Raw genomic sequence first — 55,944 nt, forward strand, 5'->3', positions numbered from 1 at the left:
GCTGGGGGGTGCTGCGATGGGCGACGGCCGGACGAGCCTCTTGCTGGCGGGGGTCGGCGCCGCGATTGTCGCCGAGATAGGCCTCGTGGCGGGCCGGCTCTGTGGCTCCATGCTCATCCGCACGCAGCCAAGCCTCGACCCGCTCGACACTGGCTTTCCTCGCAACCGTCTCGATCATCGCTGTGGCGCGCGTGCCGCCGCCGAGCCTTTCGGAAAGATGCGGATAGAGCGCCTCGAGCAGCGAATTCATCTCGCCGGCGGGGAGCTCAAGTGCAGAAAGGGTCACGGCGAGTTGCTGGCCTGAGATGTCGAGAAGGATCCGCTCTGCGAGCGCTCGGCTCGATCGCAATGCGTCGGCGAGAGCCGAAGCGAAGAGAACCGCTTCGCCACTGCGGGCAAACCGCATGAGCAACGCCTGGTGGAACTCGTCGATTGGCCGGACGCGGGACGTGCCTGCTCGCGGCTCGGCCCGCACCAATGCCTTGATTTCCTCGCGTAGCTTGTCTTCGCGAGCGATGCGATCGGAAGAAGTGCTGTCTCCGGTCGGCGGCGGGCCTACGGCGTCGGTCCTCGGCTGATTCGCACCCAGCTGCCCGTTCGGATATACGGTCTGGTGGTGCTCGACCAGCGCATCGACGACCGACGGTGAAAGATTTTCGCGGTGCGCGATTGCGCTGGCATGGGCCGCTCCCTGCCGGCGGATGATGGAAATCAGCACCCGATCGGAAATTGCTTTCGATCGGGTCAGAAAGGTAGCGGCAATGGCAATCGGCATGCTGCCGATCAGCAGGGCGACCGGCTCGGGCACGTGCGCACATTGCGAAAGGGCGGCGGTCACCTGACGACGGGCCTCGTCGCTCGATCCGAGGAAAAGCGGTTCGAACAACTCGGCAAACTGCTTCATGTCCGACTTGCGCGGGATGCGAAGGCTCTCGAAGCCGGTGACGGTCGCCATCAGCACGACGTCCTTCAGTCGGCCCGTTTGCCGCCTCTCCAACTCACGAAACCGGTTCGTCACAATTTGTCCTTGCACGCAAAACACGATCGCCATCGCCGATGGCCCGGAACGGCACACGTCATCAAAAATAGATCTAAAACGTTAGCGTAGCATTAACTATGGACGTTGGGGCTTTATTCAGGCTTGCGGCACTGTCGTGGCGACGCGGAATTTTCCTTGATCCACAGAGGTCGGACCTCCGGGCTGCTTTCAGCCTTAAAAACTCCACATGCACTTCTATTTGATCCGCAAATCGGTGAAGCGCTGGTGCCAGCCGAAGGGCCCAAGGTGGCCCTCTATGGAGATAGATCTGTGAAAGATGCGTTTTTTCGGGCGGCCGCTGTTTGTGCGCTCTTGCTCGTCCCGGCGGTAGCCAAGGCTGCGCAAGGTTTTGCAACGGCCAATGTCAACATGCGGTCGGGGCCAAGCACACGCTATCCGGCCGTGACCGTCATCCCCGCCGGCGAGTCGGTGGAGATTCACGGCTGCCTGGCGGACCTGCCGTGGTGCGATGTTTCGTTCTACAGCGGGCGCGGTTGGGTTGCCGGCCGATATGTGCAGGCCATCTACCGTAGCAACAGGGTTTATCTGGAGCCGGAGTATTATCGCCCGCTCGGCATTCCCACGGTCGTCTTCCAGTTCGATGGCTATTGGGACCGCAACTACAGGGGCCGCGACTTCTATCGTGACCGTGACCGCTGGCGCCGTGGTCCCGACTGGGCCGGAGAACGGGACCGGCGTGACTGGGAGCGACAGCGTGCGTGGGATCGTCGCGAATGGGAACGCAGGCAAGTGAGCGAGGATCGCCGGGAATGGGAGCGTGACCGCGACGACGAGCGTCGTGAACGGCGCCGTGACAACGAAATGCGCGTGGTTCCGGAGTGTGGTTTTGACGATCGTCTGTGCGAGAACGACTGAAGCGCCATGCCGTCTGTCGGCGGCGAAGATCGGGGTACGACACGCAGGTTGTGAGAACGGCTAGAGACGTTTCGAGACGGCGGGCGGCAATGGCCGTCCGCTCGTTTTGGTTCGGCCCATTTGCGTCGCATCGCGGGAACCAATCCCGCTTCGACGCGTTGACATCGCGCGAAGAAGAGGAGTGACGAAATGGCGGAGAAGAAGCTGGCAGCCGTTGGGGCGGAAATCGATGCTGAAGCACGCAGTGCGAGCGCGCAGGCGGAACTGGAAGCACAGATTGCAGACCTGAGAACGGAGATTACTCGGCTCACCGAGACGGTTTCGGCCATTAGCACTGGCGCAAAGGCGGTTGTGCAGGGCGAAGCGGAGTTGATGACGGAGCGCGTCCGTGAACGCGTCCGTGAGGAGCCGATATCGAGCCTGCTGACGATCGCGGGTGTTGCATTCCTGTTTGGGCTGCTTGCGAGACGCTGATCGCTCTCAAACACTGGAATAGAGGACCAAAAGAGGGGGAAGCACGATGAGCTTAAGATAGTGTTAACTTGGCTATGGCTCAATCAGGACGGACCGGCTATCATCGGTCCGCATCTGATGTGAACCCCCAAACAACGTCCGGGCCACCGGAAGAAGGAGCAGATGAGAACGGCGCGTCTGTCCAAAGAATGTAACCTTTGGAATATGCGTCAGCCCGATTTGCGGGCAGGGTGAAATCGGTACGGTAGTTCATCCGTCTCATGGAAATATGGAGACGAGCATGGCAGACGTAATCAGAATGCAGGACCGCAGGGTCCAAAAGCCGCGAAGGCGGCCCGTGAAATCAGGCAGCGCCACTGTGTTGTTGTTTACAGGTATCCGTTACGAGCGTCTCGACGGTCGTGGACCACAGCCCACGGCGCCGGCTGGACCGCGGGTGAAGAAGCAGTAGTTTGATTGTAGTGTACGGCATTGCCGCCCACGCGGGCGCGGCCGCGTGACTTAAGTTGTCACTTCAATGCCCGGGATACCGGGCGCCTCCACCAATCGTCGACGATAATGCCATCCGGAACGCCCGGGCGATGGACCTTCCGGTTTTGCCCGGCAATCAAACGTACCTCCGACATTTGCGCGCCCGTTGAATGTTCCTTTAAATCGTAGGCGATTCAGGGCTCAGAACATGTAGCATTCAAGATGCAGCGGCGTCCTCAGCGCGGCTGATGACGCGCCGTGCTGTCGAGGAAGCGGCGGCGCGGCGGTATTGCGTTAACGCCGGAAGGGCTCGCAGCTCGACTCGGTCAGGAAATTGCGAACCTGTTCCTCGAAGCTGTCGAGCGGGGCAAGAGCTCGCAGAACCGCATAACCTTCGTCGTCCTTCATCTCGATCATGATGGACTGAGCCAGCGTTTCGGGGGGCGACTTGCGCAATTCGACAAGTTGGATCGGCGTGGCGACGACCAGGTCGAGGCTGCCGTTGACGGCCGTATGATCGTTCATGCTGAACACTTCGTTCGAGTTGCTGTCGAAGACGGCAAGCGACCAGAACGGCACCGTGCCGCGGGCGATGAAGCGCGCGGGCGCCTCCGCGATCGAAAAGCTGCAGACGGCGGTTCGCAGATAAGGGTCGCTGTTGTCGAGCCCGGTTACCCCCGGCTCGGCCGTCAGTGGGAAGAAGCTGTCCATCTCGAGAAGGCCGAGAACGCGCGTGTAGGCGTCTCGACCGGTGAATTGCGGTAGGGCGAGCACGATAATGATGTGCAGTAGAGCCGCGCCAAACAGGCCGACGAGAATGGCGAACAGCGTGCTACGCATTTCCGCACCCCGTCTTGACGATTTTCGGCATCGCAAGATCGATCAACCCTGAGGAGCCGGCGGTCGGTGTGTCGAGCAGGGTCAGTACAAGTTTAAAGCTGCCGTTGTGGCGGATGGCGAGCCAGTTTTCCGGGTGCGCGACGGGCGAGGCGTGAACGACGAAACTGCTGTTTTCGGCGCGCAGCACCGTCCAGGAGTTCACCGCCGAAGGCAGGTCCGGTCCGGGCCGCAAGGTCACGCCCTCCGAGGTCGTCGCATAGAGGGTCCAGAAACGGGCCGGCGGCGTCATGCCCGAAATATCGTAGGAGCAGGTAGCAGATAGCCGCGCGCCGTTGTCGTCGGTCGCAGCCGTGAAAATCAGCCCTTCGGCGCCTCCAAAGAGCAATTCGCCGGCGCGGGCGCGATGCGCCTTGGCGTAGGGGTCCGCGGCCGCCGTCTGTGCCTCGGGGAAAGCGACCCAGGGGCCGATCGCGATCGAGCCGAAGCCGACGGTCGCCTTCAGTGCCCAGACAGCCGAAGTGATTCCGCCGCCAAAGGCGACGATCAGAGCGAGTGCGACGAAGAGGGGAATGCGAAACAAGGAGCGGCTCAATCGTATCTCGTTTGCCTGGCAATTTGCGGAAGCCACGCGGCATGACCGGTTCGTTCGTCAAGGAAAGGATTTGTGACTACAAAGTCAATTGCTTGTGGCATTCGTCGTAACGCGGTCGCGGGAGTTGCTCGTCGGCGCCTCAAGCACTGCGACCCTGCCGGAGTTCTTTTCCGGTGCTTTGAGCGGGGACGCTTTCTCGAACGTCGCGCCGATCGCTTTCAACAGCTTGGTCACCTCGGCGGAAAGGGAACGGGGGCGAACAAGCGGCGGAAGGGCATTTTCATCCTCGTCGCGCTTCGCATCCGCCACCGCCTCCGGTTTCTTGGTGGCGTCGGGAAGCGGGTTGTCGATGCCGGGGATCGCGCGGTGCTCGATGCCCTGTTCTGCATAGTCCATCAACCGTTTGAAGGTCATGGCCGGCAACGAACCGCCGGTCATCTCATCGGTCGATGTATAGTCGTCATTGCCGAACCAGACAGCGGTCGTGTAGTCGCCGGTGAAGCCGATAAACCAGGCATCGCGATAGGCCTGCGTGGTGCCGGTCTTCCCGCCGGTAACGATGCCGTTGTCGAGGGCTGCGCGTCGCGCAGTGCCTATCACCGGAATCTGGGTGAGAATGCGGTTCATCGACGAGACTGCCTGCTCGCTCAGAACCCGTTGCGGCCGAGGCGCATCGCGGCCGAAATCGTAAAGGATGTCGCCATCGTAGTTGAGGATCTGGCTGATGCCATGTCGCCGCGACTGCAGGCCGCCCGCAGGAAAGACAGCATACGCCGTCGCCTGGTCGAGCACGGTCACCTCGGAGGTGCCGAGCGGCATGGTCTTGTCGGTGCGGATGGGTGTTTCGACGCCCATCTTCTTTGCCGTGGCGGCAATAATCTCGGTGCCGAGCTTGTCCTTGGCGAGGCGGACAGGGACGGTGTTGATCGATCTCGCCAGCGCGTTCATCAAGGTGACCCGGCCGGCATACTTGCGAGCGTAGTTCTGCGGCGACCAGCCACGCCACGTGATCGGCGCGTCGACGACCACCGTTTCCGGTGTCATGCCCTTTTCCATCGCCGCGGCGTAGGTATATACCTTGAAGGAGGAGCCCGGCTGCCGCAGCGCCCGTGTTGCGCGATTGAACTGGCTTTCGCCGTAGTCGCGGCCGCCGACCATGGCACGTACGGCACCGCCGTTTTCGACCATCACCACAGCGCCCTGCTTCACCTTGTAACTTTCGCCATATTGCCGGAGGCTCGACTCGACCGAGTCCTCCGCTGCCTGTTGCAGACCCATATCGATCGTCGTGCGCACGATCAGGGAGTGTTGCGCGAAGGGGGCAGCGATACGCTGGACTTCGTCAAAAGCCCAGTCGAGGAAGAAGTCGGGCGCCTTGACCTGGGCGCGATCGATCACGGTCGCGGGATTAAGGCGAGCGGCAATCACTTGGCCCTCAGTCATCAGGCCGCCCTGAACCATGTTGGTGAGAACCTCATTGGCGCGGCCGCGTGCGGCCGGCAGGTTCACGTGCGGCGCATAGCGGGCCGGAGCCTTGAAAAGGCCCGCGAGCATGGCGGATTCGGCGAGATTGATGTCGGTGATCGCCTTGCCGAAATAGAACTGCGCGGCTGCGGCCGCTCCGAAGGTGCCGCCGCCCATATAGGCGCGGTCGAGGTAGAGACGAAGGATTTCCTTCTTTGACAGGTTGCATTCCAGCCAGACGGCGAGGAAGGCTTCCTTTATCTTGCGTTCGATCGTGCGTTCGTTCGACAGGAACAGGTTCTTGGCAAGCTGCTGGGTGAGGGTCGAGCCGCCCTGGACCACGCCTCCCGCCCGGGCGTTCTCGGTCATGGCGCGCGCCAGACCGAGAAAATCGATGCCCCAGTGATCGAAGAAACGCCGATCCTCGGTGGCGAGAACCGCCTTGATGAGATGGTCCGGCAGTTCGTCGATCGGGGCCGAGTCTTCGTGGATAATGCCGCGGTGGCCGATATCATTGCCGTAACGGTCGAGGAAGGTCACCGCAAAGTCGCTCTGGGCGCGCCAATTGCCTTTTGTTTCCTCAAACGCCGGAAGGGCCAGAGCCAGCATCAGCACTGAGCCGGCCGTCCCCCACGTTGCCGCTTCACCAAGCACTTCGAAAAGCGCTCTCTTCCAGCCGCGTACGCGAAAGCGCCGGAAGAAGATGGTCGTCTCTTCCCACCATTCAGCCAGCCGGAATCCGGCATTCCACACCGTCGAGTCGATCCAGGAATCGATTCTGAGAAAGATGTGTCGCCTCTTCGGCCGGTTATCCTCTTTCCTCGGTTCCTGCACGGCGTTCTCGTCCCGAAGGTTCGCTTGCCCCACAATGATATTTGCACGGCGCGAGTTTCCAATCTACTTGCATATCGTGCTGCCGGCCTTAAAAAACCGGCAATGTTCTGCAAATCTTCCATGTCGGCATGGAACGGACGAAAGTGTGACATGATGGGCGAAATGCCTTTCTGGAAAACCAAAAGCCTTGAAGAAATGAGCAATGCCGAGTGGGAAAGCCTCTGCGACGGCTGCGGCCTCTGTTGCCTGAACAAGCTCGAGGACTGGGATACGGGCGAGATCGCCTGGACGTCGATCCGCTGTACTCTGCTCGACGGTGACAGCTGTCGCTGCAAGGATTACGACAATAGGCAGGCGACTGTGCCCGACTGCATCCAGCTGACTCCAAAGGTGGTACATGAGATCTCATGGCTGCCGCCGACCTGCGCCTATCGGCTGATCGGCGAGGGAAGGGATCTCTATTGGTGGCATCCGCTCGTCTCCGGCGACCCGGAAACCGTCCACGCGGCCGGCATATCCGTGCGTGGGCGCACGGTCGCGGAGGACGGTATCGATGTTGAGGATTATGAGGACTACCTGGTTACCTGGCCCCTGGAAGTAGGGCTGGAAGTGGCGCGCTAATGCATGTCGCCCCAGAGGTTTTTGGACGACGACATGCGTGAAAACAAAGACCTAACGCGCACGTCCGGAACCGCGTCGTTTCAAAGAGTGAGATCAATTCACGGTTTCAATGAGGGGCCAAGGATCAGCCGCCGCCGTTCTTCTTCACAAGGCTTTTAGGCGCGACGTTGCGCCATGCGGTTTCCATGGTCTGCCGGACAAGCGATTCGTCGGCGTCGGCGAAATAGAATGAAGTCCAGCCGCGCTCTCCCCAGCCGCCGGGCACCGCGGCGCAAACTCCGGGCTCCATTTCCAGCAACATGCGCTGTTGATCGGGGGTGAATTTGAACACCGCGCGACCCGCCTCCGGCAGCGACATGAAAATCCGCTTGCCCACACGAAAATCCCGTGTTCCGAAATGGGCATTCTCTTGCGTTCCGGGCAGGCTGAGCGCCAGCTTTTCGAGCTCTTCGGTCAGCATGGCAAAAGAGTAGCATGGAATTCTGGATTGGTAAAAAGGCCGCAACGGCTCTGTCATCGACCGTTAGGAGGAGCCCCGGCGCCTTCTTTGTGGAGTGGCATCGCTGGGCGAAGGGCGTTCGTTCAGCGATGCAGGGATTGTCATTCTGCAGGCGGAACGGGCTTTTCTGCAGTCTCGCCAGCCGTGCGCATCGCGCGCCACTCGTTCTCGAAACGATCGAGAAGCGATTGCGGAATCCTGGATTGCGGTAGTGCGGGCTGTTTGTTTGCGAGCGTCTGCATCCGTTTCTCCTGGCTTCATGCTAGTTCAAGGATACATGACCATTTCACATCGTAAATACTTTGTAAATCAGTGGTTTAAATCATTTAAACGATTGAAAAACCTTTAAATCGATTAGTGTTTCGACTGTCCCAAAAATTTATTTTTGAGCGCCCTGGACGAGGGAACGCAACCGGAAAACGGTGCGTTTTCACGTCCTTGAACATAAGTACGGACTTACTTCCGGAGATCGCGGATTCGGCCTCTGAAGCATCGGACTCAATTCTTGAGAAAACGGCCGCAAGCCACTCAGATGAATCGCGAATTCGGGAAGAGCGCCCGAGCCTCCAGAAACGGCGCGGTTACGGTTCGTGTCCTCGTAAGCATTCTTCCGACAACGCCGCTGTCCGTGGCGGTGGCCGAAGGGGCGGCACCACTGCATACTTCCTTAAATCGTAGCCGATTTTGAAATGCTACAGCCTCCGTTGCGCGTCTGATTAGACGCGTGGCGCTGTAGGTCGTGCGATCTTTCGCAACCGAAGGAATCGTTGCAATCTACGGTCGTTTTCTCAAGTGCCGGTACAGTCGCCGGGGAGGCGTCTGCATCCGACATTCATTTGCCATTCAGCCTGTATCAGTTAATGATTTTCGCCATGATGCTTCCCAAGTCGAAAGTGCGTTCATGTCTTCACCAGTGATCATAGCCGCGCTTGCCGCAGGCCTCGCGGGCTTGTCGCCGCCTGCCATCAACGTGCCTTCGGCTGTTGTCCGCGCGGCTGGCGATTGCAGCGCTGCCGCCGCGCAAGTGGTTGCCGAGACGGGTGGAGAACTGCTCTCCGCCCAGCCGACATCCGACGGCCAATGCGTGATCACGGTGCTTATCCCGGGCAACGGTGGGCGGCCGAAGAAGGTAACGGTGAAGGTGCCGATGTAGGCCGCTTGCGGGTGACCTACGAGCAAGGGAAATGAACGCAGATGCGCATTCTTATAGTCGAGGACGACGCCAACCTGAACAGGCAGCTCGCCGACGCGTTGAAAGAGGCCGGCTACGTCGTCGACCAGGCCTTCGACGGTGAGGAGGGCCACTATCTTGGTGATGCGGAACCCTATGACGCGGTGATCCTCGACATCGGCCTGCCGGAGATGGACGGCATTACCGTTCTCGAGAAGTGGCGCGGCGACGGCAAGACCATGCCGGTCCTGATTTTGACCGCACGCGACCGCTGGAGTGACAAGGTGGCCGGTATCGACGCCGGCGCCGATGACTATGTGGCGAAGCCCTTCCACGTGGAGGAGGTGCTTGCCAGGATCCGCGCATTGATCCGCCGAGCCGCGGGACATGCGAGTTCGGAGATCGTCTGCGGTCCGGTGCGGCTCGATACGAAGGGCTCCAAGGCGACCGTTCGCGGCGTGCCGCTGAAGCTCACGTCGCATGAGTTCCGGCTGCTCTCCTACCTGATGCACCATATGGGGCAGGTGGTGTCGCGCACGGAACTGGTCGAGCACATGTATGATCAGGATTTCGACCGGGACTCCAACACGATCGAAGTGTTCGTCGGCCGGTTGCGCAAGAAGATCGGCAACGACCTGATCGAAACGGTCCGCGGCCTCGGATATCGCATGCAAGCGCCCGGCAATGGCAATTAGATCACTCACGGCCCGGGTACTGGCGGTTTCGACCGTTTGGGCCGTCGTCGCCCTCGTTGTGATCGGAGTGGTTATCTCCGCGCTGTACAGACAGGGGTCTGAGCGCGGCTTTCAGGATCTGCTGCGCGCACAGCTCTACAACGTCATCAACTCGATTTCCGTCAACGAGAAGGCGGTTCTGACCGGTAGCCCGCAACTCGGGGACCTCCGGTTCTCCCAGCCCCAAACCGGATGGTACTGGATCGTCGAACCAATCGGTGAATTTGATACGCCGCCACTCTTGTCGACGTCTCTCGGCTCCGCGAAACTACCGATCGCCAGTGTCGACGAGGTTCCCTTCGATATTCGCTACGAGCGCTTCTACACGACCATGGACCCGTTCGGAAACGAGGTCGAGGTCGCCGAGACCGAGGTCGTGCTCGACATTCAGGGGCATGCCGCCCGCTTCCGGGTCGCAGGCAATCGCGATGTGCTGGAGGCGGATATTGATCGCTTCACCCGCAATCTCACCATCGCGCTATCCATCTTCGGCCTCGGCGGCCTTGGCGTCAACGCGCTGACGATCCTGTTCGGTCTCAGACCGCTCGACCAGGTGCGCCGCTCGCTTGAAAAGATCCGCGCGGGCGAGAGCGAACGCCTGGACGGTGCTTTCCCGCGTGAGATCCAGCCGCTTGCCAACGAGGTGAATGCGCTGATCGACAGCAATCGCCGTATCATCGAGCGGGCGCGCATGCAGGTCGGCAACCTTGCCCATTCGCTGAAGACACCGATCGCGGTTCTGCTCAACGAAGCGCGCGTGTTGGAAGTACCGCATGGGGAATTGGTGAAGACGCAGGCCGACGCAATGCAGACCCAGGTGCAAATCTATCTCAGCCGCGCGCGTATCGCCGCGCAGCGGGGCTCGATCCTCGCCAGGACCGAGGCCCAGCCCGCGCTCGAGCGGCTTGTCCGGGTGATGCGGCGCCTCAATCCGGATAGGCAGTTCAGCCTGTCGATCAATCCCCCGGGTTTGATATTGGCGATGGAGCAGCAGGACGTCGAGGAAACGGTCGGCAACTTGCTCGAAAACGCCGCGCGACACGCACGCGAGCATGTGTGGCTGAGTGTGCGGCCCGCCCCGGAAGATGTGCACGGTAAGGATCAGGGCCGGCACTGGATCGTACTCGACGTCGATGACGACGGTCCGGGGCTAAATCCGGATCAGATCGCCTTGGCAATGAAGCGCGGCAAGCGGCTCGATGAGAGCAAGCCCGGTACCGGGCTGGGACTTTCGATCGTGAGCGAGATTGTCGGAGAGTACCAGGGCACGATCGAACTTTCGCGGCGCGACGAAGGCGGATTGCGGGCCCAACTCGTTCTGCCGGCTGCGGTTTAGCGGCCACACCGCGGCTGAAAATGCCGATGCCCTGGGAGGGTATGGTTGCCTGACGCGCCGGGGAGTGCAAAAAGAAAATCGACGGGGTGCCACCTCTTCGCCGCCGGATGTGCGGGACGGCGGAGAAGGTGGTTTGCGGTGAAGTTGAGTTGTCGGGGGATCATGAGGAACCACGCAGTAATGGCACGAACCTTTGTCGCCAGCGGCAGGATCGCCGTCATCGCGTCTGCCGTCGCGCTGGCTGGTTGCGGCACGGCATCGAACGGCCAGCGTGGGGCGGTCTCGGGTCTTTCGGCGACCGCAACGCGAGGAGCGTCGTCGACAGCCTATATCGCGGCGCTGCAGGGTGGCATCATCGCGCGCCTTGATGGCATCGATCTCGGAAAGTCCGATCGGCAGAGAGCTCTCGAGGCCGAATACCGGGCGCTGGAAGCAGCGCCAGGCGGGCAGCCGGTCGTGTGGGAGGGGCGTGGTGTCAGCGGGTCCGTCGTCGCCGCGGCGCCCTTTCAGGTTGGTTCGCAGAATTGCCGGCAATACAGCCATACGGTGACCGTCAAAGGGCAGCAAACGACCGCGCGTGGAGCGGCGTGTCGCAATTCCGATGGAACCTGGACGCCGCTGACATAAGCTTGCAGCGTTACTTCGGTGACGCGCCTTCGGCGGCCAAACTAGCGAGATATGCGGGCGACCTTGCGGCGAAACGCCTCAAATCTCCGTCATTGCCAGTTTTCGAGTTGGAATGGCACGGGGCTCATAGTATTTCCCCTCCATGTTGTTTTGGATCCTTGTCGCTATCTTGACGGCGGCAGCCGCTGTCGTACTCGTTCTCCCGCTGATGCGGGCAGCGGCGCCGCTTTCGTCGCCCCACAGCCATGACATCGAAGTTTATCGCGACCAGCTCGAGGAAGTGACGCGGGATCGGAAGTCCGGCCTGATCAGTGGCGAGGACGCGGAACTCGCCAGGGCCGAGATTGCGCGCCGGCTGCTTGCGGCGAGCGCCGCGGACGCGCCCGTCCAGCAGAGTGATGCGAAATCCCTGCGCTCGAACCGCATTGCGCAGTTCTTCGTTCTTGCCTGTCTTCCGGCCGTGGGGCTTTGCCTCTATCTCCTCACCGGCAGTCCCGGCGTGCCGGCGCAACCGCTTGCAGCCAGACTTGCCAATCCGGGTGACGATATCAACATTTTGATTGCGCGGGCCGAGAACCATCTCGCGGCCAACCCGGGCGATGGCCAGGGTTGGGACCTGCTAGCGCCGATCTACATGCGCAGCGGCCGGGTCGAGGATGCGGTTGCCGCCTACGACCAGGCGATCCGCCTGCTCGGGCCGACTCCCGCCAGACTCGGCGGTTATGCGGAAGCGTTGATCGTGCAGTCCGGCGGCCTGGTGACGGCCGATGCGCAGGAAGCCTTGAAGAAGTCGCTTGCCCTTGACCCCAACGATCCGCGCTCGGAGTTCTATCTGGCTCTCGGCCTCAAGCAGGAGGGTAAACAGCAGGATGCGCTCGCCGCGTTCCGCAAGCTTGCCGGCAACTCTCCTGCGGAAGCGCCTTGGCTGCCGTTGGTGAACCAGCACATCGCGGAGCTCTCCGCCGGTCAGGCGCCTGCCGGCAATACGATGCCCGCCAACCCGACCTCCGAGGACATGGCGGCCGCCGCGCAGATGGACGCCGGCGATCGCCAGGCCATGATCCGCGGCATGGTCGACAGCCTGTCGAGCAAACTGAAGGAAGATCCCGCGAACTTCGAAGGATGGATGCGCCTGGTCCGCTCCTACGTTGTGCTTGATCAAAGAGACAAGGCGCGCGACGCTCTACAGCAAGGGCTGAAGGCTTTCCCGCCCACCGGGGATCAGGGGAAGCAATTGTTGGCTCTCGGCCGCGAACTCGGCATCGACGCGGACGGAGAAGAAGAATGACACGCAAGCAGAAACGGTTGGCGATCATCGGCGGTGGCGTCAGCTTCTTGGTCGCCGCCGTCTTCCTGGTGATGTTCGCCTTCAGCCAGGCGGTCGCCTACTTCTATGTTCCCGGCGATCTCGCAAAGGCTGGCCTTGCGCCAGGAACGCGCATTCGCCTCGGCGGCCTCGTCGAAACCGGTTCGCTCAAGCGTGGCGAGGGCAAGACCATAACCTTCAACGTTACCGATACGCTCGGAACGGTACCGGTTACCTATACCGGCATCCTGCCCGACCTCTTCCGCGAGGGGCAGGGCGTTGTGGCCGAGGGCGCTTTTGTTGCAGGCAGCCCCGTGTTCGTCGCCGATACGGTGCTCGCCAAGCACGATGAAACCTATATGCCGAAAGACGTCGCGGATCGCCTGAAGGCCCAGGGTGTCGCGCTGGGCGGCAAGGAAAACATCCAATGATCATCGAGATCGGGCATTATGCGCTGGTGCTGGCGCTCGCGACAGCCTTCGTACAGGCGATCCTGCCGATCGCCGGAGCGCGGCGCGGTGACAAAGCGCTGATGGAACTCGCATCGAGCGCGGCGCTCGTCTGCGCCTTGCTCGTCGCCTTCTCCTTTGCGGTGCTGACCTTCGCCTATGTGACCTCCGACTTCTCCGTACGGAACGTCTGGGAGAATTCGCATTCGCTCAAGCCTTTGATCTACAAGATTTCCGGCGTGTGGGGGAACCACGAGGGATCGATGCTGTTGTGGCTGTTGATCCTCGTTTTCTTTTCCGCCCTTGTCGCGCTTTTCGGCCGCAACCTGCCGGAAACGCTGAAGGCAACCGTGCTCGCCGTACAGGCCTGGATCGCGGCCGCCTTCGCGCTCTTCATCCTGCTGACGTCCAATCCCTTTGCCCGCCTCATTCCGGCGCCGGGCGAGGGCAAGGACCTGAATCCCGTGCTGCAGGACGTCGGCCTCGCCATCCATCCGCCCTTGCTCTACCTCGGTTATGTCGGCTTTTCCGTCTGTTTTTCCTTTGCGATCGCAGCACTGATCGAGGGCCGCATCGACGCAGCATGGGCGCGTTGGGTGCGTCCATGGACGCTTGCCGCCTGGACCTTCCTGACGGCCGGCATCGCCATGGGCTCCTACTGGGCCTATTACGAGCTCGGCTGGGGGGGCTGGTGGTTCTGGGACCCGGTCGAAAATGCCTCCTTCATGCCGTGGCTCGCGGGCACGGCGCTGCTGCACTCGGCGCTGGTGATGGAAAAGCGCGAGGCGCTGAAGATCTGGACCGTGCTGCTGGCGATCATGACCTTCTCCCTGTCGTTGCTCGGTACCTTCCTCGTCCGTTCTGGCGTGCTCACGTCCGTGCATGCTTTTGCGACCGATCCCACGCGCGGGATCTTCATTCTCGCTATTCTCGTCGTCTTCATTGGCGGCGCGTTTTCGCTCTTTGCGTTCCGGGCATCCCGCCTGAAGTCCGGAGGGCTTTTTGCGCCGATCTCGCGCGAAGGCGCGCTGGTCCTCAATAACCTCATTCTCACGACGGCGGCAGCGACGGTGCTCACCGGCACGCTCTATCCCCTGGTCCTTGAAGCCCTGACGGGGGAAAAGATCTCGGTCGGTGCACCGTTCTTCAACATGACCTTCGGCCTGTTGATGCTGCCGCTGCTCTGCGCAGTTCCGTTCGGACCGCTGCTTGCCTGGAAGCGCGGCGATCTCACAGGTGCTGCCCAGCGCTTGTTCGTTGCGGCCGCGACCGGGCTCTTTGTCGCTGCGGTCTATTACTACGCAATGAATGGTGGCCCCGTACTCGCTCTGCTCGGCATTGCGCTTGGCGTCTATCTGATCGCGGGCGCGTTGACCGATCTCATTCTGCGTTCCGGTATCGGCAAAGTGGCTGGCAGCGTTGCGTGGAAGCGGCTGTCCGGCCTGCCGCGCTCTGCCTTCGGCACAGCACTCGCCCATGCGGGACTCGGCGTCACGTTGATCGGCATCGTCGCCGTCACCGGCTTTGAGACCGAGACGGTTGTCGAGATGAAGCCGGGCATGATGGTGGAGGCCGGCGGCTATACCCTGCGCTTCGACGGCATGCGACCAGGGCGCGGACCGAACTATACCGAGGAAACCGGGCATTTCACGGTCAGCCGGGGCGGCGTAGCGGTCACTGAAATCTGGTCGTCGAAGCGGCTCTATACGGCGCGCCGGATGCCGACCACGGAGGCCGGAATTCGGACCTTTGGCCTCAGCCAGCTCTATGTTTCTCTCGGCGATCAGATGACGGACGGCGGTATCGTCGTGCGTGTCTGGTGGAAGCCGCTGATCCTTTGCATCTGGGGCGGAGCGCTGATCATGATGGCGGGCGGCGTTGTCTCCCTCAGTGACCGCCGCTTGCGGGTTGGGGCGCCGTCGCGCGCCAAGAGAGCCACGCGGCTCGCCTTGGGGGCAGCCGAATGATCCGTTTGCTCTTTGCGCTTTTCCTGAGCCTTTCTTCCGTATTGCCCGCGCTGGCGGTCAATCCGGATGAAGTGCTTGCGGATCCGGCACTCGAAGCGCGCGCGCGGGCGATCTCGGCGAAGCTTCGCTGCATGGTCTGCCAGAACCAGTCGATCGACGACTCCAATGCCGAACTCGCCAAGGATTTGCGGGTGCTGGTGCGCGAACGGTTGACGAATGGCGACACGGACGAAGCGGTGATTGCCTATGTCGTCTCCCGCTACGGTGAATTCGTGCTGTTGAAGCCGCGTTTCGAGGCAAAGACCGTAATCCTTTGGGGCATGCCGGTCATCCTGCTTCTCTGCGGCGGGGTTGCCCTCGTTGTGGCTGCGCGCCGACGCAGCGCTGGTACGCCCGGCGCGCCGCTTTCCGACAAGGAAAAGGAAGAGCTCGATAAGCTCTTGAGGTCCTAGGGCATCGTTCCCCAAACGCCCTGGGCTCTGAGGATCGCGTCTTGAGCGATGGGTCAAGGCGCATAGACGGTTTCGGATATTCGAAACGAAGTATCGCGCCGTTCCACACGGCACTGAATGGTCCCTCCCTCCTGCTTCGTGCGAACATTACCAAATATTCATCTGCCGGACAGAACTCAGTAAGGTCCCGTCCGTTAAACCTTTCGTCATCGGCTGTTCCTCCAGTCGCAGCCAAGCGGGCAGTTCCCCAGACGCCAAATACCGTTTGGGAAGGTGCTCGTAATCAAGGTTTTGAAGCCGCTTGCCGATGGGCACCGGCTTCATGGAAGAGAGAAGGCAAAACGCATGTCCAAGATCAAAACCCTGCGTCCGTCCCTGAAGACGGTTCTGAAAACCTCCACCGTCGCCGGCCTCGCGGCAGTCATGCTGACCAGCGGCCTGCCGGCCCAGATTTCGCAGTCCTTCGCCGAAGCCGTGAAGGCAGAGGCCCCCTCGGTTCCGAGCTTCGCGAATGTCGTTGATGCGGTTTCGCCGGCTGTCGTTTCCGTTCGTGTGCAGTCGCGCGTGAACACTTCCGACGATGAATCCAGCAACTTCAGCTTCGACTTCGGCGGCCGCGGCTTTGAAGATCTGCCCGATGATCATCCGCTGAAGCGCTTCTTCCGCGAGTTCGGCGGCCCGCGTGGCGATGGTGGCGGTGATCGTGCCGAGCGTCGCCCCGATCGTCGTGGCCCGCACGCCGAGGGTCGCCTTCGTCCGCGAGGTCAGGGCTCCGGCTTCTTCATCACCGAAGACGGTTACCTCGTAACCAACAACCATGTCGTTTCCGATGGCTCCGCCTTCACGGTCATCCTGAATGACGGAACGGAACTTGATGCCAAGCTGGTCGGTAAGGACAGCCGCACGGATCTTGCCGTACTCAAGGTCGATGACAAGCGCAAGTTCACCTATGTGAGCTTCGCGGACGACAGCAAGGTGCGCGTCGGCGATTGGGTCGTCGCAGTCGGCAACCCGTTTGGCCTGGGCGGAACGGTGACGGCCGGTATCGTCTCGGCTCGCGGCCGCGACATCGGCTCCGGCCCCTATGACGACTACTTGCAGGTCGACGCTGCTGTGAACCGCGGCAACTCCGGTGGCCCGACGTTCAACCTTTCGGGTGAGGTTGTCGGCATCAACACCGCGATCCTCGCCCCGTCGGGTGGCAATGTCGGCATCGCCTTCGCGATCCCCGCATCCGTCGCCAAGGACGTCGTCAATGACCTCATGAAGGATGGCAGCGTCTCGCGCGGTTGGCTTGGCGTTCAGATCCAGCCGGTGACGAAGGACATCGCCGATTCGCTCGGCCTCTCCGAGGCAAGCGGCGCTCTGGTCGTAGAACCGCAGGCCGGTTCTCCGGGCGAAAAGGCCGGGATCAAGAAGGGTGATGTGGTGACGGCGCTCAATGGTGAGCCGATCAACGATCCGCGCGATCTCGCCCGCAAGGTCGCTGCAATGCGCCCGGGTTCTTCTGCCGACGTAACTCTGTGGCGCGATGGCAAGTCGCAAAGCGTCAAGCTTGAAATCGGCAACCTGCCGAACGAGGCCAACGACGCCGTGCAGCCGAAGGATGAGCAGTCCGAGCAGAGCCCGCCGGCCAGTGATGAAGCGCTTGCCGATCTCGGCGTGACGGTGACGCCTTCCGACGACGGCACGGGCGTGACGATTTCTTCCGTCGATCCGGACTCGGACGCCAGCGACCGTGGTCTGAAGGAAGGTGAGAAAATCGTCACCGTCAACAATCAGGACGTGAAGTCCGCGGACGACATCCTCAAGGTGATCAATAACGCCAAGAAGGATGGCCGGACCAAGGCGCTCTTCCAGATCCAAACCGACGACGGCAGCCGCTTTGTCGCGCTTCCGATCGACCAAGGCTGATAACGCGGCCATCGAAGGATTGGAGTGGGTCGCCCCGCTCCAATCCATTCTGACCGATCGCGGTGATGGGTCGGCACAATCCGCAAATCACCATGATCCAACTGTGCCGCGACGTCCGAGTGATTTCGCGGCGCTTTTCGTTCGGACCGAAGCGAAGGTTGCCACGGCGCCGCTGCGTGATTTCCCTGGATCGAAATCGTGCAGTTATTCTGAGAGCCTCAGCGACCTTTTCATGCCTCATCAGACGCATGGCGCTGGAGGCGCCGGAACCGAAACCGGTTGAGACAGACAGGGATCCGGGACTATGGTCACGCGCATGAAGATTCTGATTATTGAAGACGACCTCGAGGCGGCGGCCTATCTGGCGAAGGCGTTTCGCGAGGCCGGCATTGTTTCCGACCATGCCAGCGACGGCGAGGGCGGGCTGTTCATGGCGAGCGAGAATGCCTATGACGTGCTGGTGGTCGATCGTATGCTTCCGCGCCGTGACGGCCTGTCGCTGATCACCGAACTGAGGCGGCGGGATGTCCACACGCCCGTCCTCATTCTCTCGGCGCTCGGCCAGGTGGACGACCGCGTCACAGGCCTGCGCGCCGGCGGCGACGATTATCTTCCGAAGCCCTACGCGTTCAACGAGCTTCTCGCGCGGGTCGAGGTACTCGGCCGCCGCAAGGGCGCGCCCGAACAGGATATGGTCTACCGCGTCGGCGACCTCGAACTCGACCGCCTCGCCCACTCGGTTCGACGGCAGGGCAAGGAAATCCCGTTGCAACCGCGCGAATTCCGGCTGCTCGAATACCTCATGAAGAATGCGGGCCAGGTCGTGACGAGGACGATGCTGCTTGAAAACGTATGGGATTACCATTTCGATCCGCAAACCAATGTGATTGACGTACACGTCTCGCGTCTGCGCTCGAAGATAGAAAAGGATTTCGACATACCGCTGCTGAGGACGGTTCGTGGCGCCGGTTACATGATCAAGGACGACCGGACTGAGACATGAGCAAACTCAGGGTTCTGTTCAGAACGACGGCAGTCCGGCTCTCCGCACTCTACCTTATTCTCTTTTCCCTCTGCGCGATCTTCCTCGTCTTCTACGTGACGGGCATGTCCGAGCGGTTGCTCGAACAGCAGACGCGCGACGCCATCCGTGCCGAAGTGAGCCAGATCGAGGCCGTCTACGAGCGCGCCGGCATGAATGGTCTGCTTCGCTCGCTCGAACGACGTGCACGCCAGCCGGGCGCCAATCTTTATGTGATCGCCGGTCCGAGCGGAGAGATCCTCGCGGGCAACGTGGCTGGCCTGCAGCCGGGCCTGCTTGACGACGAAGGCTGGAAGTCAGAGCCGTTCCATTACCGGCGGTTTACCGACGAAAGCCGCGGGGAGAGCCACGTGGCGCTTGCCCAGGTTCTTTTGCTCGACAATGGGCTGAGAATTCTTGTCGGCCACGATCTTCAGGAGCCGGAGAAGTTCCGCGTGCTCGTGCGCCAGGCGCTGGTGGTTGCCCTGGGTGTGATGGGCCTTGGTGCGCTCGTCATCTGGTTCGGCATCGGTCGAAACGCCCTGAAGCGCATTGACCGAATGTCCGAGGCCAGCACGAAGATCATGGCCGGTGATCTCTCGCAGCGTCTGCCGACGAGCGGCTCGGGCGACGAGTTCGATCGGCTTTCGGAATCGCTCAACGCGATGCTCGGGCGAATCGAGAAGCTGAACGAAGGGCTGAGGCAGGTCTCCGATAACATCGCCCACGACCTCAAGACGCCGCTGACGCGCCTGCGCAACAAGGCCGAAGCCGCGCTCTCCAGCAGGGAGGACGGAAGCCAGAGTGGCGCGCTCGAGGAAATCATCGCCGAATCTGACCAGTTGATCCGCACGTTCAATGCGCTCTTGATGATCTCTCGGGTCGAGGCGGGGTCCGCTGTCGCCGAGATGAGCGACGTCGATCTTTCCCAGATCGTCGCCGATTGCGTCGAGCTTTACGAGCCCGCGGCCGAGGACAAGGCGTTGAAACTGGAAGCGGATGTCCCGCCGGGTGTTGTGATCTCGGGGAATCGCGAACTGATCGGTCAGGCGCTTGGAAACCTGATGGACAATGCGGTCAAATATGCCGAGGGAGCTTCAAATCCCCTGATCCGGGTGGCTATGACCAAGAGTGGAAACGAGGCAGTGCTGACGGTCGCGGATCACGGTCCCGGCATCCCGGAAGATATGTACCGCGAGGTGTTGAAGCGCTTTGTTCGTCTGGATGAAAGCCGTTCGAAACCGGGGACCGGTCTTGGCCTCTCGCTTGTCGAGGCCGTGATGGAGATGCACCGAGGCTCGCTCACGCTCAGTGCGACCGATCCGGAAGAGAAAGATGGCAAGGGACTAACGGTTCGCATGGTTTTCCCGGCTCGCGCGACCTGATAGACCGGTCATGAGATTGGGAGGATGTGTCGATGCTGGAAACGGATAAGCGGCGTCTGTCCGATATCGAGGTGGTTGCGATCCGTCCGACGAGCCAGGCGGATGCAAAGGCTGCTCTGTCCGTTTTGAAGGATGTCGCCAAGGAGCACGCGCGCATCGCGGATCTGCTGGCGTCGAATATGCCCCTCAAGGAGTTCGTCGTCTCGGCGCTCGCGCTCTCTCCGTTTCTGCGGGATAATACAGGCAGCAATCCGGCAATCCTCGACGATCTGCTGGCGACGCCTTTATCTGAATTCCTGAAGCGCCGGATCGAGGCAGCCCGGTCAGCGTGGCGACCCGAGCCCGCGGCGGCCGCACTGCCGGACGCTGAGATCATGTCCAGGCTTCGCAAGGCAAAGCGCGAGATGGCCTTCGCCGTCGCTCTGGCGGATCTGTCGCGGCTTTTCGACGGTCGGGAAACCACGCGCTGGTTGAGCGATTTCGCGGCTGCCGCCGTCGCCGCCACGATCGATCATCTGCTTCTCGGCGCGCATGAAAGCGGCAAGTTCAAGCTGAAAGATCCGTCGGCGCCCAGCAACGGCTCCGGGGTCGTCGTTCTCGGGATGGGCAAGCTCGGCGCGGGCGAACTCAACTATTCTTCGGACATTGATCTCGTCATCTTCTATGACCCCCAGTCCGGGATCATTGTCGAGCGGGATGACGCTTCGGAAATCTTCGCGCGGCTGCTGAGGCGCCTGGTTCGTATCCTGCAGGAAAGGACGGGCGACGGCTATGTCTTCCGCACGGACCTGCGCCTGCGCCCCGATCCGGGTTCGACGCCGCTCGCGATCTCGATCGAAGCGGCGATGCTCTACTACGAGAGCAGGGGACAGAACTGGGAGCGTGCCGCCTTCATCAAGGCACGGCCGGTTGCCGGCGATTTGGAGGCGGGCGAGCGCTTTGTGAAGGAACTGACGCCCTTCGTCTTCCGCAAATACCTGGATTATGCGGCCATTGCCGACATTCATTCGATCAAGCGGCAAATCCATGCGCACAAGGGACATGGCGAAATCGCCGTCAAGGGCCACAACATCAAGCTCGGTCGCGGCGGGATCCGCGAGATCGAGTTCTTCGTCCAGACCCAGCAATTGATCGCCGGCGGCCGCATGCCCGAGCTTCGGCTGCGCGCAACGGAGCCGATGCTGCAAGCACTTGTGAAGGCCGGATGGATCGATCAGTCGACCGCTGACGAGCTCATCGAGGCCTACTGGTTCCTGCGCAATGTCGAGCACCGGATCCAGATGGTGCGCGATGAACAGACGCATGTCCTTCCGGAGACGGAGGCAGAGCTCAAGCGGATCGCCTACATGCTCGGCTTCGAGGATACCGCTTCCTTCTCAGGGGAGCTGTCGCATGTGTTGCGGACCGTCGAACGGCGCTATGCGCAGCTTTTCGAGCAGGAGGCAAAGCTCTCGACAGAGACCGGAAATCTGGTCTTCACCGGACAGCAGGACGATCCGGACACGCTGGAAACCCTGAAGAAGCTCGGCTTTCAACGCCCGTCCGATATCGCGCGGACAATCCGCACGTGGCACTACGGACGCTATCGAGCAACGCAGTCGGTGGAGGCACGCGAGCGATTGACCGAACTGACGCCGGAACTGCTGCGCGTGTTCGGCGAAAGCCGGCGCGCCGACGAAGCCCTGCTGAGGTTCGACCATTTCATCTCCGGCCTGCCGGCCGGCATCCAGCTTTTTTCGCTGCTCGGCAACAATCCGAGGCTCCTGTCGCTGATCGTCAACATCATGTCGTCAGCGCCCCGGCTGGCGGACATTATCGCCGCGAGACCTCATGTCTTCGACGGCATGCTGGATCCGGGGCTTCTCGCGGAACTGCCGACACGCGAATATCTCGCACCGAGAATCGCAAATTTCGTTGCCGGTGGCCGTCACTACGAGGAGGTGCTGGACCGTCTGCGCATCATCGCCGCCGAACAGCGCTTTCTGATCGGCATCAGACTTTTGACAGGTGCCATTTCCGGCATCCAGGCAGGGCGTGCGTTCACCGACCTCGCCGACCTCATTATCGCTGCCGCGCTCGATGCGGTGCTTGAGGAAGTCCGCGCGGCGCATGGGCGCTTTCCCGGGGGGCGGGTCGCCGTGGTCGGCATGGGCAAGCTCGGCAGCCACGAGCTGACGGCCGGCTCCGATGTCGATCTCATCCTGCTCTACGACTATGACGGCGAAGCGGGGCAGTCCGACGGCGCCAAGCCGCTCGACCACGTGCGCTATTTCACCCGGCTGACGCAGAGGCTGATCGCGGCGCTTTCCGCACCGACCGCCGAGGGCATCCTTTACGACGTCGACATGCGCTTGCGGCCGTCGGGAAACAAGGGGCCTGTTGCAACCCGCATCACAGCCTTTGCCAAGTACCAGCGCGCCGAAGCCTGGACCTGGGAACACCTGGCCCTGACACGGGCACGGTGCATCTGCGGTGATGAAAGCCTGGTCAGCGAGGCGGAGGCGATTTTCGGCGAGGTCCTTTCCGAGAAGCGTGACATCGGGAAAGTCCGCAAGGACGTCGAAGAGATGCGCGATCTGATCGACAAGGAGAAGCCGCCGAGTGACATCTGGGATTTCAAACTCATCCCCGGCGGTCTCGTCGATATCGAGTTCATCGCGCAATACCTTGCCCTGATCGCGCCGGCAAAGGGGGTGACGTCGCCGCCGGCGGGTACGCACACGCTCGAGGCGTTGAAGAGCCTCGGCTCGGCCATGATGAATGCCAACGATCTGGAGGTGGCCGTCGACGCGCTGACGCTTTTCACCGAAGTCTCGCAGATCGTGCGGCTCTGCATCGACGGGGACTTCGATCCGAAGGATGCCCCCGCCGGTCTGGTCGATCTCGTTTGCGGGGCTGGCGACTATCCGGATCTCAAGCACCTCGAGGCGGATATCCGGAGCCTCTCCAAGGCGGTTCGCGGGATTTTCCAATCCGTTGTCGCTCAGTGATCTTCCGGGCAACGCTCTCCGTGCCTTCGAGCGAGAAGCTGCGCGGACGACGGCGGCAACGGCTCAGCCGCCGACGCGGTCGGGGATGCGCACGGAAATGATCGTGCCGACGTTTTCCGCGGAGTGAATCTTCATCGTTCCGCCGTGAAGGCGCGCCAGCGAGCGGGAAATCGCAAGCCCGAGGCCGGAACCGCCCTTGCTCTTGGCGTATTGGCTCTGCACCTGCTCGAAGGGCTGGCCGATCTTCTGCAACGCGTCCTTCGGAATCCCGATGCCGGAATCGGCGATCGTCAGCGTCACCGCTCCGGTAACCTTGCGGGCTCTCAAGGAGATGCGGCCGCCTTCGTTGGTGAATTTGACGGCGTTTGAAAGCAGGTTCAGCAGAACCTGCTTCATCGCCCGCCGGTCGGCGACCATGGTGAGACCCGAGGAAATCTGCTGTACGACGCGGATGTTCTTCTGCTCGGCTGGAATGGTGGTGAAGCGAAGCGTCTCTTCGATCAGCGGCGCCAGATCGATCTTCTCGCGCGTGATGCGCATATGGCCTGCCTCGATCTTCGACATGTCGAGAATGTCATTGATGACATTGAGCAGGTGTTTGCCGCTTTCGTAGATGTCGCGCGAATATTCGTGGTATTTCTCCGACCCGAGCGGACCGAACATCTGGTTCTGCAGGATTTCCGAAAAGCCGAGTATGGCGTTCAGCGGTGTGCGCAATTCATGCGACATGTTCGCCAGAAACTCGGACTTGGCACGGTTCGCGGCTTCTGCTCGCTCCTTCTCCGCCTGATAGTTGGAGTTGGCGACCGAAAGCTCCGCCTTCTGATGTTCCAGCGTGATGCGTGATGCCGAAAGGTCGCCGATCGTTGCCATGAGCCGACGCTCGGATTCGCGCAGGCGCACCTGGTGGCGCTTGAGCAGCGTGATGTCGGTGCCGACAGAAACCAGACCGCCATCGCGGGTGCGGCGTTCGTTGATCTGAAGCCATCGCTCGTCGGCGAGCTGCACCTCGCTCGTCTGCGAGTGATTGCTGCGGTCCGGATCGGCGACCCGCCGCTCGACGACCGGTCGTGCCGCGGCAGCATGGACGACGGCCCGCTCAGTCCCGGGCACGAGCACGTGATCCGGCAATTGATAGGCCTCTTGATAGTGCGTGTTGCACATGACTAGGCGGTCGTGCTTGTCCCAGAGCACGAAGGCCTCCGACGTGCACTCGATGGCGTCGGCCAGACGCTGATCCGCTTCCGCATAGCGCTGGGCAAGACGGTGTTGCTCGGTGACGTCCATGGCGATGCCGATCAGGTGCGTGCGGCCGGAGGCGGTGCGAATGACCTGAGCACGCGCGCGCAGCCATACGTAATGGCCGTCGGCATGGCGCATCCGAAACACCTGGTCGATCTGGCGCGCATTATCGCGGGCGATCGCCCGCGCCACGCTGTAGATGCCGCGCTCCTCCGGATGCATCAACCGCGCAGCGTCGCCAAAGGACAGCACGCTGCTGTCGCCTGGCATGCCGAGCATCTCGTACATCGACCGCGACCAGAACAGCCGCCGGTTGGCGAGGTCGAAATCCCACAGGCCGCAGCGGCCGCGCGAGAGCGCGGTTTCGACGCGCAAGTTCGACTCGGCGAAAACGGCATCGGCGTCGCGGGCGCGGTTTGCCTGAATGTAATAGGCGTAGAGCACGACGAGAAGGATTGCCGAGATGCCTGCAAACAGGGTGACATTGAGCGAAACTTCGTCGCGCCACGCCGTTTCCAGTTCAGCGATCGGTATTGCCGCCAGAATGACGCCGGCGGCTTCCGGGAGCTGTGTCAGGGCAACAAGGTGGTTGACGTCGCCGATTGACGTCTCCACGACGCTTGATCGTTCACCGTAATATTGCAGCGTGGCGAGGTCGGGAGCGATCGATGCCAGCGTGCGCCCGATCAAGTGGACGCCCTCCGGCGTGCTTGCGAATATCCGTCCGTCCTTGCGGACGGTCAGCAGAAACATGCCGCCGTCGAGCGTGCCTGGGGGAAGGTATTCGCCGAGCCGTTGTTCGGCCTCCCATCGCCGGCCGTCGGCGAAAAGTGCCGCACCATCGGCCTGGAAGGCAGCTGCGGCGGCCGCCGCCGCGAGATTGACCGCCTGGCGGGAACTGTCCTCCATCCGGGCGTGTTCGCCCATGATGCCTGACATGCGGGAGATGGCCACGATGATCAGGAAGGCGATGATCAGGACGGGAATGGAGCGTTTGAGAATAGGCTCGGCGCTCGCGAGCCGCTGCGATGCGGGCTCCGCAAACAGCTTTGCCTGTTCGATGAACTCCCGTTCCAGGCTCGAAAGGCCTGGAAACTTGAGTCGCAACCGCCCGTCGGCTGCGCTTCCCCGTCGCGCGTCCGCCATCTTTCCCAATCTTGTCATCCTCGAAAGCGTCCCGCATTCCCAATGAATGTGCCGAAGACGCCTGATCCTCTAGGTCTGAGGCATGAGCCGCCCCAGCATTGGCCGGAGAATGGCTGCCTCAGTGATTCGGCGCGCCGCTCGCCCGAATCTGACTCAATGAATCACAGGGCGATTCGCCTTGTCCAGAGGGGATGGTAAAGATTTCTTAACCAATTCTCATCGTTGGAAAATAACAGGCCGATTTGTCATCACGGCTTCGGTTGTCCCTGTGAGATGAGCTTTAATTCATTGGAATCGTTCATGGCGGCGTTGGCCTGATTCGAGCCAAAGCCGCCATGACTTGCGGTGAGGGAGGGCTGTCAGGACTCCAGCATGCGATCGACGATATCGCTGACGTCCGCGGAGAGGTTGGCTGCGCCGGCGATCTCCGTAAGCGCGTTGCGAGCATGATCGGCGCGAACTCCCTCCAGCGAACGCCAGGAGCGCATCGACGTCAGAATGCGCGCCGCGAGCTGCGGATTGCGCGGATCGATGTCGAGAATTTGCCGCGCGAGGAAGCGATAACCTTCGCCGTCGGCCCGATTGAAGCCGGTCGGGTTGGAGAAGGCGAAGGTTCCGACGAGCGAGCGGACACGGTTTGGGTTGTTGCCGTTGAACAGGGGGTCGGACATCAGCGTCTTGACGCGATCGAGCGTCTCGGAGCCGGGTATCGTCGCCTGGATCGCAAACCATTTGTCGATGACGAGGGCGTTGCTCGCAAAGCGCTGCTTAAATGCAGCGAGCGCCTCGGCCGTCTCGTTCGCGTCCGGGAACCTATGTGCAAGCGAGGTCAGCGCGAGGCTGAGATCGGTCATGTTGTTGGCAGCACGGACTGCTTCCGCCGCCCTTTCCGGGCCCGTGTCACCATAGACGAGGAAGGAAAGAGCGCTGTTGCGCAATGCCCGCCGACCAGCGCTGGCGGCGTCCGGGCTGAATGGGCCTGACGATGCCATGTCGTCCGCCAGTCGGGTGAAGATGTCCCGTCCGGCTTCGGCGAGACCGGCCAGAATCTGCTGACGGCCGGCGTGAATGGCGTCCGGGTCATTGTCGCTGCCGATTTCCCGCGCGATGTCGGATTCGCTTGGCAGCGCCAGGGCCTGCGAGCGGAACGCCGGCTCCAGCCGGTCATCCGCCGCCGCGGAAATCAGGCCGGCGACGAGCGCGTTGTCGCAGGTAGCCGGTTGGCCGTTGCGTGCCTGCGCGGTCGCGGCAACCAGATTGTCGAGCGCAATGGCATTCAGTGCCTGCCAGCGGGCGAAGAGGTCGCTCTCGTGGCGCGCGATCAACGCGCGATCCTCGGTGCTCTGTTCGATATGAAGGTTGATCGGCGCCGAGAACCCGCGGTTCAGCGACGGCACCGGGCGCGATGGAATGCCGGTGAACAAAACCGTCTGCTTGCGCTTGGTCAGATGGATGACATCTTCCGTGAGATCGGCGCCCGAAACCGTAGCGGCTTTCGCGTCGCTGCCATCCGCCAGCAAGAGCCCGAGCCGCAGCGGAATATGCATCGGCTCCTTGGTGCTTTGACCCGGCGCCGGGGGTACCGTTTGCTCGAGCGAAAGCGAGAAGATCTGCTTTTCGGCATCGTAGGATCCGGAAGCAGTGACGAGCGGTGTGCCCGCTTGGTGATACCAGAGCGAAAATTGCTTGAGGTTGCGGCCACTCGCATCCTCGAAGCAGGCGACGAAATCTTCTATCGTCACCGCCTGGCCATCGTGGCGGTCGAAATAGAGATCCATGCCCTTCTTGAAGAGTTCGCGGCCGAGGATGGTGGCGATCATCCGCGTCACCTCGGAGCCCTTCTCGTAGACGGTTGTCGTGTAGAAGTTGTTGATTTCACGATATTTCGTCGGGCGTACGGGATGGGCGAGGGGGCCGGCATCCTCCGGAAACTGCTCCGACTTCAGGTGACGCACCTCGGCGATGCGCTTGACGGCGCGCGAGCGCATGTCCGCTGAAAACTCGTGGTCGCGATAGACGGTCAGGCCTTCCTTGAGGCAAAGCTGGAACCAATCGCGGCAGGTGATGCGGTTGCCCGTCCAGTTGTGGAAATATTCGTGCGCGATGATCGCTTCGATATTGGCGTAGTCCGCGTCCGTCGCAGTTTCCGGGTCCGCGAGCACGTACTTGTCGTTGAAGACGTTGAGCCCCTTGTTCTCCATGGCGCCCATATTGAAGTCGGAGACCGCGACGATCATGAAGATATCAAGGTCGTACTCGCGGCCGAAAACCTCCTCGTCCCACTTCATCGAACGCTTCAATGCGTCCATGGCGTAGGAGGCGCCGGCCTCTTTGCCATGCTCGACATAGATCCTGAGCGCAACCGCGCGGCCGGAGGCCGTGGTAAACGTATCTTCCACGACGCCGAGGTCGCCGGCGACCAATGCAAAAAGATAGCTAGGCTTCGGATGCGGATCGAACCAGGCGGCAAAATGGCGGCCGTCGCCCATGTCGGCGCCGCCGAGAAGGTTGCCGTTCGAGAGCAGCAGTGGTGCTGTCGCCTTGTCGGCGATGATGTTGACCGTGTAGACGGCAAGCACATCCGGGCGGTCGGGGAAATAGGTGATGCGGCGGAAACCTTCCGCCTCGCACTGGGTGCAGTAGACGTTGTTGGTGCGGTAGAGGCCCATCAACTTGGTGTTGGTCTCGGGCGAGAGCAGGGTGGTTACCGTGATCTCAAAAGGGGCGGTCTCCGGCAGTCCGTGGATCGTCAACGTATCGTCGGTGGCATCAAAGAGCGTTGGCGATATTTCCACCTGATCGAGCAACAGGCCGGTCATGCGCAATTCGTCGCCATCCAGGACCAGCGGCGCCGCCTGGCTCACACCCTCGCGCCGGTGGAAAATAAGGCGCGCTTCGATCTTTGTTTCCTTCGGGTCGAGCTCGAAGGTCAAATCCACTCTCTCAAGAACGAAGTCGGTCGGCCGGTAGTCTTCCAGATGAATGGTCTGGCCCGTATTTGTCCGCATGATCAGTCTCGCTTGCGCCTTCGTTGTACAGTCGACTTGTAGAGGGCGCCTGTGATGGTGAAAAGCCCAAGGGGCGAGAAACGAAGCTTTGCCGCATGATTGTGATGCCGGCGACCGCATTCCGGCGGACAAGCTGTGGCTTCCGATATTCTTCCCGTTCCCTTATCGATCAGTGGTTTATAGAAGCGTCACTAACAAGAACTAAATCGGCAAAGGATTTTTTCGTGCTTGCTAAAAATCTCGGAGAACCTGGGCAGCCATGGCGGACGCATCAAGAAAAAATGCATTCCATCAAGAATTTTGATCCATATTCCCCCGTGGCGTCGCTAGAGTGGGCGTGATCTTCCTGCGGTTTCTCTGCCGCGTCTTCCCAGGCCGACATTCTTCCTGCGTGGCCAGCGGCATTTGAAAAGTGCGTTTAATGGATGCGGACATCCAAAGCCCGATGAAGGGCATCCTGCTCAAGGTACTTTCCGTCATCATCTTCGTTTGCATGTCCACCTGCATCAAGGCCGCGGGCAACGACATCGCCACCGGCCAAATTACTTTCTACCGTTCCGCCTTTGCGATGGTGCCGATCCTGGGTTTCCTGGCGCTTCGCGGCAAATTGCGCGATGCGTTCAGAACCGACAACTTGACCGGACATCTGGCGCGCGGCTTCGTCGGCATCCTTTCCATGAGCTGCGGTTTCTATGGGCTCGTCCACCTGCCGTTGCCGGAGGCGATCGCGATCGGTTACGCCATGCCGCTGCTCGCCGTCATCTTTGCCGCCGTTTTTCTCCGGGAGACCGTGCGGCTCTATCGATGGTCCGCGGTTGTCATCGGGCTTACGGGCGTGCTGATCATCACCTGGCCTCGGCTGACGCTGTTCCGCAATGGCGATTTCGGCTCGTCCGAGGCGCTTGGCGCAGCCGCCGTCTTGGCTTCGGCGGCGCTTGGAGCGATGGCGATGGTGCTCGTGCGCAAGCTCGTGAAGTTCGAGCGAACGCACACGATCGTGCTTTACTTCTCCCTGTCGGCCTCGCTGTTTTCACTTGCGACGCTGCCCTTCGGTTGGCCGGCAATGACCTGGACGTCCTTCCTGCTGTTGATGGTCGCCGGCTTCTGCGGAGGCGTCGCGCAGATCCTGCTGACCGAAAGCTACCGTCACGCCGACATGTCGACGATCGCCCCGTTCGAATACACGTCGATCGTACTGGGCATTGCCCTCGGCTATTTTCTCTTCGGTGACATACCGACGCGAACCATGTTGGCGGGCACCGCAATCGTCGTGTCTGCCGGTATCTTCATTATCTTTCGCGAGCATCAGCTAGGATTGGAGCGCAAGGGCGCCCGCAAGCATGTCACGCCGCAAGGCTGACGATGGCTCGCTAGCCTTATTCCGGCTGCCTCTCCCAAATGGGAACCGTGTCGTCGCCGATGAGCGCATCGGCATCTGCCTGCTGCTGGGCGATCGGACTGGTCACGTCGGGACCGGGCGTCGGCAGAACGGTGGTTGCCTGGAAGTCGGTCTTGGCGACGAGTCCCTCGTGCTGGTCGCGCCTCACAATGCGCCAGGCGGCGTAGCCGCCGTATAGCGCGAAGTAGACGGCAAGGACAATGAACAGTGCCGCGGGGCCGAAGCGGTCCATGACCGGGCCGACCATCAGCGGTCCGACGATGGTACCGATGCCATAGGTGATCATCAGGCCCGACGAGATTTCAACATATTCGTTGGGGCGGGCGAGGTCGTTGGCGTGCGCGACATTGAGCGCATAGATCGGAAAGAGCACGCTGCCGATGCAGGCGGCAAGGAGATAGAGCATCGCCGGGCTGCGGCCAATCGAGACGGACATGACGAGGCATGAGATGACGCCGACGATCCCGCAGGCGACCATGACGATGCGGCGGTCCATCCGGTCCGAGGCGCGGCCGATCGGTATCTGCGAGAGCGCGCTGCCCGCGAGCAGCGATGCAAGCAGCGTGGCGCCCTCGGCGGTTGAAAGCCCGATCCTCTGGGTGAAGACACCGCCGAGATTGAGCCAGGCGCCGGAAAGCGCGCCCGCGAGAATCCCGCCGACGACGGCGACCGGCGAGCGGCGGAACAGGCCCGGAATATCGAACTTCGCCTGTGCCGGCGGTGCTGGCATGGGCGAGGAAGAAAGCGCCGTCGGCAGCAGCGCCAGGGAAAACAGTACGCCGCAGAAAATGAACAGCGAAGTGTTAGTCGGATCGCCGAGCGGCACCAGATATTGGCCGCCGATGGTGCCGACCATCGTCGTGATGAGGTAGAACGAAAAGAGCAGGCCGCGGTTTTCGTTCGTGACACGCTCATTGAGCCAGCTTTCGATGACGAGATAGCTTCCGGAAATGGCAAAGCCGGAAATTGCCCGGAAGACGATCCAGGCGCGCCAGTCGACGACGAGCCCGCACATCAGGATGGCAATCGAGAGCAGCGTGATCAGCGCGGTGAAGACGCGGACATGCCCGACGCGCAGCACGAATCTTGGCGTGACGATGCAGGAGAGCGTGAAGCCGAGCGTGTAGCCGGTCGCGAAGATCGAGACCGTGAGCGTGGACCAGCTTTCGGCCACCGAGCGCACGGGAATGACGTAGCTTTGCAGCCCGAAGGCCACCATCATCAACAAGGTGGACAGCATGAGGCTGAAAACGGAAGCGAGACTGGCCAACATCGGCGCTCCTACTGCATGTTTCCTTACATCGTCCGCGATTCAAGGAAAAAACATGCAACAATTTCAAGGTGCTACAGCGTCCCCTTGCGCGTCTCGAAGGACGCGCGGCGCTGTAGGCGTTGCCGGTGTCGTCTTCAACCGTTGCGGAGAAACGCCCCGGGCACGGGAAGGAGCGGTCGATTCGACGTTCGTCAGCTCACTCCGCGGATCGGAATGAGTGTGGCTTTATCGAAATCTTCTGACGCTGTCGATTGCGACAGCCGATGGCGAAAAGACGCAGGAAGGCGGATTTAATTCGGCAGCAGCGGGCTGACGGCGACGCGGTGAGCGCGCCGCGAGTCCTTGATTGTGCTCAGGCGGCTGTATTCGCGCGAAGCACGCACCGCCGTGCCGATGTCGGAGATCGTGTCGAGCAGAGCTCGAATGCTGCCAAGCGGCCTGGACATGATCTTTTCCTTTTCTGATCCGGAACGCGCGATTGCGGAGCTCACAGCTCCGCGCGATCGTCAGCGTTGGATGAATTCGGCGTAGATCTGTGCCGGGCGGCGCGTGGTCCGAGTGAGACCCATTGCGGTCATCTGCTCGTTGGCTGCCGTGCCGAAATTGTTGAAAGGCGTCCGCAGCGCGGCGCCGGCATGGCGGAGCGTCTCAAAGCTGCTGTGAATCGGACGAAAGCGGGCAGTCATGGTTCATTTCCTTTTCCATTCCTCCCACATGCCCATATTGCAATGCACCATCGATTTTGCAATGCATTAAAACGCGCCGCTGGCATGCGCAATTCGCATGGCTTTTTTCACCGTCTGTTCATGAATTGGGCGCGGCACCTACCGGCCGTTGATCTTCGCCTTGAAGACCAGCAGATCCTGCCAGGCAAAACGCTTGTTGACTGGCGCGGTCACTAGATCCTGGGGATGCAGCGTGGCCAGCGCCGGAACGCGATGGCCGCCTGCGGAAAGTACGCGCCATTCCCCACGCAATTGGTGGATCGTATCGGCACCGCCGAAGAAGAAGCGAGCCGTGAAGTTCCCAAGAAGCAGCAATTGCCTGGGCTCGGCGAGTGCGATCTGCCGCTCGATGAAGGGTCGGCAGATATCCGCCTCGCGGCCGGAAGGCACGCGATTTCCGGGCGGACGCCAGGGTACGACATTGGTCAGCAGCACGTCCTGCCTGGCAAGGCCGATTCCAAAAAGCATGCGCTCGAGCATTTCACCCAGCCTGCCCGCGAATGGCTGCCCATCGCGATCGTCATCCGCATAGGGCATCGGTCCGATGATCATGATCCCGGAAGCGGGATCGCCCTCGACGAAGACGAGATTGCGGGCACTGTTCTTCAGATTGCAATGATTGAAGGATTCCATTGCGGTTCTGAGTTCCGGCAGCGAGCGCGCTGTTTCCGCCGCGAATCGGGCCTCCTTGACGGCTTGCTCGTCGGGAACCGCAACGGGCGGAGGGGAGGCTGCCGGTGCCGCAGGAGCGGCATTGCGGGACTGGGCGGGTGCTGCTGGCTGCGCTGCTGCACCTTGCCTTTGCCCGGTGCCAATCGGCTCGCTTTGCGGCGCGCGGCGCGCCTCCGCGCGCTTCGCCTTTATCGCCTCGAATTCTGCGAACCGGTCGACGGCTTCGTCCTCGAGCAGCCATTCGACGCCTGCATCCGCGTGGAAGGCGAGAAGGGCGGCAAGCTCTGCAGGGGAAAGTTCGTTGGCCGGGATCATGACGCGAATTTAGCAGATCGGCGGGAGCGGTCCAGCGGCATCAGGCGGCTTCGGCGGTCCAGGTCGCGATGTCCTGCCGCTCGCCGATCAGTGCCAGCCCGTGCGCGATCGACAGGAGCTCTCCGCCGCTTTCGATCTTTGTCCGCTCAAAGCGGTTGTCGAAGATCCGCCTTACCGCCGGCACGAAGGACGTGCCGCCGGTGAGGAAGACCTTGTCGATCGTTGCCGGCGCCGTCTCCGTTTTTTGAAGCACCTCATCGAGTGCCTGTTCGATGCGGGCAAGGTCAGGCGCGATCCAGGTCTCGAAGTCGGCGCGCCGAACCGTCCTGCGCGCCCGCTCGCCGAGTGGCGCAAAGAAGAACTCGGTTTCCTCTGCCTGCGACAGCCGCATCTTGGTCGCTGAAATCGCCTGGTAGAGCGGGTATCCCTCGTCGTGCTCGATCAGTTCCACGAAGGCTTCGAGCTTTTCCGGCTCAAGGCTCGCCCGGACAAGTTTCTTCAACTCGGAAAAGTCCTTCAGCGTCTTGAAGATCGAGAGCTGGTTCCAACGGCCGAAATTGGCGTAGTAGCTCGACGGCACTTCAAGGAGCTTGTCGAAGCTCTTGAACAGACTCCCCTTTCCGATGAGCGGCGAGACGATATTGTCGATGATGCGGAAATCAAAATGATCGCCGGCGATGCCGACGCCGGAATGCCCGACCGGCGTCGCCGTCAACCGGCCGCCCTCGCTCTCGAAGCGGATGATTGAATAGTCGGTGGTGCCGCCGCCGAAATCGGCGACGAGCACCGTCGCATCCCTGTCTAGCGTCCGTGCAAAATAGAAGGCGGCCGCGACCGGTTCGTAGACATAGTGGATTTCCGGAAAGTCGAAGCGTGCGAGGGCGCGATTGTAGCGTTCCAGAGCCAGCTTTTCGTCGGGTTTGGCGCCTGCAAACTGCACCGGACGGCCGACGACGATCCGTCTCAGCTCGCTGCTCCAGTCGCTGCCCGCATAGTCCCTCAACCGCGCGAGGAACGCGTACATGAGGTCTTCGAAATCGTGCCGCTTGGCAAAGACCAGCGTGCCCTGGAACAACGAACTCGCGGCAAAGGTCTTGATCGACTGGAGGAAGCGGCACTCGCCGGGATTGTCGATGAATTCCCGGATCGCCGCCTGGCCTGCTTCGATTTGCAACGGCGCGCGCTCTGCTTTCTTCAGGAACGAAAGTGCCGTGCGCGTTGTGTCCGATTTGCCTGCCGGGCTTTCGACAACGACGGAGCGGGTCGATGTGCCCTGTGACAATGCCAGCACGGAATTGGTGGTGCCGAAATCGAGGCCGAGGGCGGATGCCATGACTTTCTCCGTATGTCGTGCAGTCCGAAAAAATGTGGACGGTTTTCCGGCGTTGCGCTGAAGGGAAGGGCGCGCCTCCTCGCATGCGGGTGCGGCAAAAGCAAGCCGTCTTGTCTATCGGGATTGACATCGATACTGACGTTTACGTCAAGGTAATATACGCCGCGTGTGGTAGACTCATGAAGTTATGCGCAAATGCGGAGATAGTCTGTCGCATCCCGGCTCGACAATTCCGGCCGTATTTGCCATGAGGGGATGGTTGGCTTGGGAACAGAACCGGCGGAAGACCGGCGACACTGGAGAGCATGAGAATGACCGAGGCGATGGAACTGCCAGAACGCGAGAGCATGGAATTCGACGTGGTGATCGTCGGGGCCGGTCCGGCCGGGCTCGCCGCGGCGATCCGGCTGAAGCAGGTCAATCCGGAACTCTCGGTCGTGGTGCTTGAAAAGGGCGCCGAGGTCGGTGCCCACATCCTCTCCGGCGCCGTCGTCGACCCGATCGGCATCGACCGGCTGTTGCCCGGCTGGCGCGACGAGCCCGACCATCCGTTCAAGACCGAGGTCACCGACGATCATTTCCTGTTCTTGGGGCCGGCCGGCTCGATCCGCCTGCCGAATTTTCTGATGCCGCCGTTGATGAACAATCACGGCAACTACATCGTCTCGCTCGGAAATGTCTGTCGCTGGCTGGCGACGCATGCGGAGGCGCTCGGCGTCGAGATCTATCCGGGCTTTGCCGCAACCGAAGTGCTCTACAACGACGAGGGCGCGGTGATCGGCGTTGCCACCGGCGACATGGGGATCGAGCGCTCCGGCGAGCCGGGACCGAACTTCGCCCGCGGCATGGCGCTCCTCGGCAAATATACGCTGATCGGCGAGGGCGTGCGCGGCTCGCTCGCCAAGGAGCTGATCGGCAAATACAAGCTCGGTGAGGGCCGCGACGTGCCGAAATTCGGCATCGGCCTGAAGGAACTCTGGGAGGTCAAGCCGGAAAACCACAGGCCCGGCCTGGTGCAGCATTCGTTCGGTTGGCCGCTCGACATGAAGACCGGCGGCGGTTCCTTCCTCTACCACCTCGAGGACAACCTCGTCGCCGTCGGCTTCGTCGTGCATCTGAACTACAAGAACCCCTATCTCCATCCGTTCGAGGAGTTCCAGCGCTTCAAGACGCACCCGGCGATCCGCGGCACCTTCGAAGGGGCCAAGCGTCTTTCCTATGGCGCCCGCGCCATCACCGAGGGTGGCTACCAGTCGGTGCCGAAGCTTTCCTTCCCCGGCGGCGCGCTGATCGGCTGCTCGGCCGGCTTCGTCAACGTGCCGCGCATCAAGGGCAGCCACAACGCGGTGCTGTCGGGGATTCTCGCAGCGGAAAAACTCGCCGAGGCGATTGCCAGCGGCCGCGCCAATGACGAGCCGATCGAGATCGAACATGGCTGGCGCGACAGCGCCATCGGCCAGGACCTGAAGCGGGTGCGGAACGTCAAGCCGCTGTGGTCGAGGTTCGGCACCGCGGTCGGCGTCGCCCTCGGCGGTTTCGACATGTGGACGAACCAGCTCCTCGGCTTTTCCTTCTTCGGCACGCTGCGGCACGGCAAGACCGATGCCGCCGCGCTGGAGCCGGCAGAGCAGCACCAGAAGATCGACTATCCGAAGCCGGATGGCGTCTTGACCTTCGATCGGCTCTCCTCGGTGTTCCTGTCGAACACCAACCACGAGGAAGACCAGCCGATCCACTTGCAGGTGAAGGATCCCGAACTGCAGAAGCGCTCGGAATACGACGTCTTTGCCGGCCCGTCGACGCGCTACTGTCCGGCCGCCGTGTACGAATGGGTGGAAAAGGACGGCAAGCCGACCTTCGTCATCAACGCCCAGAACTGCGTGCACTGCAAGACCTGCGACATCAAGGACCCCAACCAGAACATCAACTGGGTGCCGCCGCAAGGGGGCGAAGGGCCGGTCTATCCAAACATGTAATGTTCGGCAGACCGGACCACTTGCGAATACGAGCGGCACGGGGCCGGATCCACTGAGCGCGTAATGTGGTCGCCGGCGCTAGACGCGCTCGAAGCTTGCGGAGCCAGTCTCGCCTCCGCAGGTGAATCCTGTCTTTCATGAAGGAAGCACAGCCGCGGGCGGTCCCTCCCGAAAGCCCATCAATTTTATGTGTCCGGGACGCGGGAGTCAGCGCAATTGCTGACGCAAATGGAAAAGTGTTTGCCGGAAAGACTCGGTAGCAATGCTAAGGCCGTCAATCCGAATAGGCATTGACGGCCCTACATCGGTGTGCGTCTTTTCAGACGCCAAGGTCGCTGTAGCACTTTGAATTGCTGCATGTTTTATCCTGAAATCGACTCCGATTTAAGGAAACATGCAGTAAGCTGTTGCTTCCATTCGGGCGGATTGGGGCAGGGGGCCTTGTTCCGTTCGCTGCCGGCCGCTGCGGTGAGGTTGGCAGTTCGCCATGGGTACACCGCGAGAACAGAGGGAAACGAAATGAAGAAACTTCTTGCAACGACTTGTCTTGCTGCCGGGCTTCTCGGCCTTGGCAGTGCGGCGTCGGCGGCAGAGTGCGGCGACGTGACGATCGCCAATATGAACTGGCAGAGCGCCGAAGTGCTGGCGAACGTGGACAAGTTCATCCTGACCGAGGGCTACGGCTGCAGCGCCGAGCTCGTCGTCGGTGATACAGTGCCGTCGATCACCTCGATGATCGAGAAGGGGCAGCCGGACATCGCGCCGGAAGGCTGGGTCGACCTGCTGCCGGACGTCGTCAATCGCGGCCTCCAGGAAGGCAAGCTCGTCGGCGCTGCGGTAGCGCTGTCGGACGGCGCAGTGCAGGGCTGGTGGGTGCCGAAATACATCGTTGAAGCCAATCCGGATATCAAGACGATCGATGACGTGCTGAAGCACAAGGAGCTTTTCCCCGATCCGGAAGATCCGAGCAAGGGCGCCGTCTTCAACGGTCCGCAGGGCTGGGGCGGCACGGTCGTGACGACGCAGCTTTATAAGGCTTATGGTGCCGAGGCCGCGGGCTTCACCCTGGTCGACACCGGCTCGGCCGCCGGCCTCGACGGTTCGATCGCCAAGGCCTACGAGCGCAAGCAGGGCTGGGTCGGCTATTATTGGGCGCCGACGGCGCTGCTCGGCAAGTACGAGATGGTGAAGCTCGACCACGGCGTGCCGAACGACATGGCCGAATGGAAGCGCTGCAACACGGTTGCGGATTGCCCGGATCCGAAGAAGAACGACTGGCCGAAGGACAAGGTCCAGACGCTGGTGACGAAGGCCTTCGCTGATCGTGCCGGCCCGGCCATGGAATACCTCAACACCCGCGCCTGGACGAACGACACGGTTAACAAGCTCATGGCCTGGATGACCGATAATCAGGCGAGCGGCGAAGAAGGCGCCAAGCATTTCCTCGAGGAAAATCCGGACCTCTGGACCAAGTGGGTCTCTCCGGAAGTGGCAGAGAAGATCAAGGCCGCGCTTTGATCTTTTGATTCGAGTGGGCGGCGCGCATTTGATGCGCGCCGTTCTTGTTTGATGCCCGGCGACGGAAAACAACAAGACGAAAATGCCGCCTGGAGCAATGCGAAGGGGAATCAAAATGGAATGGCTGACCAAATTTCCGCACATGAACGATGACCAGCTTCGAGAGCTGAAGAAGGTGATCGACGAAGGTTTCCGAGCGTTCACGCGCGCCTATGGCGACGGCATCGAGACTTTCTTCGAGCCGCTGCAGTTCTTTCTGATCCAGTCCGAGCGCTTCATGACACGGACGCCCTGGCCGATCATCCTGATCCTGGTCGCGCTGATCGCCTGGCTCGCCAGCCGCAACTGGAAGATCGTGGCTGGTTGCGTGGGCACGCTTCTTGCCATCGGCTATTTCGACATGTGGGACGACACCATGAAGACGATCTCGATGATCTTCGTCTGTACCGTCCTCTCGATCGCCATCGGCATACCGATCGGCATCATCATGTCGCGCTCCGATCGCGTTCAGAATGTCGTCAATCCGGTGCTCGACGTGATGCAGACGATGCCAAGCTTCGTCTACCTCATCCCCGTGGTTATGCTGCTCGGCATCGGCAAGGTTCCCGGCCTGATTGCCGTCGTCATTTACGCCATCCCGCCGATGATCCGCCTTACCAATCTCGGTATCAGGCTGGTCGACAAGGACGTACTCGAGGCTGCGGACGCCTTCGGTTCGTCGAGCTGGCAGAAGCTCAAGAACGTGCAGATGCCGCTTGCCTTGCCGACGATCATGGCCGGCATCAACCAGACGATCATGATGGCCCTCGCCATGGTCGTGATTGCCTCGATGATCGGTGTTCAGGGGCTCGGCCAGCCGGTCTTGAAGGCGATCGCCAACCAGTACTTCACGCTCGGCATCTTCAACGGCCTCGCCATCGTCGGCATCGCGATCATCTTCGATCGCGTCAGCCAGGCCTACGGCCATCGCTTGCAGAGACATCGCGAGATCGTTCACGGTTAAGCCAAGGGAAGCAAAAAAGAACGGCCCGGAAAACCAGCGTTTCCGGGCCGTTTTCTTATGCCGATCACGCCTTTCTCGGGGAGAGAATGCCGGTCGAAAGCGCGACACCAGCCGAAGTGACGAGCGCGGCCGCGATCTCGAACGAACCGATCGTTTCACCAAGGAGCGCCGCACCGCCGAACATGGCGAGCACCGGCGTCAGAGCCGTGAAGGCGGCCGCTTGCGTGCCGCCGAGGCGACGGACCGCAAAGCCATAGGCAAGCGTTGCCGCGAGGCCGGAAAGGACGCCCTGACTCAAGACCTGAAGACCGATTTCGCCGAGCGGAACGCTCGCCAGCGTGGTCCCGGAGACGAATGCCAGGGCGAGGTGAATGAGAAACGACCAGACGGCAATCAGCGCACTGCCCTCCACGGCGCTTAAGCCCGAACGTCGGAACGCGTGGGTATAGATTGCCCAGAGCGTCGCGGCCGCAGGCAGCAGCATATAGCCCATCCAGGCGGACTCATCCGATGTGCCAAGGCTGCGAGCAAGCAGGATGGCGACGCCGATAACGATCGCGCCAAAACCAATCACGCGCATGCGGTCGGGGCGCTCGCGGAAGAGCACGACGCCGATCAGCGCGGTCGCGAGCGGCATCGAGCCGCCGAGCAGAACGCCGACGGAAGAAGCAGGCGTTGCATGAATGGCGAAAGCGGCCACCTGGAAGAAGACGGCGCCAGAACCCGTCACCATCATGGCAAGAAGCGCCAGCGGCAGCGATTTGGGCATGAGCCCTGTCTTCACCCAGACAGGCGCAAGCACGAGTGCCGGTATCCCGTAGCGAATGAGGCCGAGGTCGATCGTCCCGAGCGCCGTCGCGGCGGTATGCCGCGTGGCCAGAATCCAGGTCGCCCAGATCATTACGGTGATGAATGCGCCGGCATACCCGGCTGCGGCAGGTGCGGCGGAGCCGCGGTCGACAGTCAGCGCAACCATTTTCGTATTCCTTCCCGATGGGTTTGCGAAGGGTTTCGGATCGGGAAGACAGTAGCTCCAAGCGCGAGGGCATGTCCTTGCTATCTGTGCTTCGTGCAGCGTACATTGAGCAATGATATGCCAACCAGCCGTAGAATAATCGTTGAATATGCCAAAACTCGATAAATTCGACATCGCCATCCTGAAGATACTCCAGGAGGATGCCCGCGCGACGAATGTCGAGATTGCCGAGCGCGTGAACTTGTCGCCATCGCCCTGCCTGAGGCGTATTCGCAATCTTGAGAAATCAGGGGTCCTGCGCGGCTATCGCGCCGATATCGACCGCAAGGAAGTCGGCCTTGGTCTGACGGTCTTCGTCGAGATAAAGGTCGGCCATCACAGCCAGGAAAACGCACGCCGCCAGCAGGAATCGCTGCTTGCCATTCCGGAGGTGGTCTCCTGCTTTCTGATTTCCGGCAATGCCGACTTCCTGGCGGAGGTCGTGGTCGAGGACCTGTCGGCGTACGAGAGGCTCTTGACGGAAACCCTGCTGGCCCTGCCGGGCGTTACCGACATTCGATCAAACTTCGCGATCCGATCCATCAAGACGGGTGGTCCGCTGAAGCTGCCCTCATTGCCATGAAGAGGCGGGGCCTGAACCCGCGGTCACGGCCCTGAAGGCATGGGGCGACGATCACGTCTTCTGCAGCGCCGATCGACTGGCGCTCAAGCCTTCGCACGACCGATCGACCGTCGTGCCAGAAACGGACGCGGTCGATTCCCGCTTAGACCTCTGGAAACGCGCACCGACGCGCTTATCTGTGATCTGAAATGTTTGACGAGGTCATGGAGAAAACGACGTTTCATGAAAGTGAAAGCCATCTTCAATCGAGATGGGGGAACGTTCCGCACGACGGACATGGAGGCCTACGGCAAGACCGTGGCGGAAGTCTTTCGCGCTGCTGGACATGAGATCGAAGTCGCCGTTGTCGAGGCCGGCGACATGCGCGAGATGCTGGAGAAAACATGCCGGCGGGGCGATCTCGACGCGATCGTTGCCGGCGGGGGCGACGGCACGATTTCGGCAGCCGCCGCCGTCGCGTGGAAAAACCACATGCCACTCGGCGTCATCCCGGCCGGGACGATGAACCTGTTCGCGCGCTCGTTGAAATTGCCGCTCGATATCTGGAAGGCGCCGGAGGTTCTTGCCCATGGTAGGATCATCGATGGCGATATCGGCAGCGCCGACGGCCGCGCCTTTGTTCATCAATTTTCCATGGGCCTGCATGCCCGTCTGGTGCGGTATCGTAAGTCCTACCGTTTCGCCTCGCGGCTTGGAAAGATCGGTGCAAGCACCCGCGCGGCGATCGGCGTTGTTTTCAACCCGCCGGATTTTGAAATCGAGTTCGATGCCGACGGTCACAGGGAACGCCGGCATGTTTCGGCGATTTCGGTCTCGAACAACCATTTCGGCCACTCCACGTTCATGTACGCGGATGACGTGACGAGCGGACATCTCGGCTTTTACACCGCGCCGCCTCTGAAGCCTGCCGGCGTCGCGAAGCTTGCCTTCGATATCCTGCGTGGCAAGTTCCGCGCGAGCTCCTTGATCACGGAGATGAGCGCGATCGCTGTCGACCTGCATTTCCCGAAGGTTGACGGCAAGATCAATTGCGTCATCGACGGCGAGCTTCTGCCGATGGGACGGGACGTGGCGCTACGCATTCATCCGGGCGAACTGAAGCTGCTGGTCGGCACGCGATGAAATGAGCGCCTCACTGCTGCCTGCGCGTCTGATAAGATGCGCGGCGCTGTAGAGGCTTACTTGCCGGCGACCGCGTCTTGTTCCCCGATCCAGATGTAGTTGAACGCGTAGCGTTGCGAATCGTGGCCGTAGAGATAGGGTAGGGTCACCGAACGCGGATTCATTCCCGTTTCCGGGATACCGAATGCCTTCAAGGCGTTCTTCAGAATCTCGGGAATAGGCTGCGCCTTGTTCTCCTCGCCGCGCCAGACCACCAGAAGGGGCCGTCTGGACATATCGGTCGCGGGCACATTCGAAAGATGGGGGATGGCGACCAAGGCGTTGTGCAGTTGCGTGCGGATATTGCCCGCCAGTTGCTTGTCGCCCGTCAGGACGAGTGCCGGCTGTTTGCCTTCGCTCTGAGCGATGGCTTCGACAAATGCCGCATAGGGAATATTCAGTCTCGAATAATCGCCATACCAGGGCCGTACGATGACCCGCGCCGACACGACCACGAGCGCACCGACAGCCACGATCCCGACCAGCAACAAGAACCGCCCGAGATAACCGGACAAATCGATTTGCGCCGCCTCGATCTTGAGACAGAGATAGAGCGGGAGCAGGACGAGAAACAGCACGAGCCATTTCTCACGAACATGCGTGGCGCTCACGCCGAGAACGATCAGCAGCACCGCGAAGAGGCACAGCAAAATCATGCGCCCGACGACCCGGGTCCATTGGCTTTCGGCCCGCCAGACCGCTCCAATCTTCGCGCGAAAGACGAGTCCGAACAGGAGCAGCGTGACGACGCTGCCGCCGATGATCGCCGAGACGAGCGCCATGATCCCATGGGTTGCTTGCAGGAGACGCCCCTCCACCTCGCGTTCCTTCATCTCGTTCAAGGTTCCGCTCGACGCGGAATCGAGATTCTGGAGCACCCAGTAACCGTGCGGCAGGGCGATGAGGCAGGCGACCGCAACGGCTGCGAGCACGCGCCAATCGAAGATGCGGGCGCGCAGGTCCCGCTCAGGGAGCACGGCAATGATCGCTGCGACCGGCACGAGGACGAAGTTGTACTTCGAGATCACGCCGATCCCGACGGCAGCGCCTGTAAGCAGATAGGAAAAGAGGCTCGGTCGCGTGAGTGTCAGCAGGAAGCCGTAGAGGAAAAGCGAAACGGCAAAAAGCGCAGCGACCGTGTGCGAGAGATCTCGTTGCGCCAGCAGGAAGACCGGCGGCAATGTCAGGACGCCGAGCATCGCGGTCGCCGAAAGGCGCCTGTCAGTAACAACGAGGCGCGCTGCGAGACCATAAAGGAGACAGCAAAGGAAGAGCAGCCCGTTTTTAAGGACTGTCATGGCCACAAGCGACGTGCCGAACAAATGGCCCAAGCCGTATTGCAGCCAGTTGTAAAATGGAGGCTGCGGCCCGTAGCCCAGTTGTAGGAATTGCGACAGAAAAGCCTGCTCCGCCTCATCGATCTCGAGCGAATTGGAGACCGCAAGACGCAGCAGAATGCACAGCAGGAAATAGCCCGACACGGCAAGAAATACCGTGTCTGGGCGTCGATTGATGGTATCAAGCATCGGCCTGTTCCTGCACGAAGACCTGGCGCACGATATAGCTTGTGGTTTCGTCGTCGCGGAAGTAGGCGCGCGCCATCATTTCCGAAAGGATGCCGGTGGTGATGAGCTGGATCGAAGACAGGAACAGCATCACGCCGACGACCAGCATCGGGCGGGTGCCGATGTCATTGCCGAGAATGAACTTGTCGACGGCCAGATAGAGGAGGATGAGTGCACTCAAGCCGCCGGCCGCAAGCCCGATCGATCCGAAAAAGTGGCCCGGGCGCGCCTTGTAGCGCATGAAGAAGAGCACGGCCAAGAGATCGAGTATGACACGGAATGTGCGCGAGATGCCGTATTTCGACGCACCGAAGTGGCGGGCGTGATGGGTGACCGGCATCTCGCCGATCCGGCTGCTGGGCACGACGCCGGCGACCCACGCCGGGATGAAGCGGTGCATTTCGCCCATCAGTTTGACTTGCTTGATGATCGAGGCGCGATAGACCTTCAGGCTGCAACCGTAGTCATGGAGCCGAACTCCAGTGATCTTGCCGATCAGGCGGTTGGCGCACCATGAGGGAATTTTTCTGAGCAGCAGGCCGTCCCGGCGGTTCTTTCTCCACCCCACGAGCAGGTCCAGTTCGCGCTCTTCGATCGCCGCGACCATGCGCGGAATGTCGGCGGGGTCATTCTGCAGGTCGCCGTCGAGCGTCGCGATCAGTCGTCCGGAGGCGGCATCGATACCGGCCTGCATGGCCGCGGTCTGACCAAAATTCTTCTGCAGTTCGATGATCTTCAGCCTCAAGTCCGGACGAAAAAGTTCGGCCCGGGCATTGGCAAGGGTGCGGTCGGTACTGCCGTCATCCACAAGGATCAGTTCCCATGGCTGGCTGAAGGCGGCCATTGCGTCGCGGATGCGTGCAACGAGCGGCCCGACACTGTCCTCTTCGTTGAACACGGGGACGACGACGGACAGCTCGATGGCCTCGATTTTGTCGGCAAGAGCCGTCATGGGTTCTTCGGTGTGGTTCAAGGTAGTCTCCCGCGTACTGTCGCAGGTTTTCTTGCACAGTTAACGGTGATAACCAACGTCGAATCGCGTGGTTCAGCACAGGAAATCGGCATCGGATGAATTCGGACTGGCAGTTCAGTCGGCGATCGTGGCTTGCACGCAACCGCATGGCGCTGATTTCCGTGGTCGCGATCGCGGCTTACGCGATTTTTGTCGAATGGGTCTGGGGCTGGTCGACGCTGATGCGCCAGTGGGCCGAAATCGGAATCTGGTCGGTGCTTGCCGCGCTCGGCTTGCTGATCTTCACCTACTTCATCCGCTGCTTTCGCATCTACGATTATTTCCCGGAACATACCGCAGGCCGGTTCCTTCCTCTGTTCCGCGTCACACAGGTCCACAATCTGCTCAACATCATGTTGCCGTTTCGAGCAGGCGAAACGAGCTTTCCCCTGCTGATGCGGTCCGAATTCGGGGTGCCGCTCGTGCACGGCACGTCGGCGCTCCTCGTCATGCGGCTTCTCGATCTGCATGCCTTGCTGACGGTCGCCGCGATTGGCCTTGTGATCGGAAGGAGCGATGCATGGATCGGCTGGCTGGTCTGGACACTCGCTTTCATCTCGCCGCTCGCATTCTTTTTCCTGAAGGGAAAGGTACTCGCTTTTGTGCGGCGCGTGGCGCCAGCGAAGTTCACGACCGTGCTGGATGAAGTGGAGGCAGGCCTGCCGGACAACGTTCCGGGCTTCCTGCGTGCATGGGCGATGACCATGGTGAACTGGGGCGTCAAGGTCGTGGTTCTCGCCTGGGTGCTTGCCATCATGGGGGTAGCGCCGCTTGCCGCCTGCTTCGGCGGCGCCCTTGGCGGCGAGCTCTCCTCGGTCCTGCCGGTTCATGCCCCGGCCGGGGTCGGCACCTATCCGGCCGCTATTGCTGCCGGAGCGGTCTCCTTCGGAGCGCCCGGCGATCGCGCCGCCCTGGAACTGCTCGGCCGGGCAAGCGTCAACGCACACCTTCTCGTAATCGTGTCGGCTGTCGCCGGCACGATGCTCTCATTGTTGTTGCGGCGAAAATCGTAATCTACTGGAACGAGGTTTCGTAGAAGCTTCTGAGCTTGCGCGAATGCAATTTCTCGGGCGGCATTGCCGCGAGCTTCTGCAATGCGAGAATGCCGATCTTCAGATGCTGGCTGACCTGCGTCCGGTAAAAGGCGGTCGCCATGCCGGGCAGCTTCAATTCGCCGTGCAGCGGCTTGTCCGACACGCAAAGCAGCGTGCCGTAAGGCACGCGGAAGCGGAAGCCGTTGGCCGCGATCGTCGCGGACTCCATGTCGAGCGCGATTGCACGCGCCTGCGACAGGCGTTTGACGGGGCCGCGCTGGTCGCGCAGTTCCCAGTTGCGGTTGTCGATCGTCGCGACCGTGCCGGTGCGCATGATCTGCTTGAGGTCGTAGCCCTTGTAACCGGTCACCTCGGCCACGGCGTCCTGCAACGCAACCTGCACTTCGGCGAGCGCCGGCAGCGGGATCCAGACCGGCAGATCATCGTCGAGCACGTGGTCCTCGCGCATATAGGCATGCGCCAGCACATAGTCGCCGAGGCGCTGGCTGTTTCTAAGGCCGGCGCAATGGCCGAGCATCAGCCAGACATGCGGACGCAACACGGCGATATGGTCGGTGATCGTCTTGGCGTTGGACGGGCCGACACCTATGTTGACCATGCTGATGCCGCCGTGTCCCTTCTTTTTCAGGTGATAGGCCGGCATCTGGGGCAGGCGGGCGAGGGTAGAGTCGGCATCCGGCCTGTCGGCGCCAGCGGGCGTCACGATGTTGCCGGGCTCGACAAAAGCGGTGTAGCCGTTGCCGCCCTCTGCCATCTGCTTACGGGCCCAGGCGCAGAACTCGTCGACATAAAACTGATAGTTCGTGAAGAGCACGAAGTTCTGGAAGTGCGTGGCGCTGCTTGCCGTGTAGTGGCTGAGGCGAGCCAGCGAATAGTCGATGCGCTGCGCGGTAAACGGAGCAAGCGGCGAGGGTTCGCCGGGGCCCGGCTCATAGGACCCGTTGGCGATCTCGTCGTCGGTCGTCGTCAGATCGGGCGCGTCGAACAGGTCGCGCAGCGGAATGTCGATGTTCTCGGCGGCCGAAGCCTCGACATGGGCGCCCTCGCCGAAGGCGAAATGCAACGGTATCGGCGTTGCCGATTCGGACACGGTGACACCCACGCCGTGGTTGCGCATCAGGTGCCCGAGCTGCTCCTTCAGATAGTGGCGAAAGAGCTTTGGTCGGGTGATTGTCGTCGTGTAGACGCCGGGTGCGCTGACGTATCCGAATGAAAGCCTGGAATCGACGTGACCGAAGCTGCTCGTCTCGATGCTGACTTGCGGATAGCAGGCACGGAACCGCGTAAGCGGCGTATTGCTCTTTCCAAGGCCTTCGAAAGCCTCGCAGAGGAAGCGGGTGTTACGTTCGTAAAGAGCCTCCAGGCAATCAACGGCCTCGGCCGGATCTTCGAAGAGGTGCGGCTCGAATGGTTCAGGGGTTGCGATGGAGAGAACGGAGTTTGAAGAGATTCGTTTGTCCATGTCGCATTATAGGCTGCGCCTTCTGACAAGCAAACGACAAGATGGAGCGGGATCTCGAAAATTGTAGAGCCGCCTTCCGCCGCGACCTTGCTTTAACTATCTGGAATCGAACGCCGATTGGATCGCGTTTCGTCCGGTTTTTCCGTTCCCGCCTGCCGGGATCAGCGCGGCCCGGTGAGAATGATCACGCTGCCGGCGAGCGCCACCGCGACGCCGGTCATGTCCCAGCGGTCCGGGCGCACACCCTCTGCCAGCCACAGCCAGGCGAGCGACGTGGCGATATAAACGCCGCCATAAGCTGCATAGGCGCGGCCCGCGGCGGCCGAATCGACCATCGTCAGGAGCCAGGCAAAAAGCGCAAGCGAGCCCATGCCGGGTACAAGCCACCAGATGGATTTGCCGAGTTTGAGCCACGCCCAGAAGGCAAAGCATCCAGCGATTTCGGCAAGAGCGGCGGCAAGATAGATCGCGTATGCGGGCATGGTTCCATCCTTTCTGTCGAAAGGATCGGAATTTCAATCCATGCGCAAGTGGTAGACGAGTTACGAGCACTTCAAAGTGCTACAGCCTTCTTTGCGCGTCCGAGTAAGACGCGCGTTGCGGACTTCAACTCATCGCCTGGCGCTGAAGCGTCACAAAGAGGACGAAGCCGGCGCCGGTCTTGCCGATGCCGAGGCTCGCGGCCTTTGAGTAGGCGACCGCTCCGATCGGCGCCATCAGCAGGCTCGTGAGTATCAGGACCCGGAGCGAGAGAATGGCGGAAGTGGCGAGAGCGGCCATTTTTCGGTCCCTTTGGAGCAATTCCGGCAAACGTGAGTTTGCGTTTTTCCGTACGGAATTGCGTAGTTTCAAGAAGCTAGAGCTTGGCCTGGCAATATTGGGCCGTATGGGCGGTGCAGTCGGTCAGCGAGCCGAGATAGGTGCTTTGGCGGCGGCGCTGCGTATCGGCACTGACTGCGGCGGCGAGCGTCATTGCGAAGACAACCATCAGAACGCTGATGATGGTGAGGCGCCGAGCGAGAATATCCATGGTTCTGTCCGTTGGCTGGAGGCACGTTAAGATCGATTGATTGCCTTTTCTCACAACCAAACTGAATTGTTGCTGAGATGTCCGTTCATCTCCGGTTCATCTTCGTGAAACGCTGAAGTCTTGTCGCCGGCAGCGGGCATGCCTACGTCTTGACTCTCGCAACCTCAGGAGAAACAGGATGACTGCTCCGATCGAGCTTTATTACTGGCCGACCCCAAACGGGTGGAAGATCACGATCATGCTGGAGGAACTCGGCGTTCCTTACGTGGTCAAGTACATCAATATCGGGCGAGGCGAGCAGTTCGCCCCGGATTTCCTGAAGATCGCACCCAATAACCGTATGCCGGCGATCATCGATCCCGATGGCCCGGGCGGCCAGCCGATCTCGGTGTTCGAGTCGGGGGCGATCCTGCAATATCTCGGCCGTAAATACGCGAAGTTCTATCCTGCCGAGGAGCGATCCCGCGTTGAAGTCGATCAATGGCTCTTCTGGCAGATGGGCGGCCTCGGCCCCATGGCGGGCCAGGCCCATCATTTTCGCCAATATGCGCCGGAGAAGATCGAATACGCGATCAATCGGTACACCAACGAGGCGAACCGCCTCTATGGCGTGATGAACAAGCGTCTCGCCGACCGGCCGTTCCTGGCTGGCGACTACTCGATTGCCGACATGGCCTGTATCGGTTGGGTGATCCCGCACGAGAATCAGGGACAGGATCTGAATGATTTCCCGCATCTGAAGCGCTGGTTCGAGGCAGTGCTTGCGCGGCCCGCCGTTCAGAAGGCGATCGAAGTGGGCAAGGAAGAGCGTGCCCGCCAGAAGAGCCTGGCCGAGGACCAGGAGGCGCAGAAGGTCCTGTTTGGGCAGCGTGCCCGTTGAAACGAGAAACAAGGGGCAACCGCGATAAGCGGTGCCCCCATTGCCTGGCTGTTACAGACGCGTCCAGGTCTGCGATTTGCAAAGCACCTTCAGCACACAGCCTTTCATCTTCAGCGAATTGCCGTTGACGGCGCCCGAACCGCTATAGGTCTTGTCGCTCTCCGGATCGGTGATTTCGCCGCTGTAGGCGCCGTCGGTTCCAGCCAGATTCCCGATTCGCTTGCCCGCGTACTTGCCGGTTTTCAAAGTGATGCAGTAAGCGCCGCCGCATGGTGCGATTTCGGCGGTAGCGCCACTCGCGGTCTTCCAGTTGCCGACGATGGGTTCTGCGGCCAGCACCGAGCCGGCGGTGCTGCAGGCAAGGGCCGTAGCAATGAGCAATGTGCGAATCATTCAATTCCTCCCAATAAGAAAGCCGGCCGGCACAATATCGCGTGCCGGCCGGACTGGAACTCCTAATGTCAAGCGGTCTCCCACCGCCTACCTCGATTTAGGGACAAAGGACGTGCAGTAATTCAAAGTGTGACAGCGACCTTTGCGGGCCGCGCGGCGCTGCAGGGCCAACGTATCTTACGCGCACGTAAAGGTAAATATCCGTAGCCCGGCCGGATCACCGGTTTGCTCGGTCCCGGAGCCGGCGATAGGAAATGAAAATCGATGCGCGGCCGGTCGATGCTCTTTGTGGTTAGCGATTGGTTGAAATCCGCGGCTGAATATTTCGTAAATTTTGATGCAAATCCGCGCTGTACCAGGCGATCCGATGCTTAATGAAAACTCAAGTTTACCAAGCGTTTGAACTTTGTTTGCGTCAAATTAAGCATGCATTTTAAGCGAGCCTTGAAGGCCGTTGGGCATACTCGGACCCATAAGACGAGCGGGTAGAAACAACTCGCCGAACCGCCGAAAGCGACACTGCAAAAGACGGTGCGCTTTCGGAAAGCCCGTAAGAGGCGCGACTGAACAGGGACCAAATAAATGCTGATCTGGAGCAAGGTCCGCCCGAGAGGGCGGGCCGCTTCAGCCGGATCAAACAAGCAAGACAGGGACAAGACAATGGCACGCTTTGATATGCAAATCGCTTCGGACGCCGCCATGGGTGGCGAAAACCGCGCGGACGCGCTTTGTGAAATGGGCCTGGCCTATGCGACGGGCCGTGGCCGGCCGGTCGATCTGGTCGCCGCCCACAAGTGGCTGAACATTGCCGCTATCAAGGGATCCGACCGCGCTGCGGACTTGCGCGCAGACCTCGCGGCAACGATGAGCAAGACCGATCTTGCCGCCGCGCTGCGGGCCGCACGCGAGTGGATGACGGCACACTGAACACGGGGGCTCGCGCTTCTTGCAAGCGCCCGGGAGGCTGGCGGACGCTGCCCGGCATCCGTTTGCTCGTCTGACAAGATGCGCACCGCAGTATCAGCTACCGGCTGCCAGGCTCTTGAGAACGGCGGGCAGGGCTGCTTCGAGCAGGTCCATTTCAGCTTCGGGTCCGGTGCTGACCCGAATGCAGCGATTGAGCGGGGCAACACCCGGCATGCGGATGAAAACGCCATGTTCGTTCATCAACCGGTCGACGATCGCCCGCGCATAGGTCGTATCCCGTCCACAGTCGATGGCCACGAAGTTTGTGGCTGACGGCAATGGCTGCAGCCCGTTATCGCGCGCAATCCGAGAGATGCGCTCACGCGACGCCGTTATTCTCGCGATGACTTCCTCGAGATAGCGCTGGTCGGCAAGGGCGGCAATCGCTGCGGCGACGCCGATACGGTTCATCCCGAAGTGGTTGCGGATCTTGTCGAACGCCGCGGCCGTGCCGGGTGTTGAAAGCGCGTAGCCGACGCGCGACCCGGCAAGTCCATAGGCCTTGGAAAAAGTGCGTGTGCGTATGACGTTCGGCTTGCCGATCAAGCTGTCGATTGCCGGTATCGATTCCGACGGCGCCGTTTCGCTGTAGGCTTCGTCGAGGACGAGGAGCGTCGTTTCCGGCAGGGCATTTGCGAACTCTACGATTCGATCAGCCGGCCACCAGCTTCCCATCGGGTTGTCAGGGTTCGCGAAGTAGACGAGCGGTGCATTCTCGCGCTTCACCGTTGCAAGCAACCCATCGAGATCTTCTCGATCGCCAGCATAGGGGACCGTGACCAGACGCCCGCCGTGCCCGGCGACATGGTAGTTGAATGTCGGATAGGCTCCGAACGATGTTACCACCGGCATGCCCGGCTCGATGACCAGGCGAACGATCTGGCCGAGCAAGCCGTCGATGCCTTCGCCGACCGCGATGTTGGCCGGAGAGGTTCCGATGTGGCCGGCGAGGGCCTGTTTCAGTTCGTAGTTTTCAGGATCGGCATATTTCCAGGTTTCTGCGGCCGCTTGCTGCATGGCAAGCAGCACCGAATTTGCCGGGCCGAAGCCGCTTTCGTTGGCGCCGATGCGCGCGGCAACCTTGCGGCCGCGCTGGCGCTCGATCGCTTCGGGCCCGACGAAGGGAATGGTTGCTGGCAAAGATTGGACAAGCGGTGTGAAGCGCGAAAATGCGGACATGCGAGAAGCTGGACCCCATGGAACAAGACGCCGCGGAATTTATCGCATATGCGCAGGAATCGGAATCGATTTTGCGGAAAAGATCGGCCTGCCTCAGGGCGTCACTCGACGAAGCCCCAGTTGACAGATGCGGGACGACGCGAAGCCGACGCCGGGTTGGCATAGGTCTTCTTTTCTTGCCCGGTGAAAAACTCGTGGCGCACGATTTCGTGCAGGAAGGCTTCGTCGATCGTCTTGATGAACTGCACGCCGATGCGCTCGCCCTTGCGGTAGACCTCGGCGCATCCGATTCTAAATCTCGTACCGACGATGTGGAGATAGTAGTGCTGCGACAGCCCGATTGTCGTGCTCACTGAAAAGCTCGCGCCGCCCCGGGATATGTCGATCATTTTGCAGGCGCGTATCGAGACGCCGCCGAGAGCCGGTCGCACCGACATCAGCGTGCCAGCCTGGCCGATCGAAAAGCGCTCGTATTTACGCTCGTAAAGGGGTGAAGGGACGAGCGAATACATGGTCGACTGCAGCATGCGTCTTACTCCGGAAGCGCCGCATGAAGCAGCGATTGTGATTCCACGAAGTCCGGACAAGTCATTTGCCGGTGCCTTCCAATGCCCACAAGCAGGAAGGCGTTCTCAGTAGTATCCAGCGGGAAACTTGCAATCCCTTGAAGGCAATCGATAAGAATCTAATGAGCTTGCTCTATTTGAGCGTCGACGCAGCAGTTCTAAAACCCGCCGCTCGAAAACTGCAACCGGATCAGCCGGCGCAGAAAGTCTTGGGCAAGCAGCATGTTGAAGCGCACGCCGAGCTCCGTGCCGTTGCGATGGACCTCGGCGCAGCCGATCTCCTCCCTGAAGCCGTCGATCTCCAGAAAGAAGTGCTTTGGCAGCATGATAGCGGCATTGAAGTCGAGCATTGCGCCGCCAATCGAGATATGCCGAAGCAGGCATTGATATTTGGTCTTCGCCTTCAGTTGCTTGCCGATAACGAGGATCCGGCACGGGCGCTCGATGAAGTAATGTTGGTACACGGCCGTGGACTGGCCGGGCTTTGCTTGCGCGACATGCATGATCATCGACATCGCAGCCTCCGAAAATGCCGTTTCCTCTCACGCGGATGCCGTTACTTCGCCGGAATCACCGCTCTCGACAATGTGGCGGATATTCTCCGCATGGACTTGCTTCGGCCTTGCGAAGGCGGCGTTAATGCGAATGTCCGGATCGTGGCGACGCCGGACATCGTCTGATTGGCAAATCATCTGTTTCCCTGGGACGGCGACTCGCTTGCGCATCCTCCGCCGCGATGCACATTGCCGACAACGGCGCCGCCCGACGCGCTGCCCGCGGATGAAAATCGTGTGATTTCCCGAAATCCGACAAAAAAATCTTGCATTGATGGCGCGGTGACACTAGTCAGGCGCTAACGGAGAGGTGGCCGAGTGGTCGAAGGCGCTCCCCTGCTAAGGGAGTATACCGGAAACGGTATCGAGGGTTCGAATCCCTTCTTCTCCGCCATCGTATTGTTTCATTGTAGCGGCCCACGGATCCTCCGTTCTTTGATCGCGACGCCGGAAGGCGCGTTCTGCCCGCGTAAGATCATGCCCGCCTGTCCACATGCTTGCCTTCTCCTCGTTCGCGCTCAGCGCCGAGTCGTCCGATTCCGGGGATAGTCAGCGGGCCCTGAAGATTCGCGAATCCAGTGCGTTGATTCTCTTGTGAATCGGCAAAAATCTCCCGGTCGCCATTCCGTCGCGGGTCGTTTGGGTGGCGCCTTGTTTGTGAGAAGGCAGCAGGGCGGGACCGCCGATGCCCGGTTTTGCCCCCGTTTTTGGCCATTTTCTGCCCCTTTCTGAAACAGGACGCCCGCTGCTCCTTTATGCTAAACCCCCGTCGCTAAAGGATTTTCTTAACCCTTTATTAATTTCCTCGGGTGGTCTGAGGCGATTTTGTGTCGTTTCAGCAACAGGGATCAGGGAAGGGCAGCGCAAAGGCGGTGATCTGGCAAGTTGGTCGTTGCGTGCCCCACCCGGTTTTGTATTTTCAACTCCGGAAGCAAGGGCGGTTGATCGTCCGACTTCTTGAACGTTGGGGATGGGGCAGGGAACGCTGTCCTTCAGCAAAGAAACCCAGACCCGTTTGAAACTTTTGACTGGAGGTCAGAAATGAACATCAAGAGCCTTCTTCTCGGCTCCGCTGCTGCTCTCGCAGCAGTATCCGGCGCTCAGGCAGCCGACGCAATCGTCGCCGCCGAGCCGGAGCCCATGGAATACGTTCGCGTCTGCGACGCTTTCGGCACGGGCTACTTCTACATCCCGGGCACCGAAACCTGCCTCAAGATCGGCGGCTTCATCCGCGTACAGGGCTCGTTCGGCCGTGACGAGGTAACGAGCCGTTTCGATGCTCGCGATTTCGGCAACCAGGCCACCTCGGACTGGGACATGTTCTCGCGCGCTTACATTTCGTTTGACGCCAAGAGCGACACCGAATACGGCACGCTCACCGGCTTCTTCGCCGCTGAGTTCAATGCCGACAACGACACCGATGTTGGTGATAGCTTCATCGACGTCGACGAAGCTTACATCCAGCTCGGCGGCTTCAAGGCCGGCTTCTTCTACAGCTGGTGGGATAAGGGCCTGAACGGCGAAACCGACTCGCTCGGCAACTTCACCGAATTCAACTCGCTCGCTTACCTCTATGACGGCGGCACCTTCCAGGCCGGCGTTTCGGTCGACGAACTCGAAGGCACCTCCACCAAGGACAACGGCGTCGGCATTGCCGGTATCGTTTCGGCTACCCTCGGCGGCGTAAGCTTCGACCTGCTCGGCGGCTTCGACACCGAACTCGAAGAAGGCGCGATCCGCGCTCTGCTTTCGGCTGACCTCGGTCCGGGCGTCTTCCAGGTCGCTGGTATCTGGGCATCCAACCCGAACGCTTACTGGGAGCGTTCTGAGTGGACCGTTGCTGCTTCGTACCGTTGGAACGTCAACGACAAGCTGGCAATCACCCCCGGCGCTCAGTACTTCGGCAACCTGTCGGAAGGCTCGCTCACCGACTTCGGCAGCAACGACGCATGGCGCGTTGGCGGTACGGTTGACTACAAGATCACCGAAGGTCTCGCCACCCGTCTGTCGGTTCAGTACGAAGATCAGGATGACGGCGACGATGAAGTCTTCGGCTTCCTCCGCCTGCAGCGTGACTTCTAATCTGACCTGACCTCGGTCAGTTAGGGAAGCCCGGCTTTCGAGCCGGGCTTTTTCGTTTTGGCGTTTCGTGCAGGGAGGAGTGCTTCTGCGCCGCGGTCAAGCGCGCCCGTTTACCGTTGTAGAAAGGTCGCTATAGCCTGTTTTGGGCCATCGAAATGTAGAAGCGGAGCGTGGCCCTGTCCGGCCGCTGTCACGGCCATCAGGTTCGGATGCCGCCGCTTCATCTCTTCGACCGTGGCCTCCGACAGCAGCTTGGAATGCTCCCCTCGGACGACCATCAGCGGCAGACCAGTGAGGACTTCGAATTGCGGCCAAAGATCCGGCAACGACGTATCGGCCGTGAGCGTCTGCAATGGTGCCGCGATCGCCGGATCGAAGTCCGCGACCGGGACGCCGCCTTCGTCGCGATAGATCGCCTTCGCCATCTCCTGCCAATCGTGCTCTGGAAGAATTGGAAAATCTCTCCCGTGCAGGGACTTCAAGTAACGAGGCGCAGAGGCCCAGTCTTTAGGCGTGGTCGCTGCGTTGAGATAGTCCCGGATTCTCATCAGGCCCTCCATCTCGATGACGGGACCGATGTCGTTGAGTATGACGCCCGCGATCAAGGCGGGGGCCAGGCCGACGAGATGGTGTAGGATCAGGCCACCGCGCGACGTGCCGATGAAGATCGCCTTCTTGATACCAAAATAGGCACAGGCGGCGATAAGGTCCGAGGTTTCGACCGCGATCGTGTAACGAGTCTTGTCGTGGTCACGCTCCGAGCCGCCGCGCCCACGGGAATCAAGAGAGAGGACGAAAAGCCCGCCTGCCGCCGGAGAGGCAAGAAAGCCCGCGAGTTCGTGGAAGTCGCGACTGTTGCGAGTAAGACCGGGCAGGCAGACGACTGGGGTCCGTCCGCGCCGCCGTTCGCCGTAGGATCTGGCATAAAGCTGCAAGCCGTCCTGTACCGGAAAGCGGTGCTCGCGAAATTTGCTCTGACCCATCCTTACTCCGTTCGCTCGAGAAGAGTGAAATCGTAACGTCCGGATTCGCAACGGCAAGTGGGCGGATGCTTAGCTGGCACGACGGCTTGTGCCGACAGAACGGTTTGTCATGTCAAGGTGGAGCTGTTCCGGCAAAGCTGCGCCTCTTCGGCGCTCTCGCACGAAGAGGTGTGGATTGCCGACTTGGGCGCGTTTAGCTGTAGGGCGAATAGCACTGGCGACGGGGGCCGCCATAGGGCTGATAGGTGTTGTCCGAGGGGCGATATGACCGATAGCGCGCATAGCACCAGCGGGTATGGGAGCCGCCGCCGCTGTATCTCGGGCCGGAATATCTCGGCTGGCTCAGCAGACCACCGACGATCGCACCGGTCGCTAAGCCGCCGATGAGCGCGCCGAAATCGTTGTCATCATCGTGATGATGGTAACGGCGGTGGTAGCGGTTACGATAATAGCTATAGCCATCGCGATGACCGCGGCGATAGCTTCGATGGCCGGATACGCAATACGGCAAAGCACACCCGCGCCCCTTCCGTGCCTCGCCACGCTCATAAGGAAACTGCACCTGCTGAATGTCCGTGGCTTGCGGCTTCGCCGCCGGAATGACAGGAAATGCTTCAGCGGGCGGAACGCTGCTGATTGCCGTCGCCAGGGACAGTGCGACAATTGCTAACGTCTTCATTGGCTTCACCATTTCCTTTCTGGACAAACCGATTCCTTTTACAGGAGAATGGCTAAGTTCGCATTTTGTGCCATCTTCCGGCGAGCAATCACGATCATTTGATCGTC

Annotated in this window: 51 protein-coding genes and 1 tRNA gene (1 of these 52 cut by a window edge); 26 read left to right on the plus strand and 26 right to left on the minus strand. The window is 61.0% G+C overall.

The annotated features are described in order from the left end of the window. Positions 1-1,042, minus strand: the 5' portion of a protein-coding gene (locus tag FKV68_RS05450) for a DUF2336 domain-containing protein (RefSeq protein WP_180941414.1). 26 nt of this gene lie to the left of the window's left edge; the window shows 1,042 of its 1,068 coding nt (coding positions 1-1,042); it begins with the start codon at positions 1,040-1,042; its stop codon lies off the left edge, out of view. A gap of 267 nt (positions 1,043-1,309) precedes the next feature. Between FKV68_RS05450 and FKV68_RS05455 the strand changes: the two genes are divergently transcribed. Further along, positions 1,310-1,915 (plus strand): SH3 domain-containing protein, encoded by a 606-nt coding sequence (locus FKV68_RS05455; RefSeq protein ID WP_180940505.1) that lies wholly within the window; start codon positions 1,310-1,312, stop codon positions 1,913-1,915. Between the two features lie 189 nt (positions 1,916-2,104). Then, positions 2,105-2,389, plus strand: coding sequence for a hypothetical protein (locus FKV68_RS05460; RefSeq protein ID WP_180940506.1), 285 nt, complete (start codon positions 2,105-2,107; stop codon positions 2,387-2,389). 765 nt (positions 2,390-3,154) lie between these two features. On the opposite strand, the gene FKV68_RS05465 is transcribed toward FKV68_RS05460, so the two are convergent. The 3 genes from FKV68_RS05465 to FKV68_RS05475 form a co-directional block, all read right to left on the minus strand. Further along, a complete protein-coding gene (locus tag FKV68_RS05465) occupies positions 3,155-3,700 on the minus strand; it encodes a DUF1254 domain-containing protein (RefSeq protein WP_180940507.1) in 546 nt (181 codons plus the stop codon). Further along, positions 3,693-4,280 carry a DUF1214 domain-containing protein gene (locus FKV68_RS05470; RefSeq protein WP_180941415.1) on the minus strand — a complete coding sequence of 196 codons (588 nt, stop codon included), beginning with the start codon at positions 4,278-4,280 and terminating at the stop codon, positions 3,693-3,695. The genes FKV68_RS05465 and FKV68_RS05470 overlap by 8 nt, the downstream gene beginning before the upstream one ends. Positions 4,281-4,376: 96 nt before the next feature. Then, positions 4,377-6,590, minus strand: coding sequence for a transglycosylase domain-containing protein (locus FKV68_RS05475; RefSeq protein WP_246452549.1), 2,214 nt, complete (start codon positions 6,588-6,590; stop codon positions 4,377-4,379). Between the two features lie 153 nt (positions 6,591-6,743). Here FKV68_RS05475 and FKV68_RS05480 point away from each other — a divergent pair, with 153 nt between their 5' ends. Further along, positions 6,744-7,211, plus strand: a complete 468-nt coding sequence (locus tag FKV68_RS05480) for a YcgN family cysteine cluster protein (RefSeq protein WP_180941416.1) — start codon at positions 6,744-6,746, stop codon at positions 7,209-7,211. A 124-nt stretch (positions 7,212-7,335) separates the two neighbouring features. Here the strand turns inward: FKV68_RS05480 and FKV68_RS05485 are convergent, their stop codons facing one another. Together FKV68_RS05485 and FKV68_RS05490 are read right to left on the minus strand one after the other, a co-directional pair. Next, the gene (locus tag FKV68_RS05485; protein ID WP_180940509.1) at positions 7,336-7,671 is read right to left on the minus strand and encodes an MmcQ/YjbR family DNA-binding protein; all 336 of its coding nucleotides are present in this window, start codon (positions 7,669-7,671) and stop codon (positions 7,336-7,338) included. 140 nt (positions 7,672-7,811) lie between these two features. Beyond that, positions 7,812-7,952, minus strand: a complete 141-nt coding sequence (locus tag FKV68_RS05490) for a hypothetical protein (RefSeq protein ID WP_180940510.1) — start codon at positions 7,950-7,952, stop codon at positions 7,812-7,814. Between the two features lie 659 nt (positions 7,953-8,611). Between FKV68_RS05490 and feuN the strand changes: the two genes are divergently transcribed. The 12 genes from feuN to FKV68_RS05550 all read left to right on the plus strand — a co-directional run bounded on the left by feuN (position 8,612) and on the right by FKV68_RS05550 (position 23,062). Then, positions 8,612-8,863: a two-component system FeuPQ modulator FeuN gene (gene feuN / locus FKV68_RS05495; protein WP_180940511.1), complete on the plus strand. Its 252-nt coding sequence runs from the start codon at positions 8,612-8,614 to the stop codon at positions 8,861-8,863. Between the two features lie 41 nt (positions 8,864-8,904). Then, positions 8,905-9,576, plus strand: a complete 672-nt coding sequence (feuP, locus tag FKV68_RS05500; protein ID WP_136504056.1) for a two-component system response regulator FeuP — start codon at positions 8,905-8,907, stop codon at positions 9,574-9,576. Continuing rightward, positions 9,566-10,951 (plus strand): ATP-binding protein, encoded by a 1,386-nt coding sequence (locus FKV68_RS05505; RefSeq protein ID WP_180940512.1) that lies wholly within the window; start codon positions 9,566-9,568, stop codon positions 10,949-10,951. The genes feuP and FKV68_RS05505 overlap by 11 nt, the downstream gene beginning before the upstream one ends. A 180-nt stretch (positions 10,952-11,131) precedes the next feature. Beyond that, a complete protein-coding gene (locus FKV68_RS05510) occupies positions 11,132-11,578 on the plus strand; it encodes a hypothetical protein (protein WP_245181255.1) in 447 nt (148 codons plus the stop codon). Between the two features lie 142 nt (positions 11,579-11,720). Further along, positions 11,721-12,866, plus strand: a complete 1,146-nt coding sequence (gene ccmI / locus FKV68_RS05515; RefSeq protein ID WP_180940514.1) for a c-type cytochrome biogenesis protein CcmI — start codon at positions 11,721-11,723, stop codon at positions 12,864-12,866. Then, positions 12,863-13,315 (plus strand): cytochrome c maturation protein CcmE, encoded by a 453-nt coding sequence (gene ccmE, locus FKV68_RS05520; protein ID WP_180940515.1) that lies wholly within the window; start codon positions 12,863-12,865, stop codon positions 13,313-13,315. The genes ccmI and ccmE overlap by 4 nt, the downstream gene beginning before the upstream one ends. After that, a complete protein-coding gene (locus FKV68_RS05525; protein WP_180940516.1) occupies positions 13,312-15,300 on the plus strand; it encodes a heme lyase CcmF/NrfE family subunit in 1,989 nt (662 codons plus the stop codon). Before ccmE ends, FKV68_RS05525 begins: the two co-directional genes overlap by 4 nt. Beyond that, a complete protein-coding gene (locus tag FKV68_RS05530) occupies positions 15,297-15,752 on the plus strand; it encodes a cytochrome c-type biogenesis protein (RefSeq protein WP_180940517.1) in 456 nt (151 codons plus the stop codon). Before FKV68_RS05525 ends, FKV68_RS05530 begins: the two co-directional genes overlap by 4 nt. Before the next feature lie 345 nt (positions 15,753-16,097). Then, positions 16,098-17,666 carry a Do family serine endopeptidase gene (locus FKV68_RS05535; RefSeq protein WP_180940518.1) on the plus strand — a complete coding sequence of 523 codons (1,569 nt, stop codon included), beginning with the start codon at positions 16,098-16,100 and terminating at the stop codon, positions 17,664-17,666. A gap of 304 nt (positions 17,667-17,970) precedes the next feature. Continuing rightward, positions 17,971-18,669, plus strand: coding sequence for a response regulator transcription factor (locus FKV68_RS05540; protein ID WP_180940519.1), 699 nt, complete (start codon positions 17,971-17,973; stop codon positions 18,667-18,669). Next, the gene (locus FKV68_RS05545) at positions 18,666-20,072 is read left to right on the plus strand and encodes a sensor histidine kinase (RefSeq protein ID WP_180940520.1); all 1,407 of its coding nucleotides are present in this window, start codon (positions 18,666-18,668) and stop codon (positions 20,070-20,072) included. Before FKV68_RS05540 ends, FKV68_RS05545 begins: the two co-directional genes overlap by 4 nt. A gap of 32 nt (positions 20,073-20,104) precedes the next feature. Then, the gene (locus FKV68_RS05550) at positions 20,105-23,062 is read left to right on the plus strand and encodes a bifunctional [glutamine synthetase] adenylyltransferase/[glutamine synthetase]-adenylyl-L-tyrosine phosphorylase (RefSeq protein ID WP_180940521.1); all 2,958 of its coding nucleotides are present in this window, start codon (positions 20,105-20,107) and stop codon (positions 23,060-23,062) included. Between the two features lie 63 nt (positions 23,063-23,125). On the opposite strand, the gene FKV68_RS05555 is transcribed toward FKV68_RS05550, so the two are convergent. Both FKV68_RS05555 and pepN read right to left on the minus strand, forming a co-directional pair. Continuing rightward, complete coding sequence (locus FKV68_RS05555; RefSeq protein WP_180941417.1) at positions 23,126-25,459, minus strand: PAS domain-containing sensor histidine kinase; 2,334 nt, start codon at positions 25,457-25,459, stop codon at positions 23,126-23,128. A gap of 350 nt (positions 25,460-25,809) precedes the next feature. Then, complete coding sequence (pepN, locus tag FKV68_RS05560) at positions 25,810-28,458, minus strand: aminopeptidase N (RefSeq protein WP_180940522.1); 2,649 nt, start codon at positions 28,456-28,458, stop codon at positions 25,810-25,812. A 421-nt stretch (positions 28,459-28,879) separates the two neighbouring features. Between pepN and FKV68_RS05565 the strand changes: the two genes are divergently transcribed. Further along, positions 28,880-29,818 carry a DMT family transporter gene (locus tag FKV68_RS05565; protein ID WP_180940523.1) on the plus strand — a complete coding sequence of 313 codons (939 nt, stop codon included), beginning with the start codon at positions 28,880-28,882 and terminating at the stop codon, positions 29,816-29,818. Between the two features lie 16 nt (positions 29,819-29,834). Here FKV68_RS05565 and FKV68_RS05570 read toward each other — a convergent pair whose 3' ends face one another. From FKV68_RS05570 to FKV68_RS05590, 5 genes are all read right to left on the minus strand, one after another. Next, positions 29,835-31,130 carry an MFS transporter gene (locus FKV68_RS05570; protein WP_180940524.1) on the minus strand — a complete coding sequence of 432 codons (1,296 nt, stop codon included), beginning with the start codon at positions 31,128-31,130 and terminating at the stop codon, positions 29,835-29,837. Positions 31,131-31,420: 290 nt separating this feature from the next. After that, a complete protein-coding gene (locus tag FKV68_RS05575) occupies positions 31,421-31,576 on the minus strand; it encodes a hypothetical protein (RefSeq protein WP_180940525.1) in 156 nt (51 codons plus the stop codon). A gap of 60 nt (positions 31,577-31,636) precedes the next feature. Then, positions 31,637-31,816: a hypothetical protein gene (locus FKV68_RS05580; protein ID WP_180940526.1), complete on the minus strand. Its 180-nt coding sequence runs from the start codon at positions 31,814-31,816 to the stop codon at positions 31,637-31,639. Between the two features lie 138 nt (positions 31,817-31,954). Next, positions 31,955-32,842, minus strand: a complete 888-nt coding sequence (locus FKV68_RS05585) for a uracil-DNA glycosylase (RefSeq protein ID WP_180940527.1) — start codon at positions 32,840-32,842, stop codon at positions 31,955-31,957. 40 nt (positions 32,843-32,882) lie between these two features. Further along, positions 32,883-34,175, minus strand: coding sequence for an Hsp70 family protein (locus FKV68_RS05590; protein ID WP_180940528.1), 1,293 nt, complete (start codon positions 34,173-34,175; stop codon positions 32,883-32,885). A 311-nt stretch (positions 34,176-34,486) separates the two neighbouring features. Here FKV68_RS05590 and FKV68_RS05595 point away from each other — a divergent pair, with 311 nt between their 5' ends. The 3 genes from FKV68_RS05595 (at position 34,487) to FKV68_RS05605 (ending at position 38,672) form a co-directional block, all read left to right on the plus strand. Continuing rightward, entirely contained in the window at positions 34,487-36,151 is a 1,665-nt protein-coding gene (locus tag FKV68_RS05595; RefSeq protein ID WP_180940529.1) for an electron transfer flavoprotein-ubiquinone oxidoreductase, read from the plus strand. A gap of 519 nt (positions 36,152-36,670) precedes the next feature. Further along, the gene (locus tag FKV68_RS05600) at positions 36,671-37,669 is read left to right on the plus strand and encodes an ABC transporter substrate-binding protein (RefSeq protein WP_180940530.1); all 999 of its coding nucleotides are present in this window, start codon (positions 36,671-36,673) and stop codon (positions 37,667-37,669) included. Positions 37,670-37,784: 115 nt separating this feature from the next. Next, the gene (locus FKV68_RS05605) at positions 37,785-38,672 is read left to right on the plus strand and encodes an ABC transporter permease (protein ID WP_180940531.1); all 888 of its coding nucleotides are present in this window, start codon (positions 37,785-37,787) and stop codon (positions 38,670-38,672) included. Positions 38,673-38,736: 64 nt separating this feature from the next. On the opposite strand, the gene FKV68_RS05610 is transcribed toward FKV68_RS05605, so the two are convergent. After that, positions 38,737-39,648, minus strand: coding sequence for a DMT family transporter (locus tag FKV68_RS05610; RefSeq protein WP_180940532.1), 912 nt, complete (start codon positions 39,646-39,648; stop codon positions 38,737-38,739). Between the two features lie 148 nt (positions 39,649-39,796). Between FKV68_RS05610 and FKV68_RS05615 the strand changes: the two genes are divergently transcribed. After that, positions 39,797-40,270, plus strand: coding sequence for an Lrp/AsnC family transcriptional regulator (locus FKV68_RS05615; protein ID WP_180940533.1), 474 nt, complete (start codon positions 39,797-39,799; stop codon positions 40,268-40,270). 222 nt (positions 40,271-40,492) lie between these two features. After that, positions 40,493-41,392 (plus strand): diacylglycerol/lipid kinase family protein, encoded by a 900-nt coding sequence (locus FKV68_RS05620; protein WP_180940534.1) that lies wholly within the window; start codon positions 40,493-40,495, stop codon positions 41,390-41,392. Positions 41,393-41,448: 56 nt separating this feature from the next. Here FKV68_RS05620 and FKV68_RS05625 read toward each other — a convergent pair whose 3' ends face one another. Together FKV68_RS05625 and FKV68_RS05630 are read right to left on the minus strand one after the other, a co-directional pair. Further along, positions 41,449-42,957, minus strand: a complete 1,509-nt coding sequence (locus tag FKV68_RS05625) for an ArnT family glycosyltransferase (protein ID WP_180940535.1) — start codon at positions 42,955-42,957, stop codon at positions 41,449-41,451. After that, a complete protein-coding gene (locus FKV68_RS05630; protein ID WP_180940536.1) occupies positions 42,950-43,969 on the minus strand; it encodes a glycosyltransferase family 2 protein in 1,020 nt (339 codons plus the stop codon). Before FKV68_RS05630 ends, FKV68_RS05625 begins: the two co-directional genes overlap by 8 nt. 95 nt (positions 43,970-44,064) lie before the next feature. Here FKV68_RS05630 and FKV68_RS05635 point away from each other — a divergent pair, with 95 nt between their 5' ends. After that, on the plus strand, positions 44,065-45,021 hold the full coding sequence (locus FKV68_RS05635; RefSeq protein WP_180940537.1) for a lysylphosphatidylglycerol synthase transmembrane domain-containing protein: 957 nt from the start codon (positions 44,065-44,067) through the stop codon (positions 45,019-45,021). A 1-nt stretch (position 45,022) separates the two neighbouring features. On the opposite strand, the gene FKV68_RS05640 is transcribed toward FKV68_RS05635, so the two are convergent. From FKV68_RS05640 to FKV68_RS05655, 4 genes are all read right to left on the minus strand, one after another. Further along, positions 45,023-46,525 (minus strand): AMP nucleosidase, encoded by a 1,503-nt coding sequence (locus FKV68_RS05640; protein WP_180940538.1) that lies wholly within the window; start codon positions 46,523-46,525, stop codon positions 45,023-45,025. Positions 46,526-46,686: 161 nt separating this feature from the next. Continuing rightward, the gene (locus FKV68_RS05645; protein WP_180940539.1) at positions 46,687-47,007 is read right to left on the minus strand and encodes a YnfA family protein; all 321 of its coding nucleotides are present in this window, start codon (positions 47,005-47,007) and stop codon (positions 46,687-46,689) included. Positions 47,008-47,131: 124 nt separating this feature from the next. Further along, complete coding sequence (locus FKV68_RS05650) at positions 47,132-47,305, minus strand: hypothetical protein (protein ID WP_180940540.1); 174 nt, start codon at positions 47,303-47,305, stop codon at positions 47,132-47,134. 76 nt (positions 47,306-47,381) lie between these two features. Continuing rightward, a complete protein-coding gene (locus tag FKV68_RS05655) occupies positions 47,382-47,555 on the minus strand; it encodes a hypothetical protein (RefSeq protein WP_136504085.1) in 174 nt (57 codons plus the stop codon). 178 nt (positions 47,556-47,733) lie between these two features. On the opposite strand from FKV68_RS05655, the gene FKV68_RS05660 reads away from it, so the two are divergent. Next, positions 47,734-48,435 (plus strand): glutathione S-transferase N-terminal domain-containing protein, encoded by a 702-nt coding sequence (locus tag FKV68_RS05660; RefSeq protein WP_180940541.1) that lies wholly within the window; start codon positions 47,734-47,736, stop codon positions 48,433-48,435. A gap of 51 nt (positions 48,436-48,486) precedes the next feature. Here the strand turns inward: FKV68_RS05660 and FKV68_RS05665 are convergent, their stop codons facing one another. After that, positions 48,487-48,828 carry a DUF2147 domain-containing protein gene (locus FKV68_RS05665; RefSeq protein WP_180940542.1) on the minus strand — a complete coding sequence of 114 codons (342 nt, stop codon included), beginning with the start codon at positions 48,826-48,828 and terminating at the stop codon, positions 48,487-48,489. A 660-nt stretch (positions 48,829-49,488) separates the two neighbouring features. On the opposite strand from FKV68_RS05665, the gene FKV68_RS05670 reads away from it, so the two are divergent. After that, the gene (locus FKV68_RS05670) at positions 49,489-49,755 is read left to right on the plus strand and encodes an SEL1-like repeat protein (RefSeq protein ID WP_180940543.1); all 267 of its coding nucleotides are present in this window, start codon (positions 49,489-49,491) and stop codon (positions 49,753-49,755) included. 93 nt (positions 49,756-49,848) lie between these two features. On the opposite strand, the gene FKV68_RS05675 is transcribed toward FKV68_RS05670, so the two are convergent. From FKV68_RS05675 to FKV68_RS05685, 3 genes are all read right to left on the minus strand, one after another. Then, positions 49,849-50,973 (minus strand): pyridoxal phosphate-dependent aminotransferase, encoded by a 1,125-nt coding sequence (locus FKV68_RS05675; protein ID WP_180940544.1) that lies wholly within the window; start codon positions 50,971-50,973, stop codon positions 49,849-49,851. A 101-nt stretch (positions 50,974-51,074) separates the two neighbouring features. Continuing rightward, positions 51,075-51,500 carry a PilZ domain-containing protein gene (locus FKV68_RS05680; RefSeq protein WP_180940545.1) on the minus strand — a complete coding sequence of 142 codons (426 nt, stop codon included), beginning with the start codon at positions 51,498-51,500 and terminating at the stop codon, positions 51,075-51,077. 197 nt (positions 51,501-51,697) lie between these two features. After that, complete coding sequence (locus FKV68_RS05685; protein WP_180940546.1) at positions 51,698-52,054, minus strand: PilZ domain-containing protein; 357 nt, start codon at positions 52,052-52,054, stop codon at positions 51,698-51,700. A 343-nt stretch (positions 52,055-52,397) separates the two neighbouring features. Between FKV68_RS05685 and FKV68_RS05690 the strand changes: the two genes are divergently transcribed. Next, positions 52,398-52,487: transfer RNA gene (locus tag FKV68_RS05690), tRNA-Ser, on the plus strand. A 647-nt stretch (positions 52,488-53,134) separates the two neighbouring features. After that, positions 53,135-54,175 (plus strand): porin, encoded by a 1,041-nt coding sequence (locus FKV68_RS05695; RefSeq protein ID WP_180940547.1) that lies wholly within the window; start codon positions 53,135-53,137, stop codon positions 54,173-54,175. 110 nt (positions 54,176-54,285) lie between these two features. Here FKV68_RS05695 and FKV68_RS05700 read toward each other — a convergent pair whose 3' ends face one another. Both FKV68_RS05700 and FKV68_RS05705 read right to left on the minus strand, forming a co-directional pair. After that, entirely contained in the window at positions 54,286-55,158 is an 873-nt protein-coding gene (locus FKV68_RS05700) for an alpha/beta fold hydrolase (RefSeq protein WP_180940548.1), read from the minus strand. A gap of 193 nt (positions 55,159-55,351) precedes the next feature. Next, positions 55,352-55,837, minus strand: coding sequence for a BA14K family protein (locus FKV68_RS05705; protein ID WP_180940549.1), 486 nt, complete (start codon positions 55,835-55,837; stop codon positions 55,352-55,354). Positions 55,838-55,944: the final 107 nt, after the last annotated feature.

Source organism: Sinorhizobium mexicanum, from assembly GCF_013488225.1.
GTDB classification, from domain to species: Bacteria; Pseudomonadota; Alphaproteobacteria; order Rhizobiales; family Rhizobiaceae; genus Sinorhizobium; species Sinorhizobium mexicanum.

Excerpts from the sequence above, each read along its gene's own strand:
- FKV68_RS05580 (WP_180940526.1), bottom strand. The coding sequence starts at position 31,816 with ATGACTGCCCGCTTTCGTCCGATTCACAGCAGCTTTGAGACGCTCCGC.
- FKV68_RS05680 (WP_180940545.1), bottom strand. The coding sequence starts at position 51,500 with ATGCTGCAGTCGACCATGTATTCGCTCGTCCCTTCACCCCTTTACGAG.
- FKV68_RS05545 (WP_180940520.1), top strand. The coding sequence starts at position 18,666 with ATGAGCAAACTCAGGGTTCTGTTCAGAACGACGGCAGTCCGGCTCTCC.
- FKV68_RS05575 (WP_180940525.1), bottom strand. The coding sequence starts at position 31,576 with ATGTCCAGGCCGCTTGGCAGCATTCGAGCTCTGCTCGACACGATCTCC.
- FKV68_RS05615 (WP_180940533.1), top strand. The coding sequence starts at position 39,797 with ATGCCAAAACTCGATAAATTCGACATCGCCATCCTGAAGATACTCCAG.
- FKV68_RS05550 (WP_180940521.1), top strand. The coding sequence starts at position 20,105 with ATGCTGGAAACGGATAAGCGGCGTCTGTCCGATATCGAGGTGGTTGCG.
- FKV68_RS05625 (WP_180940535.1), bottom strand. The coding sequence starts at position 42,957 with ATGCTTGATACCATCAATCGACGCCCAGACACGGTATTTCTTGCCGTG.
- FKV68_RS05670 (WP_180940543.1), top strand. The coding sequence starts at position 49,489 with ATGGCACGCTTTGATATGCAAATCGCTTCGGACGCCGCCATGGGTGGC.
- FKV68_RS05600 (WP_180940530.1), top strand. The coding sequence starts at position 36,671 with ATGAAGAAACTTCTTGCAACGACTTGTCTTGCTGCCGGGCTTCTCGGC.
- FKV68_RS05665 (WP_180940542.1), bottom strand. The coding sequence starts at position 48,828 with ATGATTCGCACATTGCTCATTGCTACGGCCCTTGCCTGCAGCACCGCC.
- FKV68_RS05480 (WP_180941416.1), top strand. The coding sequence starts at position 6,744 with ATGGGCGAAATGCCTTTCTGGAAAACCAAAAGCCTTGAAGAAATGAGC.
- FKV68_RS05620 (WP_180940534.1), top strand. The coding sequence starts at position 40,493 with ATGAAAGTGAAAGCCATCTTCAATCGAGATGGGGGAACGTTCCGCACG.
- FKV68_RS05605 (WP_180940531.1), top strand. The coding sequence starts at position 37,785 with ATGGAATGGCTGACCAAATTTCCGCACATGAACGATGACCAGCTTCGA.
- FKV68_RS05640 (WP_180940538.1), bottom strand. The coding sequence starts at position 46,525 with ATGGACAAACGAATCTCTTCAAACTCCGTTCTCTCCATCGCAACCCCT.
- FKV68_RS05675 (WP_180940544.1), bottom strand. The coding sequence starts at position 50,973 with ATGTCCGCATTTTCGCGCTTCACACCGCTTGTCCAATCTTTGCCAGCA.
- FKV68_RS05485 (WP_180940509.1), bottom strand. The coding sequence starts at position 7,671 with ATGCTGACCGAAGAGCTCGAAAAGCTGGCGCTCAGCCTGCCCGGAACG.
- FKV68_RS05510 (WP_245181255.1), top strand. The coding sequence starts at position 11,132 with ATGGCACGAACCTTTGTCGCCAGCGGCAGGATCGCCGTCATCGCGTCT.
- FKV68_RS05645 (WP_180940539.1), bottom strand. The coding sequence starts at position 47,007 with ATGCCCGCATACGCGATCTATCTTGCCGCCGCTCTTGCCGAAATCGCT.
- pepN (WP_180940522.1), bottom strand. The coding sequence starts at position 28,458 with ATGCGGACAAATACGGGCCAGACCATTCATCTGGAAGACTACCGGCCG.
- FKV68_RS05540 (WP_180940519.1), top strand. The coding sequence starts at position 17,971 with ATGGTCACGCGCATGAAGATTCTGATTATTGAAGACGACCTCGAGGCG.
- feuN (WP_180940511.1), top strand. The coding sequence starts at position 8,612 with ATGTCTTCACCAGTGATCATAGCCGCGCTTGCCGCAGGCCTCGCGGGC.
- FKV68_RS05610 (WP_180940532.1), bottom strand. The coding sequence starts at position 39,648 with ATGGTTGCGCTGACTGTCGACCGCGGCTCCGCCGCACCTGCCGCAGCC.
- FKV68_RS05505 (WP_180940512.1), top strand. The coding sequence starts at position 9,566 with ATGGCAATTAGATCACTCACGGCCCGGGTACTGGCGGTTTCGACCGTT.
- ccmE (WP_180940515.1), top strand. The coding sequence starts at position 12,863 with ATGACACGCAAGCAGAAACGGTTGGCGATCATCGGCGGTGGCGTCAGC.
- FKV68_RS05660 (WP_180940541.1), top strand. The coding sequence starts at position 47,734 with ATGACTGCTCCGATCGAGCTTTATTACTGGCCGACCCCAAACGGGTGG.
- FKV68_RS05700 (WP_180940548.1), bottom strand. The coding sequence starts at position 55,158 with ATGGGTCAGAGCAAATTTCGCGAGCACCGCTTTCCGGTACAGGACGGC.
- FKV68_RS05655 (WP_136504085.1), bottom strand. The coding sequence starts at position 47,555 with ATGGATATTCTCGCTCGGCGCCTCACCATCATCAGCGTTCTGATGGTT.
- FKV68_RS05465 (WP_180940507.1), bottom strand. The coding sequence starts at position 3,700 with ATGCGTAGCACGCTGTTCGCCATTCTCGTCGGCCTGTTTGGCGCGGCT.
- FKV68_RS05650 (WP_180940540.1), bottom strand. The coding sequence starts at position 47,305 with ATGGCCGCTCTCGCCACTTCCGCCATTCTCTCGCTCCGGGTCCTGATA.
- FKV68_RS05570 (WP_180940524.1), bottom strand. The coding sequence starts at position 31,130 with ATGTTGGCCAGTCTCGCTTCCGTTTTCAGCCTCATGCTGTCCACCTTG.
- FKV68_RS05565 (WP_180940523.1), top strand. The coding sequence starts at position 28,880 with ATGGATGCGGACATCCAAAGCCCGATGAAGGGCATCCTGCTCAAGGTA.
- FKV68_RS05530 (WP_180940517.1), top strand. The coding sequence starts at position 15,297 with ATGATCCGTTTGCTCTTTGCGCTTTTCCTGAGCCTTTCTTCCGTATTG.
- FKV68_RS05525 (WP_180940516.1), top strand. The coding sequence starts at position 13,312 with ATGATCATCGAGATCGGGCATTATGCGCTGGTGCTGGCGCTCGCGACA.
- FKV68_RS05685 (WP_180940546.1), bottom strand. The coding sequence starts at position 52,054 with ATGTCGATGATCATGCATGTCGCGCAAGCAAAGCCCGGCCAGTCCACG.
- FKV68_RS05590 (WP_180940528.1), bottom strand. The coding sequence starts at position 34,175 with ATGGCATCCGCCCTCGGCCTCGATTTCGGCACCACCAATTCCGTGCTG.
- feuP (WP_136504056.1), top strand. The coding sequence starts at position 8,905 with ATGCGCATTCTTATAGTCGAGGACGACGCCAACCTGAACAGGCAGCTC.
- FKV68_RS05695 (WP_180940547.1), top strand. The coding sequence starts at position 53,135 with ATGAACATCAAGAGCCTTCTTCTCGGCTCCGCTGCTGCTCTCGCAGCA.
- FKV68_RS05460 (WP_180940506.1), top strand. The coding sequence starts at position 2,105 with ATGGCGGAGAAGAAGCTGGCAGCCGTTGGGGCGGAAATCGATGCTGAA.
- FKV68_RS05705 (WP_180940549.1), bottom strand. The coding sequence starts at position 55,837 with ATGAAGACGTTAGCAATTGTCGCACTGTCCCTGGCGACGGCAATCAGC.
- FKV68_RS05595 (WP_180940529.1), top strand. The coding sequence starts at position 34,487 with ATGACCGAGGCGATGGAACTGCCAGAACGCGAGAGCATGGAATTCGAC.
- FKV68_RS05585 (WP_180940527.1), bottom strand. The coding sequence starts at position 32,842 with ATGATCCCGGCCAACGAACTTTCCCCTGCAGAGCTTGCCGCCCTTCTC.
- FKV68_RS05635 (WP_180940537.1), top strand. The coding sequence starts at position 44,065 with ATGAATTCGGACTGGCAGTTCAGTCGGCGATCGTGGCTTGCACGCAAC.
- ccmI (WP_180940514.1), top strand. The coding sequence starts at position 11,721 with ATGTTGTTTTGGATCCTTGTCGCTATCTTGACGGCGGCAGCCGCTGTC.
- FKV68_RS05490 (WP_180940510.1), bottom strand. The coding sequence starts at position 7,952 with ATGCAGACGCTCGCAAACAAACAGCCCGCACTACCGCAATCCAGGATT.
- FKV68_RS05535 (WP_180940518.1), top strand. The coding sequence starts at position 16,098 with ATGTCCAAGATCAAAACCCTGCGTCCGTCCCTGAAGACGGTTCTGAAA.